61 protein-coding genes (2 of these 61 cut by a window edge) are annotated in these 57,671 nt (G+C 37.4%); 28 read left to right on the top strand and 33 right to left on the bottom strand.

The features are described 5' to 3' along the window. On the top strand, positions 1–18 hold the final stretch of the coding sequence (locus tag NTX65_07710) for an AMP-binding protein (protein ID MCX6169208.1). The gene continues 1,677 nt to the left of window position 1, outside the view; only the last 18 of its 1,695 coding nucleotides appear in the window; the start codon falls outside the window, past its left edge; its stop codon occupies positions 16–18. A gap of 56 nt (positions 19–74) precedes the next feature. Here NTX65_07710 and NTX65_07705 read toward each other — a convergent pair whose 3' ends face one another. Further along, a complete protein-coding gene (locus tag NTX65_07705) occupies positions 75–428 on the bottom strand; it encodes an MmcQ/YjbR family DNA-binding protein (GenBank protein MCX6169207.1) in 354 nt (117 codons plus the stop codon). Between the two features lie 108 nt (positions 429–536). On the opposite strand from NTX65_07705, the gene NTX65_07700 reads away from it, so the two are divergent. The 4 genes from NTX65_07700 to NTX65_07685 all read left to right on the top strand — a co-directional run bounded on the left by NTX65_07700 (position 537) and on the right by NTX65_07685 (position 5,318). Beyond that, the gene (locus NTX65_07700) at positions 537–2,609 is read left to right on the top strand and encodes a carboxy terminal-processing peptidase (protein MCX6169206.1); all 2,073 of its coding nucleotides are present in this window, start codon (positions 537–539) and stop codon (positions 2,607–2,609) included. Between the two features lie 56 nt (positions 2,610–2,665). Next, positions 2,666–3,130 (top strand): Cys-tRNA(Pro) deacylase, encoded by a 465-nt coding sequence (gene ybaK / locus NTX65_07695; GenBank protein MCX6169205.1) that lies wholly within the window; start codon positions 2,666–2,668, stop codon positions 3,128–3,130. Positions 3,131–3,228: 98 nt separating this feature from the next. Then, the gene (locus tag NTX65_07690; protein ID MCX6169204.1) at positions 3,229–5,076 is read left to right on the top strand and encodes a PQQ-binding-like beta-propeller repeat protein; all 1,848 of its coding nucleotides are present in this window, start codon (positions 3,229–3,231) and stop codon (positions 5,074–5,076) included. A gap of 80 nt (positions 5,077–5,156) precedes the next feature. Continuing rightward, the gene (locus NTX65_07685) at positions 5,157–5,318 is read left to right on the top strand and encodes a hypothetical protein (protein ID MCX6169203.1); all 162 of its coding nucleotides are present in this window, start codon (positions 5,157–5,159) and stop codon (positions 5,316–5,318) included. A 66-nt stretch (positions 5,319–5,384) separates the two neighbouring features. Here NTX65_07685 and NTX65_07680 read toward each other — a convergent pair whose 3' ends face one another. The 4 genes from NTX65_07680 to NTX65_07665 all read right to left on the bottom strand — a co-directional run bounded on the left by NTX65_07680 (position 5,385) and on the right by NTX65_07665 (position 8,976). Continuing rightward, entirely contained in the window at positions 5,385–5,933 is a 549-nt protein-coding gene (locus tag NTX65_07680) for a NifU family protein (GenBank protein MCX6169202.1), read from the bottom strand. Between the two features lie 104 nt (positions 5,934–6,037). Continuing rightward, complete coding sequence (locus NTX65_07675; GenBank protein ID MCX6169201.1) at positions 6,038–6,487, bottom strand: DUF1569 domain-containing protein; 450 nt, start codon at positions 6,485–6,487, stop codon at positions 6,038–6,040. Between the two features lie 12 nt (positions 6,488–6,499). Then, positions 6,500–7,186, bottom strand: a complete 687-nt coding sequence (gene rsmI / locus NTX65_07670) for a 16S rRNA (cytidine(1402)-2'-O)-methyltransferase (GenBank protein ID MCX6169200.1) — start codon at positions 7,184–7,186, stop codon at positions 6,500–6,502. 104 nt (positions 7,187–7,290) lie between these two features. Continuing rightward, positions 7,291–8,976, bottom strand: a complete 1,686-nt coding sequence (locus NTX65_07665; protein ID MCX6169199.1) for a proline--tRNA ligase — start codon at positions 8,974–8,976, stop codon at positions 7,291–7,293. Positions 8,977–9,124: 148 nt separating this feature from the next. Here NTX65_07665 and NTX65_07660 point away from each other — a divergent pair, with 148 nt between their 5' ends. The 3 genes from NTX65_07660 to NTX65_07650 are packed head-to-tail and all read left to right on the top strand — an operon-like array spanning position 9,125 to position 12,079. Further along, on the top strand, positions 9,125–9,967 hold the full coding sequence (locus tag NTX65_07660) for an alpha/beta fold hydrolase (protein ID MCX6169198.1): 843 nt from the start codon (positions 9,125–9,127) through the stop codon (positions 9,965–9,967). Positions 9,968–9,984: 17 nt separating this feature from the next. Further along, positions 9,985–11,448, top strand: coding sequence for a pyridoxal-dependent decarboxylase (locus NTX65_07655; GenBank protein ID MCX6169197.1), 1,464 nt, complete (start codon positions 9,985–9,987; stop codon positions 11,446–11,448). Beyond that, a complete protein-coding gene (locus NTX65_07650) occupies positions 11,441–12,079 on the top strand; it encodes an NAAT family transporter (protein ID MCX6169196.1) in 639 nt (212 codons plus the stop codon). The genes NTX65_07655 and NTX65_07650 overlap by 8 nt, the downstream gene beginning before the upstream one ends. A gap of 86 nt (positions 12,080–12,165) precedes the next feature. On the opposite strand, the gene cysK is transcribed toward NTX65_07650, so the two are convergent. From cysK to NTX65_07600, 10 genes are all read right to left on the bottom strand, one after another. After that, entirely contained in the window at positions 12,166–13,077 is a 912-nt protein-coding gene (cysK, locus tag NTX65_07645) for a cysteine synthase A (GenBank protein MCX6169195.1), read from the bottom strand. 12 nt (positions 13,078–13,089) lie between these two features. Continuing rightward, the gene (locus NTX65_07640; GenBank protein MCX6169194.1) at positions 13,090–13,953 is read right to left on the bottom strand and encodes a serine acetyltransferase; all 864 of its coding nucleotides are present in this window, start codon (positions 13,951–13,953) and stop codon (positions 13,090–13,092) included. Between the two features lie 360 nt (positions 13,954–14,313). Continuing rightward, positions 14,314–14,664, bottom strand: a complete 351-nt coding sequence (locus NTX65_07635) for a TM2 domain-containing protein (GenBank protein MCX6169193.1) — start codon at positions 14,662–14,664, stop codon at positions 14,314–14,316. Next, a complete protein-coding gene (locus tag NTX65_07630) occupies positions 14,657–14,980 on the bottom strand; it encodes a DUF2752 domain-containing protein (GenBank protein MCX6169192.1) in 324 nt (107 codons plus the stop codon). Before NTX65_07630 ends, NTX65_07635 begins: the two co-directional genes overlap by 8 nt. A gap of 175 nt (positions 14,981–15,155) precedes the next feature. Then, positions 15,156–16,148 carry a class II fructose-1,6-bisphosphate aldolase gene (locus tag NTX65_07625; GenBank protein MCX6169191.1) on the bottom strand — a complete coding sequence of 331 codons (993 nt, stop codon included), beginning with the start codon at positions 16,146–16,148 and terminating at the stop codon, positions 15,156–15,158. Positions 16,149–16,202: 54 nt separating this feature from the next. Then, positions 16,203–16,886, bottom strand: coding sequence for a hypothetical protein (locus tag NTX65_07620; protein MCX6169190.1), 684 nt, complete (start codon positions 16,884–16,886; stop codon positions 16,203–16,205). A gap of 127 nt (positions 16,887–17,013) precedes the next feature. Continuing rightward, complete coding sequence (gene aat / locus NTX65_07615; protein MCX6169189.1) at positions 17,014–17,616, bottom strand: leucyl/phenylalanyl-tRNA--protein transferase; 603 nt, start codon at positions 17,614–17,616, stop codon at positions 17,014–17,016. Next, positions 17,609–18,100 carry a DUF2721 domain-containing protein gene (locus NTX65_07610; protein ID MCX6169188.1) on the bottom strand — a complete coding sequence of 164 codons (492 nt, stop codon included), beginning with the start codon at positions 18,098–18,100 and terminating at the stop codon, positions 17,609–17,611. The genes aat and NTX65_07610 overlap by 8 nt, the downstream gene beginning before the upstream one ends. 59 nt (positions 18,101–18,159) lie before the next feature. Then, on the bottom strand, positions 18,160–19,452 hold the full coding sequence (locus tag NTX65_07605; protein ID MCX6169187.1) for a S28 family serine protease: 1,293 nt from the start codon (positions 19,450–19,452) through the stop codon (positions 18,160–18,162). 175 nt (positions 19,453–19,627) lie between these two features. Next, a complete protein-coding gene (locus NTX65_07600; GenBank protein MCX6169186.1) occupies positions 19,628–20,056 on the bottom strand; it encodes a CBS domain-containing protein in 429 nt (142 codons plus the stop codon). 163 nt (positions 20,057–20,219) lie between these two features. Here NTX65_07600 and thiF point away from each other — a divergent pair, with 163 nt between their 5' ends. Together thiF and thiS are read left to right on the top strand one after the other, a co-directional pair. Further along, positions 20,220–20,807: a sulfur carrier protein ThiS adenylyltransferase ThiF gene (thiF, locus tag NTX65_07595; GenBank protein ID MCX6169185.1), complete on the top strand. Its 588-nt coding sequence runs from the start codon at positions 20,220–20,222 to the stop codon at positions 20,805–20,807. Between the two features lies 1 nt (position 20,808). Next, positions 20,809–21,018, top strand: a complete 210-nt coding sequence (gene thiS, locus NTX65_07590; GenBank protein ID MCX6169184.1) for a sulfur carrier protein ThiS — start codon at positions 20,809–20,811, stop codon at positions 21,016–21,018. Positions 21,019–21,140: 122 nt separating this feature from the next. On the opposite strand, the gene NTX65_07585 is transcribed toward thiS, so the two are convergent. Next, a complete protein-coding gene (locus tag NTX65_07585) occupies positions 21,141–23,324 on the bottom strand; it encodes a hypothetical protein (protein ID MCX6169183.1) in 2,184 nt (727 codons plus the stop codon). A gap of 92 nt (positions 23,325–23,416) precedes the next feature. On the opposite strand from NTX65_07585, the gene wtpA reads away from it, so the two are divergent. Genes wtpA through NTX65_07545 form a run of 8 tightly spaced genes read left to right on the top strand, consistent with a single transcriptional unit; the run spans position 23,417 to position 30,790 of the window. Beyond that, complete coding sequence (gene wtpA / locus NTX65_07580) at positions 23,417–24,451, top strand: tungstate ABC transporter substrate-binding protein WtpA (protein ID MCX6169182.1); 1,035 nt, start codon at positions 23,417–23,419, stop codon at positions 24,449–24,451. A gap of 5 nt (positions 24,452–24,456) precedes the next feature. Continuing rightward, on the top strand, positions 24,457–25,242 hold the full coding sequence (locus NTX65_07575; GenBank protein ID MCX6169181.1) for an ABC transporter permease: 786 nt from the start codon (positions 24,457–24,459) through the stop codon (positions 25,240–25,242). After that, positions 25,243–26,289 carry an ABC transporter ATP-binding protein gene (locus tag NTX65_07570; protein MCX6169180.1) on the top strand — a complete coding sequence of 349 codons (1,047 nt, stop codon included), beginning with the start codon at positions 25,243–25,245 and terminating at the stop codon, positions 26,287–26,289. A gap of 23 nt (positions 26,290–26,312) precedes the next feature. Then, positions 26,313–27,320 carry a hypothetical protein gene (locus NTX65_07565; protein ID MCX6169179.1) on the top strand — a complete coding sequence of 336 codons (1,008 nt, stop codon included), beginning with the start codon at positions 26,313–26,315 and terminating at the stop codon, positions 27,318–27,320. Between the two features lie 48 nt (positions 27,321–27,368). Beyond that, positions 27,369–28,544 (top strand): molybdopterin molybdotransferase MoeA, encoded by a 1,176-nt coding sequence (locus tag NTX65_07560; protein ID MCX6169178.1) that lies wholly within the window; start codon positions 27,369–27,371, stop codon positions 28,542–28,544. Further along, complete coding sequence (locus tag NTX65_07555) at positions 28,528–29,328, top strand: radical SAM protein (protein ID MCX6169177.1); 801 nt, start codon at positions 28,528–28,530, stop codon at positions 29,326–29,328. The genes NTX65_07560 and NTX65_07555 overlap by 17 nt, the downstream gene beginning before the upstream one ends. Continuing rightward, positions 29,329–29,787 carry a cyclic pyranopterin monophosphate synthase MoaC gene (moaC, locus tag NTX65_07550; GenBank protein ID MCX6169176.1) on the top strand — a complete coding sequence of 153 codons (459 nt, stop codon included), beginning with the start codon at positions 29,329–29,331 and terminating at the stop codon, positions 29,785–29,787. A gap of 58 nt (positions 29,788–29,845) precedes the next feature. Continuing rightward, on the top strand, positions 29,846–30,790 hold the full coding sequence (locus tag NTX65_07545; GenBank protein ID MCX6169175.1) for a molybdopterin-binding protein: 945 nt from the start codon (positions 29,846–29,848) through the stop codon (positions 30,788–30,790). Positions 30,791–30,846: 56 nt separating this feature from the next. Here NTX65_07545 and pruA read toward each other — a convergent pair whose 3' ends face one another. The 11 genes from pruA to NTX65_07490 all read right to left on the bottom strand — a co-directional run bounded on the left by pruA (position 30,847) and on the right by NTX65_07490 (position 43,952). Beyond that, a complete protein-coding gene (gene pruA / locus NTX65_07540; GenBank protein MCX6169174.1) occupies positions 30,847–32,484 on the bottom strand; it encodes an L-glutamate gamma-semialdehyde dehydrogenase in 1,638 nt (545 codons plus the stop codon). A 266-nt stretch (positions 32,485–32,750) separates the two neighbouring features. Then, positions 32,751–33,023 carry a cupin domain-containing protein gene (locus NTX65_07535; GenBank protein ID MCX6169173.1) on the bottom strand — a complete coding sequence of 91 codons (273 nt, stop codon included), beginning with the start codon at positions 33,021–33,023 and terminating at the stop codon, positions 32,751–32,753. A 30-nt stretch (positions 33,024–33,053) separates the two neighbouring features. After that, positions 33,054–34,175, bottom strand: coding sequence for an alanine--glyoxylate aminotransferase family protein (locus NTX65_07530; GenBank protein ID MCX6169172.1), 1,122 nt, complete (start codon positions 34,173–34,175; stop codon positions 33,054–33,056). Positions 34,176–34,373: 198 nt separating this feature from the next. Next, complete coding sequence (locus NTX65_07525) at positions 34,374–34,763, bottom strand: VOC family protein (GenBank protein MCX6169171.1); 390 nt, start codon at positions 34,761–34,763, stop codon at positions 34,374–34,376. Positions 34,764–34,802: 39 nt separating this feature from the next. Continuing rightward, on the bottom strand, positions 34,803–35,690 hold the full coding sequence (locus NTX65_07520) for a dihydrodipicolinate synthase family protein (GenBank protein ID MCX6169170.1): 888 nt from the start codon (positions 35,688–35,690) through the stop codon (positions 34,803–34,805). Positions 35,691–35,747: 57 nt separating this feature from the next. Further along, complete coding sequence (locus tag NTX65_07515; protein MCX6169169.1) at positions 35,748–36,674, bottom strand: proline dehydrogenase family protein; 927 nt, start codon at positions 36,672–36,674, stop codon at positions 35,748–35,750. A 23-nt stretch (positions 36,675–36,697) separates the two neighbouring features. Continuing rightward, positions 36,698–37,873 carry a Xaa-Pro peptidase family protein gene (locus NTX65_07510; protein ID MCX6169168.1) on the bottom strand — a complete coding sequence of 392 codons (1,176 nt, stop codon included), beginning with the start codon at positions 37,871–37,873 and terminating at the stop codon, positions 36,698–36,700. A 9-nt stretch (positions 37,874–37,882) separates the two neighbouring features. Beyond that, positions 37,883–39,160 carry a peptide MFS transporter gene (locus NTX65_07505; protein MCX6169167.1) on the bottom strand — a complete coding sequence of 426 codons (1,278 nt, stop codon included), beginning with the start codon at positions 39,158–39,160 and terminating at the stop codon, positions 37,883–37,885. A 107-nt stretch (positions 39,161–39,267) separates the two neighbouring features. Then, the gene (locus tag NTX65_07500; GenBank protein MCX6169166.1) at positions 39,268–40,662 is read right to left on the bottom strand and encodes an aminopeptidase P family protein; all 1,395 of its coding nucleotides are present in this window, start codon (positions 40,660–40,662) and stop codon (positions 39,268–39,270) included. Between the two features lie 118 nt (positions 40,663–40,780). Further along, entirely contained in the window at positions 40,781–43,144 is a 2,364-nt protein-coding gene (locus NTX65_07495) for a glycyl radical protein (GenBank protein MCX6169165.1), read from the bottom strand. Position 43,145: 1 nt separating this feature from the next. After that, positions 43,146–43,952: a glycyl-radical enzyme activating protein gene (locus tag NTX65_07490; GenBank protein ID MCX6169164.1), complete on the bottom strand. Its 807-nt coding sequence runs from the start codon at positions 43,950–43,952 to the stop codon at positions 43,146–43,148. A gap of 129 nt (positions 43,953–44,081) precedes the next feature. On the opposite strand from NTX65_07490, the gene NTX65_07485 reads away from it, so the two are divergent. Further along, complete coding sequence (locus NTX65_07485; protein ID MCX6169163.1) at positions 44,082–44,972, top strand: DMT family transporter; 891 nt, start codon at positions 44,082–44,084, stop codon at positions 44,970–44,972. Here the strand turns inward: NTX65_07485 and NTX65_07480 are convergent. Then, positions 44,969–45,907: an MBL fold metallo-hydrolase gene (locus tag NTX65_07480; protein ID MCX6169162.1), complete on the bottom strand. Its 939-nt coding sequence runs from the start codon at positions 45,905–45,907 to the stop codon at positions 44,969–44,971. The genes NTX65_07485 and NTX65_07480 overlap by 4 nt on opposite strands. 261 nt (positions 45,908–46,168) lie before the next feature. Further along, a complete protein-coding gene (locus NTX65_07475) occupies positions 46,169–46,624 on the bottom strand; it encodes a TPM domain-containing protein (protein ID MCX6169161.1) in 456 nt (151 codons plus the stop codon). Between the two features lie 112 nt (positions 46,625–46,736). Between NTX65_07475 and gpmA the strand changes: the two genes are divergently transcribed. The 9 genes from gpmA to NTX65_07430 all read left to right on the top strand — a co-directional run bounded on the left by gpmA (position 46,737) and on the right by NTX65_07430 (position 53,914). Then, positions 46,737–47,483, top strand: coding sequence for a 2,3-diphosphoglycerate-dependent phosphoglycerate mutase (gpmA, locus tag NTX65_07470; GenBank protein MCX6169160.1), 747 nt, complete (start codon positions 46,737–46,739; stop codon positions 47,481–47,483). A gap of 102 nt (positions 47,484–47,585) precedes the next feature. Next, the gene (locus NTX65_07465; protein ID MCX6169159.1) at positions 47,586–48,620 is read left to right on the top strand and encodes a PorV/PorQ family protein; all 1,035 of its coding nucleotides are present in this window, start codon (positions 47,586–47,588) and stop codon (positions 48,618–48,620) included. Positions 48,621–48,718: 98 nt separating this feature from the next. Beyond that, positions 48,719–49,309, top strand: coding sequence for a hypothetical protein (locus NTX65_07460; GenBank protein ID MCX6169158.1), 591 nt, complete (start codon positions 48,719–48,721; stop codon positions 49,307–49,309). A 67-nt stretch (positions 49,310–49,376) separates the two neighbouring features. Next, the gene (locus NTX65_07455; protein MCX6169157.1) at positions 49,377–49,904 is read left to right on the top strand and encodes an RNA polymerase sigma factor; all 528 of its coding nucleotides are present in this window, start codon (positions 49,377–49,379) and stop codon (positions 49,902–49,904) included. A gap of 15 nt (positions 49,905–49,919) precedes the next feature. Next, complete coding sequence (locus tag NTX65_07450) at positions 49,920–51,209, top strand: tetratricopeptide repeat protein (protein ID MCX6169156.1); 1,290 nt, start codon at positions 49,920–49,922, stop codon at positions 51,207–51,209. Positions 51,210–51,227: 18 nt separating this feature from the next. Further along, positions 51,228–51,701, top strand: a complete 474-nt coding sequence (locus NTX65_07445) for a hypothetical protein (protein MCX6169155.1) — start codon at positions 51,228–51,230, stop codon at positions 51,699–51,701. 7 nt (positions 51,702–51,708) lie between these two features. After that, positions 51,709–52,458, top strand: coding sequence for an energy transducer TonB (locus tag NTX65_07440; GenBank protein MCX6169154.1), 750 nt, complete (start codon positions 51,709–51,711; stop codon positions 52,456–52,458). A gap of 241 nt (positions 52,459–52,699) precedes the next feature. Continuing rightward, positions 52,700–52,999 (top strand): GIY-YIG nuclease family protein, encoded by a 300-nt coding sequence (locus NTX65_07435; protein MCX6169153.1) that lies wholly within the window; start codon positions 52,700–52,702, stop codon positions 52,997–52,999. A gap of 222 nt (positions 53,000–53,221) precedes the next feature. Beyond that, positions 53,222–53,914 carry a TonB family protein gene (locus NTX65_07430; protein ID MCX6169152.1) on the top strand — a complete coding sequence of 231 codons (693 nt, stop codon included), beginning with the start codon at positions 53,222–53,224 and terminating at the stop codon, positions 53,912–53,914. Between the two features lie 60 nt (positions 53,915–53,974). Here the strand turns inward: NTX65_07430 and rseP are convergent, their stop codons facing one another. The 4 genes from rseP to NTX65_07410 all read right to left on the bottom strand — a co-directional run. After that, on the bottom strand, positions 53,975–55,375 hold the full coding sequence (gene rseP, locus NTX65_07425) for an RIP metalloprotease RseP (GenBank protein ID MCX6169151.1): 1,401 nt from the start codon (positions 55,373–55,375) through the stop codon (positions 53,975–53,977). Between the two features lie 8 nt (positions 55,376–55,383). Continuing rightward, complete coding sequence (locus NTX65_07420) at positions 55,384–56,529, bottom strand: 1-deoxy-D-xylulose-5-phosphate reductoisomerase (protein MCX6169150.1); 1,146 nt, start codon at positions 56,527–56,529, stop codon at positions 55,384–55,386. Between the two features lie 44 nt (positions 56,530–56,573). After that, on the bottom strand, positions 56,574–57,059 hold the full coding sequence (locus NTX65_07415) for a hypothetical protein (protein ID MCX6169149.1): 486 nt from the start codon (positions 57,057–57,059) through the stop codon (positions 56,574–56,576). A gap of 139 nt (positions 57,060–57,198) precedes the next feature. Further along, positions 57,199–57,671 carry the final stretch of a nitronate monooxygenase gene (locus tag NTX65_07410; protein ID MCX6169148.1) on the bottom strand. The gene runs 475 nt beyond the window's last position, so only the last 473 of its 948 coding nucleotides appear in the window; the start codon falls outside the window, past its right edge — the gene reads right to left on this strand; the stop codon is at positions 57,199–57,201.

Below are 57,671 nucleotides of genomic sequence, written 5' to 3'. Positions count from 1 at the left end.
TATCTTTATGTGGAATGAATTTGATGACCGATTCTAGATGCTTGATTCTTGAAACTTGCGTCCAGAATCTGTTATTACTTTTTCTTAAACAATAATTGATCTTTCTTGGGAAGACTAGCGACTATCAGTTCATATGAGTGATCAATCCAACTTAGAATTTCTTTATCGGGAATGGAACCATCTAAGAAAATTGTATTCCAGTGAATTTTATTCATATGATAACCCGCTGTAACAGCACTATATTTTTCACGTAGCTCTACAGCATATTCCGGATCGCATTTTAAGTTGATTGTGTACGGCGGAGTTAAATTTGCAAGACAAAACATTTTATTCATTACCTTAAAGACAAGAACCTCTTCTCCAAAAGGAAATCCTTCAGAAGTCATTTTCTTCTTTATGCAGTAATTGCGAACCTTTTCTATGTCCATTATTGTTCTATAAGTAATAAATAACGGCTTGAATTTAGCATTATTTTTTTGAAACTAAACTTGTATTTTGGTGTAAGATAATCCAAACTTATAAATCCTGGAAAACAGATGAAGAAACTACTTGTAATTATTGTTCTCTTTGTGCTATCATCGATTAACAATGCACAAAATCCGAGTGAAGTCTTAGCTAAGGATCATTCAATAGACTCGAATAAAGTTGTATTACCCGATGAAACATATAGACGTGAATGTCAGGTTATTACACAATTTCTTTCGTTTTATCATTACAAAAAGCAGCCGCTTAACGATTCTGTTTCGGCCGTAATTTTCAAAGAATACCTTGAAGCTCTGGATAACAGCAAACTTTACTTTATTAAAAGCGATATTCAGAAATTCGAAAAGTATAAAACACAAATGGACGATTTTTTGAAATCCGGAAATTTAGACCCTGCTTTCGAAATATTTAACGTCTTTAAAAAACGTTTAGCTGAAAGAATCAAATATGTTGATGAGCTTCTCAAACAAAAATTTGATTTCACGGTAAATGAATCTTTTGCACCAGATCGTGAAAAAGCCGACTGGGCAGAATCAAGCGAAGAACTTGATGAGCTATGGCGGCTGCGTATTAAAAATGATGCGTTGAATATGATTCTTGCTGGAAAGGATTGGACAAATTCACAGGATCTTTTAACCAAACGGTATCATAACTATCATAAAATAATTTTACAATATGAAACAGAGGATGTCTTTGCTTTATTTATGAATGCTTTTACTCGAGTCTATGACCCGCATACCGATTATTTTTCCCCTTCGGCATCAGATAATTTTAATATAGCTATGAAACTTTCTCTTGAAGGAATTGGTGCAACATTAAGACAGGATGGTGACTACACTGCCGTTGCAAGTATTGTCCCCGGCGGCCCAGCATATAAAAGCGGACTGCTTCATGAAGAAGATAAAATTATTGGGGTTGCTCAAGGTGATGGCGGTGAAATGGTTGATGTAATTGGATGGCGATTAGATGATGCAATTCAATTGATTCGAGGTAAAAAGGGAACACTGGTTCGATTGCAAATATTAAAAGCGAAAAATAGTCCTAGCGATCCTCCGACAGAAATTAAAATTGTACGCGAAGAAGTAAAACTTGAAGAACAAGCTGCGAAAGATGAAATAATAAACGTCGAAGAAAACGGTACAAACTTTAAACTCGGCGTTATTAAACTCCCGTCTTTCTACACGGATTTTGAAGGTCAGCAGAAAGGGAAACCCGATTATAAAAGTACAACACGCGACGTAAAGAATCTTTTAAATAAATTAAAAGAACAAAAAGTTGATGGAGTAATTTTGGATTTAAGGAATAACGGCGGCGGATCGCTTCAAGAAGCAATTCAACTTACAGGATTATTCATAAAAGATGGCCCGGTTGTACAGGTAAAGAATTCGACAAATAATATTGAAATTGATCAGGATCCCGACCCAAATATAATTTATGATGGTCCCTTAGCAGTTATTGTAAATCGTTTTAGCGCTTCTGCTTCTGAAATTTTTGCCGCGGCAATTCAAGATTACGGAAGAGGATTAATTCTTGGTTCAAATACATATGGAAAGGGAACTGTTCAAAACATGATTGATCTGAACCGCGCGATTCAAGTTCCAAATAAAAAATTGGGACAGCTAAAACTCACATTTGCAAAATTTTACAGGATCAATGGAGGCACTACACAACTTTTAGGAGTTAAGCCTGATATTGATTTTCCGTCACAATTTAATGCTAAAGAGTTCGGTGAAAGTGGTCAAACGAGCGCTTTACCGTGGGATCAAATCCCTTCTGCACAGTTCAAAAGATTTTCCGATCTTTCAAAATCTTTTCCAATTCTTCAAAAAAAACATGATGAGCGGATAAAGAAAGATCCCGAGTATCAGTATTTGCAGCAAGATGTTGAGGAGTTTACAATGAACCATGAGAAGAAAGAAATTTCTTTGAATGAAACTATTCGCAGACAAGAAAGGGATGAAGCCGAATTGAGACGGAAGCAGAGAGAGGAAGAGCGTGCAAAAACCCTTGGAATTAAGATAGAGGAAAAGAAGGAAGTTCCAACGCCGGGTACAAATGCTAGCGATTATGAATTGAAAGAGAGCGGAAGGATTTTGGCGGATTTAATTTTATCTAAAGTTGGATAACTTTTTTTACTCCCCTTTCATTTTTGGAAGGGGAGTTTTATTTAACAGATAAGCCGATGAAAACAAACGCCATCCGGATATTAGAATCTCAAAACATTTCTCATACTGCAACTGAATACGAATCCAATGAAGAAGAAATTGATGCAATCTCGGTAGCTCATAAAATTGGAGCCGAACCGGAAACAGTTTTCAAAACTTTGGTTGCGAGAAATGAAAAGAATGAACCCTTAGTTTTTGTTATTCCCGGTAATTTTGAATTGAATTTGAAAAAAGCAGCAGTTGCAAGCGCCAGCAAAAAAATTGAAATGATAAAAGTAAAGGAATTGCAGCCGTTAACAGGTTATATACGCGGCGGATGTTCTCCTATCGGCATGAAAAAATTATTTCCAACGTTTATAGATGAAACTGCCCAGCTTTTTGAAAAAATTTACTGCAGCGCCGGTGTTCGTGGTATACAGATAAATCTTGATCCGACTGATTTGGCCCGGATAACTAAAGCAATATTTATTGATCTGATTTAAAGTGTCAAAATAATTACTCATCAGCCCAACACCCTTCAGACACCAGTCCCAAATTCAAATCGTCTAACTTGCACAATAAAATAATTTTTGGAGGAGCTTTGAAGAATAAATATTTACTTGTTTTATCTCTCTTAATTTCATCGGCGGTCTATGCTCAAATTCAAAAAAGCAGTTCTACACCGATCAGTTTTTTATCTGATAATAATCATTCATCTGTTTACAATGAAACACCCGTTGTATCAGCCCCAGAAGCAAAATATTTTTATAAAACCGGCGGTTCAATCCGATCAACACCTGCCGTCTTTCAAAACAAATTGTTTTTTGGAAGCGGTGACAAAAATTTTTATTGCCTCGATGAAAATTCGGGAAATTTATTGTGGAAATTTAAAACCGGTGGCGCTATAACTTCATCTCCCGCCATTTCAAATAATAAAATTTATTTTGCAAGTAAAGATGGATTTCTTTACTGCCTGAAATACCTTGACGGCAATGAACTCTGGAAAATTAATCTTGGAAATGAGTTACCCTACAAATGGGAATTTGACTACTATCTTTCAAGCCCAACAATTTATAATGGAGTTGTCTATATCGGAAGCGGTGACGGCAATTTATATGCGGTAAATTCTGAATCCGGAAAATTATTGTGGAAATTTTTCGTTGGATCAAGAGTCAGAAGTACACCTGCTGTAGCCAACGGAATTTTATATTTCGGAGACATGGCTGGTAAGCTCTATGCATTGGACTTAAAGTCACAAAAGCCCAAGTGGATCTTTGAAACATCCGGTGCAACAATTAAAATAGAAGATTTTGGCTTTGATAGAGCGGCGTTTATTTCTTCACCCACAATTCATGAAAATTATATTTTGATTGGAAGTAGAGAAGGATGCCTTTATTGTGTTGATATGGAAACCGGAAAACTAAACTGGAAAGACGATCAAAAAATGTCGTGGGTTATTTCAACTCCGACAATATTTAATGAAAATGCAATTGTGGGAACTTCAGACGGACATTTTGTAAAATCATTGAATATTAAAACCGGAACCGAGATTTGGAGATTCAAAACCGCAACACCAGTCTGGACTTCTATAGCAGTGGCAGGTAATGTTGCCTACGGAGGAGATTATTCCGGCAACTTTTTTGCATTGAATGTAGAGACCGGAATTAAACTTTGGGAATTCAAAACCGATGATAGAATTCACTCATCACCAATTATTCATAACGGCGTGATTTATTTTGGTTCCGACGACGGTTATCTTTATGCAATCAAAGGTTCTCCAAAAAATTCAGATCGATTGCAAAAATCAAAGAAAGCTGTTTATTGGGAAGAGTCAAAAGGATTCAACTGGTTTCAGAATAGATCCGATGAAATAATAAAAGATTTTTTCGTAAAAGAAGGATATGAATTAGTTGACGGGAATAAAATAAAATTGTTCATGGAAGAACGGTTAAAAGATAAATTACCGAGTGCAATTATTTTTGCTAGGAACGATTTTCCAACTTCTATTCATAATGATTCTACAAAAAGTGATTTACTCCGCGAATATCTCAAAGGAGATAATAAAGTTGTTCTTCTTGGAGAAAACCCATTGGCATATATTAAGAATAAAGATGGTGTTGTCACTGAAGTCGATTATAGAAAAGCCACTAAATATTTTGGAATTGAATACGGCGGCGAATTAACAGATGCCATGAAAGGGTTAATTCCTTGTTATGTTACGGAAGATGGAATTAAAGCCGGCTTGAAGGGTTTCTGGATTCCAATGGCAGCCGTAACCCCGGATCAGGTTACCACCGTCTATGCAAAAGATGAAAATGGATTTGCTGCCTCCTGGTTAAAAAATTATGGCGGACCGAAAAATTCCGGTTTAGTTCAACTTTGGGTTAATAGGCAATTGCCGGTTTCACTACCAATGATTAAAAATGCAGTTGAATTCGGAATGCAGTAATAATTCTGATTAGGATTGCGTGGTTTTTAATATTGGAAGATTTTTCTTAAGTTTGCTATCAAAATTAAGGGAGAAACGCCATGGCAAAAACCCAATCGTTTGGTGACAAGGCAAAAGGCAAAGTAAAATCAACAGTTGTTAATGTCAAGTTTATTAAAACAGTTAAATCCGGCAACAGCTATAAATTTCAAGAGAAGTTTGTAAAGCTAGACGACATTAGCAAAGTAACAACACTTAAATAAAATTTGTTGCTACAGACAAAAAATCCCGCTTAAGGCGGGATTTTTAGTTTTAAACTGATAACTCTGTTAATCGGCTGAAACCACCTCAATAGCTGGGTTTATTTCACGCCTCAATAGATTCTCAATAGCTACCAGGGTGCCTCTAATTGAGCTAGGACAGCTGCCGCAAGCCCCTTGGTAACGAATCTTGAGAGTTAATCCCTCCATGCCGGTAACCTCAAGTCCACCGCCGTCGCCAGCGAGTGCCGGGCGAACACGCTGATCTAAAATCTCATTTACCTTTTTTAGAAGTGCGGTTTCTTCTTCGCTGCTTATTTGTGAGGCAACATTTTCTGCAGGTATCAATGACTTATCAAAATTTTTGATAAACTCAACAAACGGACGCTGAATTTGGCCCCATGCAACCTTTGCTTCTTTTTCTATAGTGATGAACTTGTCCATATAGAAAACTGAAACCACACCTGGAATTTCGAATATACCTTTAGCAAGCGGATCGTTCTGAGCTTCAACTTTTGTTTTAAAATTGCGTGTTTCCCGGTTCAATAATTTTTCGTTTATGACAAACTTTAGAGCCTGAGGATTTGGTGTAAGATCTACATCTTGAACTTGTAACATTATATTTCTCCCTTTCTTCGGAACTCAAAATCTTTATCGTTAGTTCCATACTGGAAAATTAACTAAAATATAGTCTCGTATACAACAGCAATAATTAATGGATACTATGCGCCAAATTGCTGCAGGTGATGATCTACATGCTTGTACATCAAGCGCGCCCACTCCTCTTTACTTAGCTTACCGAAAAATGAGTGCGGATTAGTTGTGCATTTTGCTTCTCCGCCTTCGTAAAATGATTGTATTAGACCTAGTAATTTTTCTTTTTCATTTCCGAAACTTTGTGGATTTGAAATTTTAAAATCTGGATTTGTCGGTCCATTTCTTTTAAGAGGCACTTCATTTAGAAAAGATGTTTTGAAAAATCGTCCTATCAATTTACCGATGAAAGCCTGAGGATAATCTTTTTCACCGGTTGCCGCCTCAACAGTTGCCGAGCAATGTGCGAGCATCTGATCAACATTCATCTTTCCCCAAAGTCTTTGTGTATTTGAAGTTAGTTGATTTATTCTATTGACTAATTCATCAAATGTTTCTTTTTGGAATAAGGTCTTCATGGCGTAACATATTTACTTTTTATTATTTATTAACAAAACAAATTCGCCTTTGAGGTTTTTTTCAGAAACAATTTTTAGAATGCTAGAAACCGTTCCCCGGAAAAATTTTTCTGAGGGAAGTGTAAGATCAAAAGCAACAACTGTTTGAACAGATGTGCCGAATATTTCCGAGATGTCTGTTAGAATTGCTTTTAATCTATAAGGGGTTTCCATTAGTACAATCATCTCTCTGACGTTTTTCAACTTCAGCAATTCCGTTTTACGAATATCGCTTTTGGGCGAAAGCCAGCCGGCATAATAAAATTTATCAAGATTAAAGCCGGAACCTACGAGAGCAGGTAAAAGTGAACTCGCTCCCGGTACCGGAATTATATCAATTTTGGCAGCAATGCACATCTGTACAAGAAGATGTCCCGGATCAGAAAAAAGGGGAGTGCCGCAATCTGAAATTAATGCAGCGGATTTACCGGAAGAAATTTTCTCAAATAGCTCTCGTGAAGATTCTTCCTGGTTATGTTCGTTAAGTGAGAGAAGTTCTTTTTCAATTTTGAAATGAGATAAAAGCCGTCGCGCTTCTTTGAATTCTTCACAGATAATAAAATCAACTGAGTTAAGTGTACTCAGTGCACGGAGTGTAATATCTTCGTAATTGCCGATTGGTGTGGAAACAATATAAAGTGTTTTTAAATTATTAGTCATTTTTAGATATAATAATCTTTGAAACTAAAGACCTCGAAACAAGTTCGGGGTGACAACGATAACCAATTAAAAATTACTTTACTTCCTTCACCAGGTAGTCATTACTAAAACGGTTCTTGAAGCTGATCTAACAGTTTGTCCAGTTCAACAACTTTTTTCTGTCCGGACTTTCTATTTTTAAACTCAACTTTTCCGTCTTTCAGATTTTTCTCGCCAACAATAACCTGAACTGGCATACCTAGTAAATCCGCATCATTAAATTTAAAACCCGCACTTGCATCCAAACGGTCATCGAATAGAACTTCGTAACCGTCGGCAATCAAATCAATATAAAGACGTTCGCATGCTTCGGATACTAAAGCGTTCTTCATGTTCAACCCGATCAAATGGATATCGAAAGGATTAAGGGGTTCTTTCCACACAATTCCTTTCTCATCAAAATTTTGTTCGATAAAACAAGCAAACACACGGTCAACGCCAATTCCGTAGCTTCCCATAACAATTGGTTTTTCTTTTCCATTCTCATCTAAGAAATTAACACCAAGCGCCTCAGAATATTTTGTGCCGAGTTTAAAAATATGTCCCAGCTCGATTGCTTTGAAAACTTCGAGTGTTGAACCGCAGCGAATACATTTTTCACCGTTTTCGGCAGTACGTAAATCAAAATATTCAATTTTAGGTGCGTCGCGTTTTAAATCTAAACCGCCAACGTGATAATCATTTTTGTTCGCACCGCTGTAAAGATTGTTTCCGTCTTTTAAAAGATTATCAGCAATCGTCCGGTGAGGAAAATTAATCGGTCCAATCGAGCCTGCATCGGCGCCGGTAATTTCTTTCAATTCATCTGGATGAGCCGGACGAACTACGCCTCCAAGAACAGAAGTAAGTTTTGTTTCATTCACTTCATCGTTGCCGAGCATCAATACAAGCACAGGCTGACCGTCATTAATATAGATCCTTGATTTTGCAGTTTCGTGCTCTCCAAGTTTTAAAAATGTACAAAGCTCGTCAATTGATTTTACATCCGGTGTAGAAATTTCATAAACTGATTTACTATCGGCGTGATGTATTGCACTTATAGCAACCGATTCAGCAACTTCTGCATTAGCGGCATAACCGCATTTTTCGCAGTACGCAACAGTATCTTCTCCGGCAGAACTCTTAACCATAAATTCTTCCGATTTGCTTCCGCCCATTGCGCCGCTCGAAGCTCCGACAATAAAATATTTTATTCCGCATCTGTCAAAAATTGATCGGTATGCTTTATCATGAAGTGCATAACCAACATCCAATCCGGCTGTGTCTTTATCAAGGGTGTACGCGTCTTTCATTATAAATTGTCTTCCGCGTATTACGCCGCTGCGAGGGCGCGGTTCATTTCTAAACTTGGTTTGAATCTGATACCAAATTTGCGGCATATCTTTATATGAAACGATAGAACCTTTTGCATGAAAAGCTACAATTTCTTCATGTGTCGGTGCTAAAACGTATTCCCGGTTTTTTATTTGAAAAAGAATATCGCCGAACGCTTCAACGCGCCCGGTCTGTTCCCAAATCTCTTTCGGGTTCAAACCCGGAAAATGAAATTCCTGTCCGCCGATCGCGTTCATCTCCTCGCGGATGATATCCATAATTTTTCTTAGCACTTTGTATCCAAGCGGAAGCCAGGTATAAATTCCCGCTGAAACTTGCCGCACTAATCCCGCACGTATCATTAAAATGTGGCTTGGAATTACAGCGTCATTCGGCACTTCTTTTAATGTCGGTATAAACGATTTACTTAATCTCATTAGAATATTTTTTTGTTAGTAAAATGTTCGGCAAAGATAAGAAATGAGGCTGGCAATTAAAAATAATGAAGAGAAGCGATAACAATTTCAGACAAATCTTTTTCTTCTTATCTTTAATTGCAAAATGAGAACTCAATAGGAATGAGTAATGTCTAATTTCGATCCGGTAATTGAAGACCAATTTTATGATCCGGATTATCCGGCTTCTACATTACCGGTTGTATTTGAAAGTTACGGATCCAAACTTTTGGGAACAATGTTTCGTTCAGCCGGTGCCGGGCAGCATCCTGTAATTATACTTTTGCATGGGTTTCCCGGATATGAAGTAAGTTACGATCTCGCGCATGTTTTTCAGAGGCAAGGTTTTAATGTGCTGGTGTTTCATTATAGAGGATGTTTGGGAAGCGGCGGAGATTACCTCTGGAAAAATTTAGTTGAGGATGTCCCGAATTCAATAAATTTTATGGAGAGTGATTATGCGCAAGAAAAATTCGGTAATGACCCGGATAAAATAATTTTGATGGGACACAGCATGGGCGGATTCGCTGCGTTGTACAATTCAATTCAGTTTGACGAAATAAAATATGCCGCTTCGCTTGCGGGGTTTAATGCGGGATTGTTTGGCGGACTTATCGAATCTAACAAACCGGTTTATGAATTCAGCGCACAGCATCTGAGACCCTCAATGGATTTTGTAAAATGCGATTCATCCGAAATCCTTCTTAATGAATTGATCACTTACAAAAACGAATGGAATCTTTTAAATCACATTGAAAAATTGAAAGAGAAAAATTTATTAATCATCGGCGCAAAAAATGATTCGACTACACCGCTGGAAATCCATCATCAACCGTTAATTAATTCTTTGAAAACAAATAATGCAAAAAATGTTAAGGACTATATTCTGGAAACGGGATATTCATTAGCAGACAAACGAATTGAGCTTGCAAGAATAGTCTCTAATTGGTTAAATGAACTTAATAATTACTAAAGGATAAGAGCAAGATCATGAGCAAGAGCAAGAGTTTTGGCGATATGCCAGCGGAAGAATTTAAAAAGTATGGCTACGAATTAATTGATTGGGTTGCCAATTATCTTGAAAATGTCGGATCATTTCCTGTGCTGCCAAACATTAAACCGGGAGAGATTAAATCTCATTTGCCCGTCAGCGCACCTAAAAGTGGTGAAGATATAAATAAAATTATAGCCGATGTTGATAAAATAATTTTACCCGGCACGACTCATTGGCAGCACCCGAACTTTATGGCATATTTTAATTCCTCCGCCAGCGGACCGGGAATACTCGCCGAACTTCTGAGCGCGGCATTTAATGTTAATGGCATGGTCTGGAAATCCGCACCCGCATCTACCGAACTTGAAGAAACTGTTTTGAGTTGGTTTCGTGAATTAATGAATCTGCCTAAAGAGTTTAAAGGAATAATTTATGATACCGCCTCAGTAAGTTCGATGCACGCTATTGCCTCGGCGCGAGAATCAATTGAGTATGATATTCGGAAGAAAGGAATGAGCGGCGCTCCTAAATTAAAATTGTATTGTTCGGAACATGCGCATTCATCAATAGATAAAGGGGCGCTCACACTCGGAATCGGATTAGACGGAATTAGAAAAATTCCGGTCGATTCTGAATTCAAAATGATTCCGTCTGAACTTGAAACAGCAATTAAGGAAGACCGTGCAAATGGATTCTTACCTTTTTGTGTAGTAGCAACAATCGGAACTACATCAACAACAAGTGTCGATCCGGTTGATGAGATCGCAACTATTTGCGAGCGTGAAAAAATCTGGCTTCATGTTGACGGTGCACATGCCGGTGTAACGGCGATGCTTCCGGAAATGAATAATCATTTCAAAGATCTTGAGCGTGCGGATTCTTTTGTTGTGAATCCGCACAAGTGGTTATTTGTTCCTGTTGATTTAAGCATTTTATTTACACGCAAACCGGAAGTTCTTAAAGAAGCATTCTCGCTTGTTGCCGAATATTTAAAAACCGCGGAAGATTCTGTTGTTGAAAATTATATGGATTACGGAATTCAGCTTGGAAGAAGATTCCGCTCATTAAAACTTTGGTTTGTTCTGCGGTATTTCGGTGTAGAAGGTTTGCAATCAAGATTGCGGGAACACATTCGTCTTGGACAGCTTTTTGCAAAATGGATTGATGTAGATCAATCATTCGAACGGTTGGCGCCAACACCATTCAGTACAATCTGTTTTAGAGCAAAACCAGTAAACGAAAATGACGAAACTAAATTAAATGAGTTAAACGAAACACTAATGAACGCAATCAATTCAACGGGCAAAGTTTTTCTTACTCACACAAAATTAAACCGCAAATTCACAATTCGTTTGGTAATATCGGGATTAAGGACAGAAGAAAAACATGTTGAGCTTGCGTGGAAAGTGATTCATGAAGAACTAAATAAAATATTGTTGAAGGAAAAATCCGATGGATAGAATTTTTCAATTTAGTTTACTTGCTTTCACTTCACTATTTACAATGGTAACCCCGTTTGGAGTGATTCCGTTATTCAGCACACTTACTGCAGAGATGTCATCCGGTGAAGTAAGAAAGATTGCTCTCAAGGGCGTTGCCACCGCATTTACCATTATTGTAATATTTGCATTTGCCGGAAATTTTATCTTCGATTTTTTCCACATCTCTATTAACGGATTAAAGATCGTAGGCGGAGTACTTTTCTTTATGTCCGGCTATGATATGTTGAACGCCAAAATAAAAAGTACAAAAGAGGAAGAAGGAAACCATTCTGAATTCATGAACGATTTTGCGATTACACCGCTTGGCATTCCAATGATTTGCGGTCCCGGAACAATAACCGTAACAATAGTTCTTTTTAGCGATGCAAGAAATTTGACCGAGAAAGCTATTCTGTTTTCTGTTGTGATTGTTGTTCTTCTTATAACTTTCCTTATGCTTGTAAGCAGTAGAAAAATTCTCTCGGTGCTTGGCCATAGCGGCAACAAAGTGTTTATGCGAATTATGGGATTAATAGTTATGATGATTGCCGTCGAATTGATGTTTGGCGGATTAACTCCTTTGGTAAGAGAAATGTTTCTTGTTAAATGATGAACCGGAAAAGTCAGTACTCCCGATCTCGTTCATACCCGCGAAGTAGGATTAAGAGCATGAGCAAGATCAAGAATATGAAAGCCTTAGAATAAACCCTCTACTGAAAGATATCTTTCGCCTGTATCATAATTGAATGTAAGGATTTTTTCCCCTTCACTGAGCGAACGCAATTTTTTTGAAACTGCAGCTAATGCAGCGCCGGTGGAAATTCCAACAAACAAAGCTTCTTCTTTCGCGGCTCTTTGTATAAACTCATACGCTTCTTCTTTCGTAATCGTTATTACTTCATCTATCAATGATGTATCAAGAATTTTAGGAATAAACCCGGCACCAAGACCTTGTAATGGATGCGGTCCCGGTTGTCCGCCCGAGAGCACCGGTGAGGCCGAAGGTTCAACTGCAATGACTTTTAGTTTTGGAAATTTTGCTTTTAGAATTTTTGATACTCCTGTAATGTGTCCGCCGGTTCCAACTCCGGTTATTAAATAATCAAATCCCTCTGGAAAATCATTTAAAATTTCTTGAGCAGTAGTTCGTATATGTACTTCAACATTTGCTTGATTTTCAAATTGCTGGGGAATCCAAACTTTTGGATTATTTGCGGCATACTCATTTGCTTTTGCAATTGCTCCTTTCATGCCAAGTTCGCGCGGAGTTAATTCCAGTTTAGCGCCGTAAGCGGTCATTATTTTTCTTCTTTCTATCGACATTGATTCCGGCATAATAAGAATTAACTCATATTTCTTAACTGCGGCAACCATCGCCAAACCAATGCCCGTATTGCCGGACGTTGGTTCTACAATTATACTATCCGGTTTAAGAATTCCTTTCTTCTCAGCGTCTTCAATCATTGACAGTGCAATTCTATCTTTGATGCTTCCACCGGGATTCGCTTTTTCGAGTTTCATCCAGATTTCATTTTTATTTCCAAAAAGGTTATTGATTTTGACATGCGGTGTATTGCCGATGGTCTGTAATATATTAAATGCTTTCATTTTGTTTATCCTTTAGATTATGAAATCAATTGTGTCTTCAAAATCCTGGTTACTTCGAACACGCACTTCACTTTTATTATAAACAATAGAATTTGCCGGAATGCTTTGAGTTATCCATGCATTTCCGCCGATTACGCTCTTTTCACCGATTACAGTTTTTCCGCCAAGAATAACAGCTTGAGAATAAATAATCACATCATCATGAATAGTCGGATGACGTTTTGTTTGGGAAAGTGATTTATCAACGCTCAATGCGCCAAGTGTAACACCTTGATATATTTTTACGTTCTTTCCGATCTCCGAAGTTTCGCCGATTACTATTCCGGTTCCATGATCTATAAAAAACGGTGAACCGATTTTAGCACCGGGATGAATATCAATTCCGGTTTTTTCATGTGCATGTTCGGTCAGTATTCTTGGAATGATTGGTAAGTTTAGCTTATAAAGCTCGTGAGCAATTCTATAGATGCAGATAGCCATAAATCCGGGATAAGCTAATATTACCTCATCAACGCTCTCTGCTGCGGGATCACCTTGATAAATTGCCTCGGCATCTGCCCATAATCTATCATGAATAATGGGTATTTGGAGAGTAAATTCTTTTGCAATAGAAGCGGCATCTTCAGTAAAATGAGAATTTAGATTCTTAAGCAGGCTTACCAAATTTCTTTCAAGAAGCTGCAGTTTTGCCAGAACATCTTCTTGAGTATAATATATTTTGTTTGAAAAATGTGAAAAAAGAAAATCAATAAGTTCTTCAAGAAAATCGATTGCTTCTGTCTTCAGAGATGAAGTACATGAATGTGATTGCCGTTTATCAAGTAATGTAGTTGCAAAATCATAAAATAAAGTGGATTTACTTCGTTCTTGTTTCATAATAATTATATCAATTTGTTAAAAATTAATTTCGGATGAAATACTAGAAAGGGATTAGCAACAACAACAGGTATTGGAAAGTCCGCAGAAAGTTATAGAAGAGATAGAGACGTTGTTCCCGGTCTCTTGCAGTGGAGAATTATATCTTTGAAAATTTATCATATTTAATAGAATCAATAATTTGATCGTCTATTACCAAAACAAATTATTAAAGAGAAAGTTCAACTTATGGGTGCGGCAAGACAATTTATTTAGAGGACTAAATTTTAAAAAGCGGCAATAATGCCGCTTTTAGTATTGCAAATATAATTGCTCTCTTAAAAATTACTTACTGAAAAAAGATTACTTTTATTGCTTCAACTACATGTTCTTAATCATCATCATTATTTGGTTTGCTTCTTTCTGATTATACTCAAAAGCTATTTTTTTGTAATTAACCAAATCGATAATGGTGCCTATTAAACAAAGTCCGCATGTAAAGAAATAAAGAATTCCCAATCCGATCTGGTCTGTTAAGAATCTTTGAATTCCGGCGATGCCAAGAAAACCGACTAAGGTAACAAGTAGAATTGTCTGCGGATCTTTTCTCCTTGAGCGGTAAATATTCGCAAACTGTTGGGCCTGTTTGTCATCCATATTTTTAACTAAACCGGAAAGATAAAATTGTTCTTCACCCATGACTTCTGGTAGGATTTCGTAAATGTTAGCCATAAATAACCTCATTTGATTTGTGATAGTTGTTATACATTCGAATGAAAAGTTTTATTATGCGTGCATTAATTATTAGAAAAGCTATTATACCGAGCGGATGAGTTTTAATCGAATGAAATAAATCGGCGTGATAGAAGAATGAAATAGATCTTCCCAGACCGCATCCGGGGCAAAATGATATTCCCAGATTATGAAATGGGCAGAGAGTGAAATACTGAACCTGGTATGGATTAATGAAGACCAGATAAATTAATCCCGCCATCCATAGAATTCCTTCCCACTCAACTATTTTTAGAATTGATTTGATCTTCTTCATTTGTTTGATCAATAAAATTCTGAGTTGATTATACTCGAAATTATTTCATGAATCAAGTGTCAGTTCTTTAGTCGTTTGTAATCATGATTAGTTTTACAAGAAAATTGTTCCTTTAAAAAATAAAGGGCTCGATTATCAAGCCCTGAGTTAAACAATCTTATTAATGACAAAAAAATTATGCTTTGTTTGCGCTTCCAAGTACATCAACAATTTTGTGTTTGTACAATACTTTCAATGCATCACGAGCAGGTCCAAGATATTTACGCGGATCGAACTCAGCCGGATTATCCATAAATGCTTTGCGGATTGCAGCGGTCATAGCAAGTCTGCCGTCTGAATCAATATTAACTTTACAAACAGCAGATGCGGCTGCACGGCGTAATTGTTCTTCCGGAATTCCAACTGCGTCGTTTAATTTTCCGCCATTGCTGTTTATAATCTTTACAAGTTCCGGGGGCACTGATGAAGCGCCGTGTAGTACAATCGGAAATCCTGGAATTCTTCTTTCACATTCTTCCAGTATATCGAATCGTAGTGGAGGAGGAATCAAAATTCCGTCTGCGTTACGTGTACATTGCGCCGGTGTGAATTTGTTGGCGCCGTGAGATGTTCCGATAGATATTGCTAATGAATCAACGCCCGTTTTTTTTACAAAGTCTTCTACTTCTTCCGGTTTAGTGTAGTGTGTAACAGCGCTTGATACTTCATCTTCAATTCCTGCTAAAACTCCAAGTTCGCCCTCAACGCTTACATCATATTTATGAGCATACTCAACCACTTGAGCAGTAAGTTCAACATTCTTATCGTAAGGGTGATGAGAACCGTCAATCATCACGGAAGAAAATCCGGATTCAACACATGCTTTGCAAAGTTCCAATTTATCACCATGATCAAGATGCAGAACGATTGGAATATCATAACCCAATTCATGTGCGTAATCAACAGCGCCTTTTGCCAAATGTTTTAGCAAAGTTTGGTTTGCATATTTACGAGCGCCGCTGGATACTTGTAGAATAACCGGTGATTTCGTTTCAACGCACGCACCGATAATCGCTTGCAATTGTTCGAGGTTGTTAAAATTAAATGCGGGAATAGCGTATCCGCCTTTAACTGCTTTTGCAAAAAGTTCTTTCGAATTTACCAATCCTAATTCTTTGTAAGTAGTCATGTCTCTAACCTTTCTGGGAAATAAAATTTTGAAATATAATTTTGCTTCAATTCGTTAATTAAAATATGCAACCACCCCGATATGGAATGTAATTAAATCTGTTTTTGATTTCTGCGGATTGATAATAGTATCGCCTTGACTATTAACGAATACACTATTTTCAGTTAAGTATTCCGCTTCGGTACCATACATATATCTGACTTTTAGATCTAGGAAAAGTCCAGTGACTCTATCCAAATTATCAGCTAGTTTAAAAAGTATTCCGGCACCGCCGCCGTAACTCCATGTGAAATCATCATAGTTCGTTGAGGATGCAATTTGCTGATCGTCGTTTTCGCTTTTAACTTCTGACGTTGTGAATAAATAATTGCCTCCGAAAATTCCCTCAACGTAAGGTCTAACCGAACCCATAAACGGATTAATTTTAAATAGTGCGTGTAAATTTGCTATACTGTTTGTCCTGGAGAGATTTAGAAAGATTCCAGGAAAACCGGGCCAGGCTCTTCTCTCATTTACATGACCATATACCAGATAACCTATATTTACTCCAATGGAAACTGGTCTTTCCACCGATGGTGCCCAAAGTGTCCCTTCAACCTGAACACCGAAACCGGGATTATCTACATTGTTTTTAAATTCACCTTGCGGCGAAGCAATCATGAAACTTACTCCTGCAGTTTGAGCCGAACTAATTGACGCAAAAACGAAAAATACAATTAAGCCAATTGATTTTTTCATAACAGATTTCCATTTATTTATGATTACTAACACTCCTTCATAAATTTATAAAATGAAAAATGAAATAATAAACTGTTTTTCGTGTGGAAATATACAAATTTATTGAAGAAGCTAGAAAATTGGAATGTTAGCGGAATACCACATTTTGTTTGTAGGCTTCAAATAACATGTTCGAGAATTCTTCAAATGGAATTTCTTTTGATCCGAACATTTTTAGATGATCGGTTTGATATTGAACATCAAGAAGTGTGAATCCCTTTTCAAGAAGCCGCTCGATCAATTTCACAAGAGCACATTTTGATGCTTGTGAAATTTTTGAGAACATTGACTCGCCAAAGAATGCTCCCCGGTATGCAATACCGTACAATCCTCCTACCAATTTCCCGTCTTGCGTAACTTCTACAGAGTGCAAATAACCGAGTCGATGCAAACCTTTATACGCTTCGATCAGCTCCGCTGAAATCCATGTTGATTCTCTATTGGCGCATTGTGTAATTACTTCAAGAGAATTTGCATCGAAAGAATATTCATAATCGGCTGATAAATAAAATTTTTTGAGCGAGCGGGGAATGTTGAAAGAATCAAGAGGAATAATTGCGCGGACATTTGGCATGTACCAATCGATTTCTCCCGTATCATCTGCCATTGGGAATGCACCGCGAGCATACATCAAAATCATATTTTCCGGCAGAAGCGATTCCTTCTTCGAAAAAAAATTTTTGTTACTCATGCGCCTTAACTTCGTAGGAAATTATATCGTACCCTTTCTTAGTCTCCATTCCGGCAAAATATACACCGATGAGAACAAATAACATTCCCGATAAAAATGAAATTATGATAAAGTAATTCAATTTTTCTAGTGAGAGTACGGAAGAAATGCCGAGCAATAAAGAAGTAATTACGAAAAGAGCCACTGCCGTAGTGTAACCCAAAACGGCATTGCGTACTAATTTTGCTCTATAAACAAGAGAACTTATTTGAATAGTCGCGCTTTCGAGCCGTACGTTATCATCTGTGGTATGCCTGTTCTCGCCGATGGTTATAAGCAAACCTCTTTTCTCTTCATTAAGTAAACGGATGCGATTAACAACAAGTGAATATTTATTATTCATTCCGAGTAATAGTAATCCGCACGCGCTAATCATTATGGCTGGCGCAAGCATGAGCTGAATAATTTGAACTGCATTGAGTGTTAAATCTTTGAATAGATCCATTGTTTCTCCATTGTCAGTCTAGTTCCTATGAAACCGGATTAAAAATAACTGTATAAAAATTATTTATTAATTTTGATTCCAAGCCAATTTTCCAATGTTGAGTAAATTTTTTCTTTCTGCTCACCTTCAAAGCTTCCAATTTTGGTTCCGTGCGAACCGCCTTTCTTTACCATCTTTATGGCGTTTGTTTGTCCTAGCAGTTGAATCGATGTAGCATTCCAGGTATCGTTCCCTCCGTAAATGTAGATGATATTATTACCATGCTTTTGAAGCCAGGTGTTTACATCATTCATAACATTGCAATCGAAATTAACTTTTGCGTCTTTTGGAACAAGAATTTTATTTGTTCCGTCTTTGATTTCTTTAAGTAAGTCTTTGAATGGTTCTAAATCATAACCATAATAACCAATCTCATTGTATGCTTGTACATAAAATGGACCGAAATCTTTCATTGCCTGTTCGGTGAAGAAATAGAGGGGATTCGCTTTCACCATATGATCATATAATTTCTCAGCCGGGGAATCAGCCGCCGGAATATCCTCGCATTTGGTATTTCCCCATTGCCAGAATGCAAATGAGTATTCCAAAGTCATATACTCGAGCACAAAATCGTAGTCCCATGCAAGACGGATATTTTTTTTCTCCACGTCGCGCATAAGTAAATTTTTTATCTCATCCCGTTTAGATAAAAATGCACGTTGAAATTGGATTATTTTATCCCGGCATTCCTGCGTTCCAACTGAATTTAAAAATATATAGATTCGCGGATCTTCGGCAGATAGATTTATCGGAGCCACATACGGCACCGAGACATCAACATCATCCGGATAAAATCTTTTAAAATAAAGTGTTGTTTGACCGCCTTTGCTGATTCCGGTACTTATCCATTTCCCTTCATAAATTTTTTTGAATAATTGAACGATTAGATGATGGTCTGCTGCTGCCTGTTTGATATTCAAATATTTCCAATCAATTTTCTTCGGAACAGACTTTCCAAAGTAGCGATGCTCAACTACAATTTGATTAGCATCTAAAATTTTTGTCAATTCTGTTGCGCGGCTGCTGCCTGCAGCATAACCTTCTGTAACAAATACAACCGGCAAAGAATTGTTCTTATGAGACAGATAAATTTTTTGTTTGAATTTTACGCCGCCGGGTTTGTTGTGATCAACCGGTTGTGTAATCATCAGCTCATATGCTTCGTTAAATGTTGTGTCGTGCTTAATCGGTGTAATGTCGGTTACTTCTTTGAATGATTTTAATTTTTTAAGGAGTTGAGATTCAGTTTGAGAAATTGCGGTTGATGTTACGATTAATAAAACTATGAAGAGCAGTTTAATCTTTGCAATCATTATTCCCTCGATATTTTGTTAATACAAAAATAGAATAAAGATTCCATCTTTTCGAATGATAGAATAAACCAAATTGTTAAATCGAAGAGATATTGGTTTTGCGAGTAATTAAACAAGATTAATTGAATTCAGTCTTGCGTAGGTGTTAAATCATAATTAGCAAAAGTATTCTCATCTACTTTGAGTAAATATAATTATGAAGTACTTCTATTGTCTCTCGATGCACTTTGATATCCATCTCAAGTAAATCCTTGATAGACAATATACCGGCTAATTTTTCGTTTTCAATAATTACAATATGCCTTATTCCGCGGTCTTTCATTTTTTGCAGACACTGTTCGTAAGTTTCACTAACATCTGCAAGGACCAAATCTTTTGTCATAATATCTTCAACAAGAGTCGTTTTTAAGTCCAGCCCTTTTGCGATTACTCTTCTTACTAAATCGCGTTCGGAAAAAACTCCCAATAATTTCCCATCTTCCGAAAGAATCGGGACAAGACCAATATTGTGTTCGGCCATCATGCATACAACATCATAAATACTGGTGCCGGATTTTACAGAGAGAAGTGTTTTTGTTACTAATGTATCTTTTAAAGTTTTCATATAGCCTCGGGTCTAAAGTACTTTGTTGTTCTAAATTGAATCTAATACTTTCAGGTGAACTAATTCAAGATAAAAAGCAAAAAAGTAAAAGCGAACTAAGCATATTCAATTTTGTTGCACGATTGGGTTTTAATTATATTTTACTTAATAATTGCCATTAATGATGAATATCAATCAAATAAGGCTTCGGTTAAAAAACAAATGTGTCTGTATTGCCGGATGCGGCGGTTTAGGTTCAAATGCGGCGGTTGCGCTTGCCCGTGTTGGAGTTGGCAAGTTGATAATAGTAGATTATGATAAAATCGAAGAAAATAATCTTAACCGTCAATATTTTTTCTCCGACCAGATCGGAAAATTTAAAGCGGCTGCTCTCAAAGAGAATATCAATAGAATTGACCGGTCAATTGAAGTGGAAGCTCATATTATTAAACTTACTCCAATTGAGATTACCAAACTTTTCGCAGAAGGAGATGTAATTGTTGAAGCTTTCGATCTTGCCGAAATGAAAGAGATGATAGTTGAAACTGTTTTATCGGAATTTCCGAACAAACCGATCGTATGCGGCGTTGGTCTTGCGGGCTGGGGCGGAAGCGAATTGATCAAAATCGAACGTCATGATAATCTTTATATGGTTGGAGATCATATTTCCGAAACTAGCGATCAAGATCCGCCACTCGCACCGAGAGTTGGAGTCGTTGCTAATATGATGGCGAATGTAGTTTTGGAAATATTATTAGGTAAGGATAAGTAGAATGAAAATTATTTTAAATCACAGAGAAGAAGATTTAAAAACAACTAAAGAGAACTTGACCATCAATGAATTGCTGAAACTGAAAAAATTTTCATTCACACGGCTCGTTGTAAAACTGAACGGTAAATTAATCAAGCGTGAAAATTTTGACTCGGCATCATTTCAAGAAAACGATAATGTTGAAATTATTCATATGATTAGCGGGGGATAACTAATTAGACACAATCAATTAACCGCACGTATCAATCAATTAAAATAAAAAGAACCCCGTTGCGACTTCAATAAAATTAGTCCAACGGGGTTCTAAATTAATATTAGAAGAATTTTTTAATTTTATTTCAACTTCCATTCACCTTTTTGATATTTAGTTCTTAACTCAACCATTTCAGGCAAATTCATTCCAAGTTTTTTCAAATGCTCCAATGTTGGAACACCGTTTTCATCCCAACCTCTTCTTTTGTAAACAGCATCAAGCAATTGTTCGTATCTATTTTCTCTGTATTTTCTGTGCGCCGCCATCTTCTCTTTTAAACTCATTCCTTCCGGATTCATCCCCATCAACTCTTTGAGCTGAGAATCATATCTTTCCTGGCGCGATAAATATTCTTCTTCTGTAACCGGACCGGCAGCTCTATATGGCTGAGCATCCCATTTACGCACACCGTAGCCTCTTCTAAGATTGAACATTCTTTGAAAGTTATATACTCTTTCAGAATCTTCAATTAACCGTTTATTATCAAACGGGCGGCCTGTTACTGCTTTGTAAATTGTAATATAGTTATCAACATGTTCCGGCACTTTAGCCGGTTCGGAAGTTTCTGCATTGTTCTTCGGTTCAACATCGTTCCATGGAAGTTTACAAAAACCCGCAAGACCAAACCATGTTCTAAAAAGTGGAAAGTAATGAAGTGCTTCAGCTTTATCTTCAAATGTAGGAATATGATTGTTAACCATATCCATAAAGATTAACCATGCTTCATCGTGCTGAGGACCTTTGTTTGTCATTGCATATCCGCCTTGCTGTGCAAGCGATTCTTTAGACATGTATTGAGAATACTCAAGCCCTTTGTTCTCCATTCCAATATCTTGTAAGAATTGAGGATCGCCCCAACCATTCTCTGCAAATAATTTTTTTAGTCTGCGAACGCCAAGTCCTGCAGTTTTTCCAAAACCTTCTCCGCGTCCAAGCTGGTGAAGCATTTCCATCGCGTTATCTGCATTACCAAAATTTAATTTCAATCCACCGGTTCTTTCTAAATTTAGAATTCCGTTTTCGAAACATTCCATTAAGAATGCTACTGTGGTTCCCCATGTGATAGTGCAGATGCCGTAGGTATCGCAATAAAAATTTACTTCAATCGTATAATCAGTACTGAAGATTCCGGAATTTGCGGCAATGCCTGCAGCAGTCTCATATTCAGGCCCGTCAACAATTACGCTTTCATCTTTAAAAGGACCGGTGCGAAGAATATAATTGTTTACTCCTTTAGCACAGCTCATGTTGCATCCTAACCAGCATCCGTCAAATGAGCCTTGCTCAAATTGTTTTTTCCATGTATTGCCGTCGATGTTCCCAACGACCGCTTCGTTACTGCCGAATTTAAAATTATTTACCGGAAGGAGATCGTAATCATTCATCACTTCAACTAAATGTGCCGTTCCTTTTGTTCTCATTTCACATTGTGTATCATCAAGCTCTTTCATTTCTTTATTGAAACGCTGTCCGCGTTCAATGATTGATTTCATATCAACCACATGGTTCATATCATTTTCAACTTTTGCAACAAGAGCTACAATTGCTTTAATTTTTTTATTACGGAATACGGTTCCAATTCCGCCGCGCCCGGCTTGTTTCAGTCTTGAACGTTTTTTTCTCTTGTCGTAAAAACTAAAGTTGAGCATACCGATCAAAGAATGGTCTGCCGCCGCACCGGCTGATACAACTGCAATTTTCATTTTATCTTGTTCAGTAGGACAATACATTTCAGTTAACATATCTGCTAAGTGGTGGCTGTTTACAGGATCTGCCGGAGCTTCTTCAACTCTAATTTTACCTGTCCCATCGCGTCCGTCAAGAATTATAATTACATCGCGCTCTGCCTTGCCTTGAAGCTCAATTGCATCAAAACCGTTCAGTTTTAAAAACGGTCCAAACCAGCCGCCAACATTACTGTCCATTACCGAATCAGTTTGCGGTGAAATAGTAACTACAATTGATTTCCCGGTTCCGGAATATTGTGTAATTCCGCAAACCGGTCCGCCCGAGATTACAATTTCGTTTTCCGGGTCATCCCATTTTGTTTCCGGTGTTGTTGCATCCCAGAGATATCTTAAACCGTATCCTTTTCCGCCAATAAATTTTTCCTTCATCTCTAAAGGAACGTTTTTAATTTTTATTTCATTCTCAGAGAGATTTATATAAAGTGTTTTATCTGAATAACCTTTATCCATCGGGGTTATTTCATATTTAAATTCTTTTATGAGTTTACGCTGTTCTAAAATTTCCAAAACTTCCATTAGGAATTCTCCAAATCTTTTATTTTTTATAAAAAGCTAAAAAAGTCTTTTGAAATATAAGAAAGGGGCACTTGAAACCCAACGCACTTTAGATGAACGATTTTGGAAAGTTGTATGAAAGAATATTAATTGTTAGACTTTGCTCGCCAAAAATAAAGGTATTTGATCAAATGAATGTTTTTTCTCTAAAAAAAGCATTTTTTCTATTTTTATTGATTTACGGATCTGTAAATGCTCAAAATCAAAACCAGTTAATAATTTTCCATGCGGGAAGTTTAACTGTTCCTTTCGAAAAAATTATTAACGGATTCAAGAAGGAGAATCCCGGCATTGAAGTACTAAAAGAAATTGCCGGAAGCCGTGAATGCGCCAGAAAAATTTCCGAATTGAAGAAACCGTGCGATATTTTTGCTTCGGCAGATTATATGGTGATCGATCAGTTGTTAATTCCACAATACGCAGATTGGAACTTGAAATTTGCTACAAATGAAATGGCAATTGTTTTCACTGATAAATCCCGCAGAGCTAACGAGATTAATCAAAAAAACTGGTTCGAAATTCTACTTGATAAAAATATTTCTGTTGGACGGGCTGATCCCAATGCCGATCCATGCGGCTATAGAACTATATTAACTATGAAACTCGCAGAAATATTTTATAACAAAAAGGGATTGGCAGAAAAGCTGATCAAAAAAGATCATGAATACATACGTCCGAAGGAGGTAGACCTTCTCGCGCTTCTTGAAGAGGGAGAGCTTGATTACATTTTTCTTTACAGATCGGTTGCGGAACAGCATGGATTAAAATTTTTGATATTGCCCGATAAAATAAATTTGAAAAGAGCAGAACTTGAAAATTATTACAAACAGGTTTCTGTAGAATTGAACGGGAAGAAACCTGGAGAAAAAATTTATCAAGAAGGTTCATCAATGGTTTACGGTGTTACAATTCCTAAAAACTCGCCTAACTATTCTCTGGCAAAAAAATTCATTCATTACCTTATGGATAAGAAAAAAGGTCTGAAAGTTATACAAGAGTTTGGACAGCCGACCGTGATCCCCTCGGTGTGCGACGCATACAATAAATTGCCGGACGATTTGAAAAAATATGCCTTGAAGAAAAAATAATTTAAATGGAAAAATATTTTCAAAATAAATCGCTTCTTAATTTGGTTTTTGCATTTCTCGGCGGTGTGTTATTACTTTTTATTATTGCCCCGTTGGCGGGTATGTATCTAAACACTTCTCTTGGATCACTGAATGAAGCTGTTGGAAGTGAAGAAGTGCGAAACAGTATCTGGTTGAGTTTATGGACTTCGATGGCCGGGACAATTTTGTTTTCATTTCTTGCCGTTCCTCTGGCATATCTTCTTGCAAGAAAAAATTTTCCTCTTAAAGGTATTGTAAATGGAATAATTGATCTCCCGATAATCATTCCTCATTCGGCAGCTGGTATTGCTGTGTTGGGAATTATAACAAGAGATAGTTTTCTTGGAAAAGCCGGGGAATTATTTGGAATTAAATTTATCGGTAACCCAGCGGGAATAATTTTAGCAATGGCATTTGTAAGCATTCCATTTTTGATTAATGCAGCACGCGACGGTTTTGCAGCTGTTCCGGAACGTCTCGAAAAAATCGCATTAACCTTGGGCGCTTCACCAATAAGAGTTTTTTTTACGATCTCTCTTCCACTTGCATGGCGTTCAGTTTTATCCGGATTTATTCTAATGTGGGCACGGGGTATGAGTGAGTTTGGAGCGGTAATAATAGTTGCGTACAATCCTCAAACCGCACCGGTTCTAATATTTGAAAGATTCACTTCATATGGATTAAAATATTCCGTCCCGGTCGCGGTTGTATTCGTTACGGTTTGTTTACTAATTTTTATTACACTCAGATTGATAAAGAAGAAAAATTAAATGCTCGTTGTTGAAAACATATCATTAAAAGCCGGCAATTTTGAATTGAAGAATGTCAATTTCAGAGTTAACAAAGGAGATTACTTTGTCATTCTTGGAATTTCAGGTGTCGGGAAAAGTCTGCTTCTTGAATCGATTGCTGGATTAACAAAAATAAGTTCCGGTGAAATATTTTTACGCGGTCAAAAAATATCTGCTGAAAAAATTCAGAAGAGAAACATAAGTATTGTTTATCAGGACGCCGATCTATTCCCTCATCTAACGGTTTTTGAAAATATAGCTTATCCGCTCCGCAGCAGAAAAGAAAAAAATATTAAAGAAAAAGTTCTAACTTCTGCCGAACAAACCGGTGTAGATGATAAGCTTGAACGTTTTCCGGAAACCCTTTCCGGCGGCGAATATCAACGTGTTGCGCTTGCAAGAAGTCTAGCTTCAGGAAATGATCTTTTCCTTCTGGATGAACCTTTATCTGCGCTCGACCCAAAGTCTAAAAATGAATTGCGTGTATTGTTGAGGAAATTAAACCGGGATGGAATTACTATTATTCATGTAACGCACGACTATGAAGAAGCCGTTTCTCTTGCCAGTAAAATCGGTATAATGGAAAAAGGGGAAATAGTTCATGTGGCATCACCGGAAGAAATATTTAAACATCCGAAATCGGAATTTGTAGCTCAGTTTATCGGAATAAAGAATTTTCTTCGTGGAGATCTAAAAACAATTGAGCAAAGTGATTTAAAAGAATTTTTAACAAACGGAATTAAAATATTTTCTTTAACCGATACCGCCGATGGAGATGCGTTCTTGCTTATCAAGCCGGAAGAAATTAACATTTCCAATTCTGTAGAGAGGGGAAGCGCGCGTAATCATTTCAAAGGTAAAATTACCGATATTGCACGTGCAAAAATTGGAATTGAAGTCACAATTGATATCGGTTGCGAATTAATCTCGCTAATCTCATCGGAAGCAATGAACTCGCTTGAACTGAAAATAGGTAAAGAAGTCTGGATAAATTTTAAAGCATCCGCATGTAAAATTTATAACTAATGAATAAATAAACAGAGAGAATTATGAAAAAGATTTTTGTAATAATGATTTTGTTTGCTTTTCCCATGATTGCCCAGGATAAGAGTGAGAGTACACCAAGTTTTTTTGATGATTCTGAACTAAAAGAATTTTCAATCAAATCAATTATTGTCGATGGAGAAGTTGAAAATCCGGGTGCAGTCGATTTAACATCTCTTCCGTTGCATTGCTTTCCGATGAAAGATCTTACTTACGGAACTGATAAGAATAAATTTATTGGTTCCTACTTTGTAAGCGGATATTCTCTTTTTGATATAATAAACACAAAGAAAGTTAAAAAAACCAATGAAGAAGAATTCAAGCCCGCTGTTGATCTATATGTTATTGTTGAAAATGATAAAGGGGAAAAAACAGTATTCAGCTGGGGAGAATTATTTTATTCAAAGAATAATTTTAATGCGATAATAACTAAAAGCGTAAGTGCCATTAATCCGGGTAAAATGAAAATGAAATGGCCTTTACCTGAAGTTCCTCAAATAATCTGCGGTTACGATGCTTTTAATTTTAGAATCATAGCTAATCCCGTAAGGATTACAGTAAAATCTTTTGTCGGAAAGTATTCTAAAGAAAGAGTGAAAGAAACTTTTTCTCCTGAAATAAAAATTGTAAACGGAGAAAATAATTTTGTAATTACAGATGTGATTGGAGTTGAGACAAGAAAATTCAGAGGCATTGGTTACGGACACGGAAGAGGATGGAAAGGAGTAGATGATGTTGAAGGATTCGTTTTTGGATCGGTTCTGCAAAAAAATGTAAAATTTGATATGAATGAATGCATCAGCACGATACTCTGTGTTTCTGCTAAAGATGGTTACCGAGTAACTTACAGTCTTAGTGAGATAATAAACAGAAACGATATGAATGATTTTCTTCTCATTGAAAAAAACGGTTCCTCTGAAGATGGAAAGTTTAATTTATTCGCAACACCAGATTTTTTTGTTGACCGGAATGTGAAATCGGTAGAGAAAATTGAGTTTCTGATAATCAAATAAATTTTGTAGAGACGGGATATATCCCGTCTCTACGGCAAGGAAAGAATAATGATTCCGCTCGAAGAAGCAATAGAGATCATAAGACAAAATAAATATCTGCTCGGTACAGAAAAAGTTGATTTCAAAGAAAGTATAAACCGGATTTTGCGTGAAGACGTCATTTCCGATCTTGACATGCCGCCTTTCGATAAATCGGCAATGGATGGTTACGCGTGCCGGAGAGCAGATCTTCATAATGAACTTAATGTGGTTGAGATAATTCAGGCCGGATATCAACCGCAAAAGAAGATCGGGAAAAATGAATGCGCAAAAATTATGACGGGCGCAATGATGCCGGATGGCTCCGATTGTGTAATAATCATCGAAGAAGTTGAAGAACTTTCCGAAAATAAAATAAAATTTAAAAGCGAAAAAACTTCTAATAATATTTGTGTGATTGGTGAAGATGTTTTGCTCGGACAGAAATTAGTTTCAGTAGGAACGCGAATTACAGCAAAAGAAATAGCATCGCTTGCACTATGCGGGCACGTTAATCCATTGGTCAGCAAAAAACCGAAGATCGGTATAATTGCAACCGGAGACGAAATTGTTGAACCGTATTTATTTCCTAAAAAATCGCAGATTAGAAATACAAACTCGTATCAGCTTATGGCTCAATGCCTTCAGTTCGGCTGCGAACCAAAATATTATGGAATAGCAATCGATACGGAAGACGAGATAAGTAAAGCCATCATTAAAGCTAAAGATGAAAACGATCTTATAATTATAACCGGCGGAGTTTCAATGGGAGATTTCGATTTGGTTCCCGCTGTTCTAGTTAAAAATGGTTTTAAAATTCTTTTCGATCAGGTTTCAATTCAACCGGGAAAGCCAACGGTATTCGGCAGAGATGGAAATAGATTTGTTTTCGGAATGCCGGGCAATCCGGTTTCTTCATTCGTCTGTTTCGAAATTTTTGTTAAGGAATTTCTTGCCGGAATGATGGGTTTGAATGATCATACAAGAATATTCAAGATGCAATTGGCAAAAGAGATAAAGCGGAAAAAAAATAAACGCCTCGCATGGATTCCGGTAAAAATAAATCCGGAAGGGAAAATAGAACCAGTTGAATATCATGGCTCGGCTCATATTAATGCTCTGGCGTTTGCAGATGGAATTACTTCTATACCAGTTGGAGTCAATGAGTTAAAGGAAGGCAGTGTTGTTGATGTTAGACAGATTTAACAGAAAAATAAATTACTTGCGAATAAGTGTTACCGACCGTTGCAATCTTCGATGTGTTTACTGCATGCCTGAAGAAGGAATCAAATTGATTGATCACGGTTCAATTCTTTCTTTTGAAGAGATAACTGAATTCACCAAGGTCGCAGTGCAAATGGGAATTACGAAAGTCCGAATTACTGGCGGGGAACCGCTTGCAAGAAGAGGAACAGTAAATCTTATCAATATGCTCGCCGATATAAATGGAATTGAAGATCTTTCAATGACCACTAACGCAATTCTTTTTCCAAAGTGTGCGCATGAATTAAAAGAAGCTGGATTGATGAGGGTGAATATCAGTCTCGATAGTATTAATCCGGAAAAATATAAATTGATTACGAGAGGCGGCGATATTCAAAATGTGTTTGATGGAATTGCCGCCGCAATTAATGCGGGACTTTCTCCAATCAAAATAAATTGTGTTATCAAAAAATCAATTGATGAGCCGGATGCGGTGGCGGTAAAAAAATATTGTGATGAAAACGGTTTAATTGCGAGATTCATTTATGAAATGGATATTGAGAAGGGTGAATTTGGAATTGTTCATGGCGGCAGCGGTGGAGATTGTGTAAACTGCAACCGTCTGCGTTTAACGAGCGACGGCTTTTTAAAACCATGTTTGTTCAGCGACATCTCTGTAAACATTCGAAAAACAGACTATTCTAAAGCCGTTCAATTTGCTTTGGAACAAAAACCGGAATGCGGACTCAGCAGCACTTCCAACAAGTTTTATAATATCGGAGGATGAATGAAAAAACTATCCCATGTTGATTCTAAAGGACGCGCCGATATGGTTGATATAACAGCAAAGAAAATTCAATTCAGAAGTGCAAGCGCGGAAGGTTTTATTCGTCTTCAGCCTGAAACAATCACGCTCATCAAAAAAAATAAAATGATGAAGGGAGATGTGCTGACCGTTGCGGAAATTGCGGGAATACAGGCAGGGAAAAAAACATCAGAACTGATTCCTCTATGTCATCCATTGCAAATTACAAAGCTCGATGTGAAATGCGAAATAGTTGAGAAGGGTGTACGAGTAAAAAGTTTTGCAAAATGCGTAGGTCAAACCGGAATTGAGATGGAAGCACTCACTGCGGTTTCTACGGCACTGTTAACAGTTTATGATATGTGCAAAGCGGTTGATAAGAAGATGAAGATTGAAAAAATCAGATTGATTGAAAAAATAAAAAATGACGAAGAGATTTAAGTAATTCTTAATGTCATCCCCTCGTAAGCGGGAAAGGCGATTATAACAAAGGATTAATATGAACGACACAACAAATATACACGTAGTCTCTCTAAACATCTCCGAAGAAAAAGGTACAATTAAAACTCCAAGAGAAAAAGTTGAAGTTAATGAAAGAGGAATTGTCGGAGATGCTCATTCAGGCAAATGGCACCGACAAGTAAGCATGCTTGCACAAGAAGACATTGAAAAATTTTCCTTATTAGATGCTGATAAAAGAGAATTCCAGCCGGGTGAATTTGCTGAGAATATTACAACCCGCGGAATTGATTTCAAAAAAACCGGCATTCTGGACCGGTTCAAAATCGGTGAAGTTGAATTGGAATTAACTCAGATCGGGAAAATGTGTCACGGTGACGGCTGTGCGATTTTTGTCGAAGTCGGAAAATGTGTAATGCCGAAATCGGGAATATTCACCCGTGTTGTAAAGGGCGGAATAATTTATAAAGGTGATCCGATTGAATATCGACTGCGACCGTTGAAAATAAAAATTATTACTCTCAGCGATAGAGCGAGTGCCGGCGATTACGAAGATAAGAGCGGACCTAAAATAAAAGAGTTGTTAGAAGAATATTTTCAAGATAAACGCTGGCATACGGAATTTTACTATTCATTAATTCCCGATGACGAAAAAAAATTGAGAGACGAATTACAAAAGTCCATAGATGATAATATTGATATAATTTTTACAACCGGCGGTACCGGCATCGGACCGCGCGACATTACGCCCGATGTTGTAGAAAAATTTGTCGATAAACTTGTGCCGGGAATTATGGATCAGATTCGGTTGAAGTATTTTGATAAACTGCCTTCGGCAATTTTGAGCAGATCATTATTCGGCGTGAAAAATCAGACTCTCATTTTTTCTCTTCCCGGGAGCGTTAAAGCTGTTGAGGATTATTTAAGCGAGATTACAAAAATTCTGGAACACTCGATTTTAATGCTGCACGGGTTAGGTCATTGAAGAAATTTAAACCCTCCGTCATGTCGAGCGAAGTCGAGACGCGGCGGGTTTAGTAATTATTTTTCAAGCATGAACGGATAACGGAAATCTTTTCTCGCCACAAAATTTTCTTTAATAGTTCTCGGCGATACCCAACGGACTAAATTCAAAAAACTTCCAGCTTTATCATTCGTTCCGCTGCCGCGTGCGCCGCCAAACGGCTGCTGTCCAACTACCGCACCTGTTGGTTTATCATTTATATAGAAATTACCCGCCGCATGTTTTAATATTCTATCTGCGGTAATAATTGCGAGTCTGTCCTGAGCGAATATTGCGCCCGTTAACGCGTAGGGAGAAGTCTCATCGCACAGATGAAGAGTCTCCTCGTATTTGTTGTCTTCATAAACAAAAACAGTTAGCACCGGACCAAAAATTTCTTCTTCCATCGTTTTAAATTTTGGATTGGTTGTAACAATAACCGTTGGATTAATATAGTAACCAATCTTATCGTTAAACTTTCCACCGACGATTATTTCCGCTTCTTTCGATTCCTTTGCGTATTTGATGTAACCTGTGATTGTATCAAATGCCGCTTGATCAATCACCGCGTTATTATAATTTGAAAAATCAGTTACATCGCCAGTTTTCAATTTTTTCAATTCACTTACAAGATATTCTTTTACTTCCGGCCAAATCGATTTTGGAATATAAGCTCGCGAAGCCGCGGAACATTTCTGACCTTGATATTCAAACGCGCCTTGTATTAAAGATACACCAAGTAATCTTACATCGGTACTCTTATGAGCGAAGACAAAATCTTTTCCCCCGGTTTCTCCTACAATTCTTGGATAACTTTTATACTTGGGAAGATTATTTGAAATTGTTTTCCACATCTGCTGAAATACCGGAGTGCTTCCTGTAAAATGGAGTCCGGCAAAATTTTTATCGTTGAATATAATATCGCCGATTGTAGAACCGGGACCTGGAAGAAAATTAATTACGCCTGGAGGTAATCCTGCTGCTTCAAGTAATTTAACAATATAATATGCGGAATAGACACTTGTAGCTGCCGGTTTCAAGATCGAGACATTTCCCATAATTGCCGGAGCGCCCGGAAGATTCGCGTTGAAAGTTGTAAAGTTGAACGGGGCAATTGCTAATACAAATCCTTCAAGCGGTCTGTATTCCATTCTATTCCACATTCCATGAGGGGAATGTGGTGGTTGTTCCTGATAAATTTTATTTGCGTAATAAATATTGAAACGGAAAAAGTCAGCTGTCTCGCATGCAGCGTCAATCTCCGCCTGATGAACATTTTTACTTTGACCAAGCATACTTGCCGCGTTAAGTGTGTAACGCCAATCGGTTAGAGTTATCATATCGGCGGCTCTGGAAAAAATTGCGACTCTATCCTGCCATTCCATAACGGACCAAATTTTATATGCTTCCATTGCGGAATCAATTGCCATGCGGATTTCTTTTTCACCCGCTTTATGATATTTGCCGAGAATTTTTTTATGATTATGAGGCGCTACAATATTTCCTGTATTGCCTGTTCTAATCTCTTTGCCGCCGATTATAAGAGGAATATCAATCTGCTGATTTTCCATTTCGGCGAGTTTTGCTTTAAGCAATTCTCTTTCGGGTGAACCCGGCGCGTAAGATTTTACTTCTTCATTATCGGGTAAGGTTAAATTGAATATTGCGTTTGCCATAAATAAAATTTTCCCATTTATTTTTATGATAATAACATTTAGAAGGCCAAATCATTCAATTATTAATTCGTAATTTTTATGCCTTGGTGGATACTATTTAAACCAACGATTTTGCCACTAAGACTGTAAAAATCTTCTTAGAAATGTAAAATTTTGTTTGTTACTCTTAAAACACCCGGCGGGGTAAAAAGATTCCAAATAGGCTTCAATTATAAGAATTTCTCTAAAGTCTCTTAAATTAACGATTGTGTTGGGCAATCCTTAAATCATTGTTCAATTTTTGGGATGAGAAATGAAGCAACAAACAAATCAGATGATGTTTTGAGAGAATGCATCATTCCGGCGTGAACAAGGAAATCTCTCCCGACAATTAACTCGACTTCTTTATCCTCCAGAACTCCGAATCCTGTCCCTTTAACACAATAAAATATTTCATCATGTTTCGGATGTTTATGCAAAGCAACATTACTTTCACTTGTAATATGATACACGTTTGTTACAATTTTACTTTTATATTCTTCCGTATTAAGATCAGCCATTCAAGAATCCTTTTTAGAAATTAATAAATTTTATGCGAGCACCTTTTTCATTGCGCTAATAAAGTATTCAATCATTTTCTCGTTGGAATTATAGCCCATCAATCCGATTCGCCAAATTTTTCCGGCAAGCTCGCCGAGTCCGGCGCCAATTTCTAAATTATGTTTTGTTAGAAGATCAACTCTAACCCTAGCTTCATCAATTCCACCCGGAACTTTTATCGCAAGCAGATGAGGGATTCTCTCGCCGCTCGGAACGATCGGCTCTAAATCAAGTTCTACTTTCAATCTCGAAATTAATTTAGCACTGTTCTCTTTATGCCTTCGCCACGCGTTTTCCATTCCTTCATCTTTAAGAATTAAAAGTGCTTCATGTAATCCGTAAAAATGATTGCTCGGCGCTGTGTGGTGATACATTCGTTTTGGTCCGCCGCTCCAATAACCCATCAACAAATTCAAATCATTAAACCAGCTTTGAATCGGAGTTTTTCTGTTCTTAATATGATGAAGAGCTTCTTCGCTGAAACTTACAGGCGACATTCCCGCAACGCACGCCAAACCTTTTTGAGAACATGAATAAACCGCGTCGAGTTTCCAGTCATCAACAAAAACATCCGTTGCACCGAGAGATGTAACAACGTCCGCTACAACAAGACAATTATGTTTGTGTGCGATTTCAGAAAGTTGCTTGATATTAGACAGCGCTCCCGTTGATGTTTCCGCATGAACAAAGGCTACAATTTTAGCATCGGCATTGGCATTCAGAGCGTCTTCAAGTTTCTGAGGTTCGGTAGCGCGTCCCCATGTTTCTTTTACAATTACAGGTTGTCCACCGATCTTCTCAACAATCTGGATCATTCTGTTCGCAAAATATCCTCCGGTGCAGACAACTACTTTATCGCCGGGTTCAATCAAATTTACAAGACAGGCTTCCATTCCAAGCGAGCCGGGACCGGAAATTACAAATGTAGCGTCATTCCCGGTTTTAAATGTGTATTGAAGAAGTGATTTTATTTCATCCATCAATTCAATGAATTGCGGATCGAGATGACCGAGCGTTGCGCGGGACAACGCATCCAAAACTTTCGGATTGACATTCGATGGACCGGGTCCCATTAAAATTCTATGATAAGGACTAAATGATTTGTGAGACATTGCTTTTCCTTTTGTTTATGACAGTCATTGCGAGGAGTAGACCTACCGTAGGCAGATTTACGACGAAGCTATCTTTTATTTTAATTACAAAACTGAAATCACTTCGCCGCGGAGTTTATCCCGAATTGCGGGACTCGTGATGACATATCATCTTTTGACAACTTGTTAATGCAAATCAAAAAATGTTTTCAGTTGTTATCATACAGTCGGCTGAACCAGGTTAATAAGATTGCCGCATGTATCTTCAAACAATACCACCGTAACTTGTCCCATTAGCACCGGCTCTCCTCGGAAAACAACACCAAGCTTTTTTAACCGATCATATTCGGCATTGATATCATTAGAGATAAACGCGGTGGCAGGTATTCCGGCATCGAACAGAGCTTTCTGATATACTTGCGCCGGCGGAAACGCCGCTGGTTCTAGAACTAACTCCCCTCCTTCGATACCATCCGGCGAAACAACCGTAAGCCAGCGGTATTCTCCCATCGGTATATCCGCCATCTTTGTAAAGCCCAGTACGTTTGTATAGAACTTAAGTGCTTCGTTCTGGTCGTTTACCATTAGACTAATAAATTTAATTTGCATAAATACCTTTCTTGTAAGAATAAATTTAACAGGGTTATCTTATTTCAATAATTCAGCATTAACCAAAATTTGTTTGAGTAGTTCTTTATCAGCATCATTCAATTTAGAAAGCGGTGAGCGCGGTTCGCCGCCAAAATAGCCGAGCATATCCATTGCCGCTTTCAATCCGGCAACACCGTACTTTGCAGTAATTGCTTTATTAACCGGCAGCATTCTTTTCTGCAGTTCAAGAGCTTCCGTATGCTTTCCTTCTTCAACTAATTTTTGAATTTGCACACATTCATCCGGCGCAATGTTTGCAAGGGCGAGAATACCGCCGACAGCTCCGACTGTTAAACTTGTATAAAGTACGGATCCTGTTCCGGTTATAGTCGCAAAATTATCGGGAGTTTGTGCTACAAGCTCTGCCGTCTGACGTAAATTTTCAGCGCTGTTTTTTATTCCAGCAATATTTTTATGCTCGGCAAGTTTTGCAACTGTCTCGGCTTCAATGTCAACTCCGGTAAATTTTGGAACGTTGTAAATGATTACCGGTATTTTTGTTTTATCGGCAACCGCGTTAAAATATTTTATGTACGCTGCGGGTTTCATTTCTGATTTGTAAAATGACGGCGTAAGTATTAAAGCATAGTCCGCGCCGCGTTCAGCCGCATCATTGGTTAAAGAAACAGTCTCTCTTATTGAATCAGAGCCTGTTCCGGCAATGAGCAGTTTCTCTTCAGAAATATTTTTCTTAACTGCTTCAACAAGTTTCAGCTTTTCATCACGTTGAAGAAAAACACTTTCACCGTTGGAACCCATTACAACATATCCGCTCAATCCGGTTTTGTTCCATTTTGAAAAATTTCGCGCCAGTTTATCATAAGCGACTTCATCATTAACGAATGGAGTTGCTATAGGAGGCATGATGCCTTTTAATATTTTCATGAGAATTCCTTTGATTAAGTGCCTAAGTAACTTAGTTACTAAGTACCTGAGTAAATTTTAGAATATGTTTTTTAGAACAAACCAGACATTTGCCGGACGTTCAGCCAAGCGTCTCATGTACCAGGGATACCAGAAATCCCCGTAACTTATTAACACTCTAACTTTATGACCTCGATTAACTAGATTCTGCTGATAATTCGGCTTAATGCCGTACAACATTTGAAACTCAACTTGATCTTTTGAAACGCTGTAATGTTTTGCCTCTTTTATAATCTGCGAACATAAATTTTCATCATGCGTGCCGAAAGCAACACGAATTTTATTATTGCTTTTCTTTTTCAACATTACTTTTGCAAGATGAAGATAGTTTGCATCAACATCTTTTTTCAGATTGAAAGCGATATCTGCCGGTTCTTTATATGCGCCTTTGACCAAACGGATATTTGCATCAATGCTCATAAGATCTTCAATATCCTTTTCTGTTCTGTATAGATATGCCTGAATACAGAGCCCCACATTATCAAATTCTTCTCTAATCTTTTTATAGAAGAAAATAGTTTTTTCCGTATAAGCGCTTCCTTCCATATCAATCCAGATCATATTCCCGAGTTTCGCCTTAACTTTTTCAGCAATTGGCTTAAAGCGTTCGTAGGTTTCTTCAAAATCGGAATCGAAACCGAGCTGTGTTAGTTTTAGAGAAATTTCCACATCAAGTTTCTGCTCTGAAATTTTTTCAACCAATTCAAGATAGTGATCGCGGACTTCTAATCCTTCTGAAAGATGTTTGATGTTTTCGCCAAGACGAGTGAAGATGGTCGGGATGGAGTCTTCATTAAATAATTTAGCGGCTTGAAGAGCATCGCTTACATTTTCGCCGGGCATAAATTTTTTAATTGCGCTTCTAACAAATTTCCATTTAGGAACATGAGCACGCATCCATGGATTTTCTGAAGCCCATAGAAGTAGGTTTCGGGAAATTCCCATTGATCACCTTCTTATATTATTTCTTAAACCAATATTATATTTTTTTGCGGATTGGTCAACCATTCACAACCGGTTTCTGTAATTATTATCATTTCTTCAATCGAAACAACTCCGTGCCCGGGAACAGTCAATCGCGGTTCAATAGTAAATACCATTCCCGGTTCTAAATTTTTAAATGGTTTCTGATCATATTTCTCCCATGCCGGTCCAAGCAATGCGGTTCCGTCATGAGGAAATCGTCCTACTTGATGACCGAGTCCGAACGGATATTCATCATATCCGTTTGAAGTGATTGTATCGCGTGCGATTTTATCAATCATGTGACCTTGAGCGCCGGGTTTAATTCCTTGCTTCGCTTTTTCAATTGCTTCTACATTAACATCAAATCCTTTTTGGACAGATGCCGGTGGATTTTTTTCTCCGTCTAGCAAAATATAAAAAGTTCGCTGCATATCTGAACAATAGCCGTTTACCCTAACGCCAAAATCCATATTGAGAAGATGCCCTTTTTCTACAGCACGATCTGTTGGTGCGTAATGAGCCCCCGCTGTTTCAGGTCCGGTAAAAACAGAAGGGCAGACTTTTTCATCCCATGCGAATTCCAATTTTCTCTTTTCAACTTCTTGTTTCATAAATGATGCAATTTCTTTTTCGGTCTTGCCCGGTTTTATAAATTTTGCAGCCAGATCGAATATCTCTTCGGTATGCCTTATTGCTTGTTTGATATTTTCAGCTTCTGATTCTGATTTTCTTTCTCTCAAAGCGGAGACAATTTTTTCTGCAGAGATCAGTCTATTTTCAAAACCAATTTCGGAAAGAACATTTTGAAGAGTGAGATACATTCCGTAAGTAAGCCCGTCGCAAATTTCACTTCCAACTGAATAATTGATTGCGATCTTTTCCGGATTCAATTTTGTTATAAGATTCAGCAAAGGTTTTCTAAACCCTTTTACAAATCCGGTAACCGAATCATATACACCAAGTTCTTCAACTGTTAGGCGGTCATATTCTCCAACAATCGCATGGGCTTCATTCTTTGTAATGATTAATGATGAATGCCAGGTAAGATCGGCTTCAACTAAAAACGCGAGTGTCGGATCGCCGTTAATTGAGGTTTCGCGCGCGAATGTAAGCCAGCAGTCGATATCAAATTCATTTAAAAGTTTTTTTGCCTGTTCGACTTTTTCTCTAATAAGCATTATGAACCTTTAAGAAAATCTTCTTAATATTTTAAGCGATATCAAAACAAGAATTGCCGAGAATCCAAGAAGTCCGGCTAGAACTAAAAAATATTCGTGATGAAGAAAGTTGCTGTAAAACTTACCCATAAATCCGGATCCGTAACTTCCCGCAGCAGTAGCGGCAAACCAGCCGCCCATCATTAACCCTTGAATCTTTGGCGGCGCTACTTTTGATACGAATGATTGTCCCATAGGCGAAATCATTATCTCAGCGATTGTAACAACAAAGTACGTTGAGATGAGCCACATAGGCGACATGTTGTGCGCGTCTGCGTTTCCACCCATCAATGATGCAGGTATCATAATTGCCATCGCGATTCCCATTACAACCATTCCGATAAAAATTTTAACCGGTGTTTGAGGTTCTTTTCCTTTAGCATTCAACTTTGAAAAGAGTGTAAGTAAAATTGGAGTTAGAACTAAAATGAAAAACGGATTAAAAAATTGATATGTCTCGGGGCGAAGCCAATTTAATATTTTAGTAGAACGCTCTGCGAAAAGTGTGAGCGCAAATCCGTTCTGATAAAATCCGATCCAGAAAAAAATTACAATTAAAAATAGAATAACTAGCGTAACAATTCTCTGATTGAATTCTTTTTTATTCATATCAGGCAGACGATCCGCATGTGATATTGAACCGTCATCTTTTTTATTGTGATCTGTAACTACCAATCTCTTTTGTCCGAAAGTAAAAGTGGAAAACGAAATTATCATTCCAATTGAAGCAGCCCAAAATGAAAGACGGTAACTGCCGAAATAACTGCTGAAGAGAGTTGCGGCTAAAGGTGCTATTGCTGCGCCGACGTTAACGCCCATATAATAAATATTAAATCCGGCGTCCTTCAATACTGGAGTTGTCCTGTAAAGATTTCCAACCAGTACAGCCATATTTACCTTAAAAATTCCTGTACCGAATGCTACAAGAAAAAGTCCGATCAGAAAAAACAGAACATTGTTTTTAGATGAGAGTGCTAGAAAAATATACCCAATGCACATCAGCAGAGAACCGATTTTTGCAGTATTGATTTGCCCAAGCACTCTATCTCCGAGCCAACCGCCTAACAGTGGAATAAAATAGACAGTACCGAGAAACCATCCGTAAAAATTCCCCTTAGTCGAATCGTCCCATCCAAACTCGTGTTCCATATAAAGGACAAGAATTGCCATAAGAATGTAAAAACCAAATCGTTCCCACATTTCTGTAAAGAAGAGAACAGGTAAACCGTCAGGGTGTTTTTTAAACATTATTTCCTCGAGTTTTTAATGTATTGTCATTCTGAGGGAGTGTGGATAAAGAGAATCTCAACTTGTTTTTGTTGAGATTCTTAGCTCCGCTCAGAATGACTGATTGGTCAAACTTTATCCGATGCGAATTCTTCAACATCCTCTACAGCTTTTGGAATTGGTCTGCCGAGAACGCGGCTTCCGTTTTTAGTAACAACAATATCATCTTCAATTCTGATTCCGCCGAAGTCGCGGTAAGCATTTACCTTGTTGTAATTAATAAACTCGGTAAACTTTTTCTCTTTTTCCCATTTGTCAATCAATTGAGGAATGAAGTAGATACCAGGTTCAACCGTCATTATAATACCCTGAACGAGAGGTTTTGCGTATCGCAAATATTTCAAACCGAATTGGGTGCTGCGTTTTAATTTATCATCGTAACCAAAATTATTCTCTCCGTAATTTTCCATGTCGTGCACATCAAGACCCAGTAAATGTCCAAGTCCATGAGGCATGAACAAAGCATGCGCTCCGGCTTCAACGGCATTTTTCATATTGCCTTTCATTAAACCAACCGCTTTTAATCCTTCTGCAATTACTTCAACAGATTTAAGATGAACAGTTTTGAAAGGAATTTTAGGTTTAATCTCAGAAATTCCAGTTAATTGTGAAATCAATACGATCTCGTAAATATCTCTTTGACGCGGAGAAAATTTTCCGCTGACCGGAAATGTTCTTGTAATATCGCTTGCGTAATGTAATTCTGTTTCTGCGCCAGAATCATTAACTACAAGATCGCCGTCTTTTAGTTTATTGTTGTACGAGTGATTATGAAGCGTCTCGCCGTGTCGAGAAAAAATTACTGGGAAGGCGAGTCCACTCCCCATCGACATTGAGAGTCCGGAGATAAAACCCATCACATCACGTTCAAGCATTCCCGGTTTGGCAAAACGCATTGCCGACGTCTGCATTTCGTAAGAAATTTCAATCGCTTTTTCTATCTCGGCAATCTCTTCATTCGATTTTACCAAGCGCTGATTTGCAATTGCTTTGATCAACTCGGTTGATGCGTAATCGTTAGCATGTTTAGGCGCGGTGCCTAGAAGTTTATGGAGTTTCAAAATATTATCGTAGCGATATTGGGGAACAAAATGAATTTTTCTCCCATGCTTAATTGCATCCAAACATACATTCTCAAGTTCACTTAACGGTGCAGTTTGCTTAATACCGCATTTCAAAGCCAGCTTTTTTACTGTTGGCTGAGGACCCATCCAGACAATATCGTCTATCGAAAAATCGTTGCCGAAAACAATTTCTTTGTTCTCATCAACATCAATTACGGCGGCAAGTTCCGCCTGATCTAATCCGAAGTAATAAAGAAATGTGCTGTCCTGACGAAAATGGTAAGTGTTGTCGGTGTAATTCATCGGCGCTTCGTTATTGCCGAGAAATAAAATTAAACCACCGCCGATTTTCTTTTTTAATTCCGCTCTGCGCTGAATGTAAGTTTTTGAGTTGAACATAATTTGTCCTTTTCTATTTGTTAAAAATTTTCCGTGTTAATCCGTGTTATCGGTGTCATCCGTGTGCTATAATCGTTAATAGAACGCTGGTAACACAGATGAAGCAGATTTTCACGGATCAATAACCAGTATGTTCTGTTCTACGAATAATTTCATTTTGTAAATCTTCGCCTAGATCAACAAAGTAATCGCTGTAACCGGCGACGCGTACAATCAGATCGCGGTATTTTTCCGGATGCTTCTGCGCCTCTTTCAAAACTTCCGCATTAACAACATTGAACTGCAGATGGTGCCCGTCTAATCTAAAGTATGTTCGAATTAGCTGCAAAACTTTTTCTCTTCCTTCATCGGTTTCTAAAAATGTAGGTGTAAATTTTTGATTTAGTAAAGTACCGCCCGTCCTAAGATGATCAATTTTGGATGCCGATTTAATTACGGAAGTCGGACCGTGCACATCCGCTCCTTGAACGGGAGAAATTCCCTCGCTCACGGGTTCTTTGGCAAATCGTCCGTCCGGAGTAGCGCCAAGCACACTTCCGAAATAAACATGACAAGTTGTTGGAAGAAGATCAATTCTGAAATGACCGCCTTTTGTATTCGGTCTTCCGTCAACCGCTTTGAAATAACTTTCGAAAACTCTGCGGGTTAAATCATCTGCATAATCATCGTCGTTTCCGTATTTCGGAGTTTCAAATAAAAATTTATCACGAGCGTCTTTTTTGTTTTTAAAATTATTATTGAGAAGTTCAATCATCTCTTTCATTGAAAAATTCTTTTTATCAAAGACATTATATTTTATTGATGAAAGCGAGTCGGTAATGGTACCGAGACCAACGCCTTGAATGTATGATGAATTATAACGCGCGCCTCCGGCATTATAATCCTTCCCTTTCTTGATGCAGTCATCAACCAAAATCGATAAAAATGGCGATGGCATATACTCAGCGTAAATTCTTTCAATGATCACGTTTCCTTTAATCTTGATATCAATGAAATGATTCATCTGTTTTTCGAATGCGTCGTAAAGTTCATCAAAAGATTTGAAACTGTTCGAATCGCCGGTTTTAATTCCGATAACTTTTTTAGTGAACGGATCGAATCCGTTGTTAAGAGTAATCTCTAAAATTTTTGGAATGTTGAAATATCCGGTAAGTATGTAAGCTTCTTTTCCGAATGCGCCTGCTTCAACACAGCCGCTTGCACCTCCGCATCTTGCATCAATAATTGATTTCCCCTGCCGTGTCAATTCCTGAATGATCGCGTCCGTATTAAAAATTGAAGGTTGTCCGTAACCTGTCATAATAATTTTGAGAGCGCGCTTTAATAACCGGTCCGGATTTTTTTTGCTAACCTGCACCATTGAACTCGGCTGAAGCAGACGCATCTCTTCAATCACATCGAGTATCATGTAAGTCATTTCGTTTGTTGCGTCCTCACCTTTTGCTGTAACACCGCCGACGTTAATCAAACAAAAATCGGTATATGTATTACTCTCCTGTGCGGTTACACCAACTTTTGGCGGTGCTGGTTGATTGTTAAACTTTACCCAGAATGATTGAAGTAGCTCGCGAGCAAATTCATCGGTCAACAATCCGCTTTCAACATCACGTTTAAAAAATGGATATAGATGCTGATCGAGTCTGCCCGGATTGTATGAATCCCATGTATTGAGTTCCGTTGTGACTCCGAGATGAACAAACCAATAATATTGTAACGCTTCCCAGAAAGTTTGCGGTGCGTTTGCCGGGACACGTTCACAAATTCCGGCCATTGTTTCCAATTCATTTTTGCGCTGTGTATCTTTTTCTGATTTAGCTAGTTCATAGAGCCGTTTTGAATAACGCTTGGCAAATGCAATCAGCGCATCCGCCGCAATTTCCATTGCATGCAGTTCTTCTCTTTTAGCAAATGCTTCCGGATCATTATAAAAATCTAATTTGTTTATCGAGTCTTCAATTTCTTTTTTGAAGTCGAGCATTCCTTTTCTAAAAATTTTATCATCTCCAACAGTATGCCCCGGAGCACGTTGTTCCATGAACTCGGTAAAAATTCCGGCATTGTAAGAATCGCGCCATTGTTCATCAACTTCTTCAAGAATTTTTTCTCTAATGCTTTTACCTTTCCAGAAGGGAGCGACTTCATTCAAAACTACATTTCTGGTTTCATCGCTGCTTTTGAACCAGACTTTCGCACGGTTATGAAGAATCTCTAAGTCTTGTTCTGAGTGAACACAGAGTTCAGGATAAGTCGGCGTTGCCTTAGGTTCGGGTCCTTTTTCTCCAACGAAAAGTTCGCCGTCATTAATGCAGAGTTCCTTGTTTTCTAAAATATATTTTAATGACAAAGCGCGTGCTACCGGAATCGAATGTTTCTGCGCTTCGCCGCTTTTATAAAATTCTGTTAATAGTTGAGCGCGTTCGTGCGAAAGTGTTGGTATTGCATCGAGCGATTGCTGTCTGAGTTTTTTTATCCTTTCTTTCATTTTATCCTCCGATCTTTATCGGAATGCTAAGTTGAGAGAATCTATTTTTTAATTCGTTCATATATTCTTTTGAGGGAGGGATTATATCAATCACTTTATTTAAAATTTTCATCCGGTCGTACTTTGATTTTGCTGTCGAGTGAAACGGAAGCAGATCAATCTCGCGGATGTTCTCGAGAGTTGAGATGAATGAAATTGTTTGAGTAATATTTTCTTCTGTATCAGTCAGACTTGGGATGATGGGGAGACGTAATATAACTTTATTGCCGCGCGAAGAAAGCTCTTCCAAGTTTTTGTGTATTAGTTTATTTGAAACACCGCAATATTCGCAATGAAATTTGTCGTCTATCAGTTTTAAATCGTAAAGAAAAATGTCTGTCAGGTCATAAATTTTTTCAAAATCTGCGAGCGGGGCATAACCGGTTGTATCAATTGCAGTATTAATATCTTTCTTTTTGCATTCTGTAAGAAGCTGATGAAGAAAATCAATTTGCAGCATTGGCTCGCCACCGGAAAATGTAGCCCCGCCTTTGGATTCTTCGTAGAACGGCAAATCTTTTTCAATCTCATGCATTACATCATTAACAGAAACTTGAGAGCCGATCATGTTCCGTTGTGAAGACTCATAAGAAAGATTCCACCGGAAAGAGCAATTATCAATCTTTTCCGGTTCAATTTTCCGGCTTTCGGGATTGTGGCACCACCAGCAAGTTAAAGGGCAGCCTTTTAAGAAAACAGTTGTACGAATACCCGGACCATCGTTAACCGAATATTTTTTTATATCGAAAATGTAACCTGAATTTTGCATTCTCTACTTTTTTTACTCAAATGGTATTTTAGTACTACAGAAAATAGATTTTATTAATTCTCGATTCAATTTTTTATTCGCGGAATATTCATCTAAAGTGCTACTTTCGTAAAGCAAAAATAACATACAATGAAAGATAAATCTAAATCCATTATATATTCACTGCTAGCTGTGCTGGCCTGGTCAACGGTGGCAACCGCTTTTAAGCTTACTCTACAAGGTATAAACACAACACAACTTTTGTTTTATTCTTCCTTAACAAGTCTAGTAGTTCTCTTCATCATTGTTCGGTTAAATTCTCCTAAGGAGTTAAAAAAAATATTTTCCAAGGGACATCTTAAAAGAAATATGATGCTGGGACTTATAAATCCTTTCATTTATTATTTAATTTTGTTCAAAGCATATTCCGTGTTGCCCGCACAGGAAGCGCAACCGATCAATTTAATTTGGCCACTTTTAATCTCAATTTTCTCAGCCATTTTTTTGAAACAGAAAATCTCTGTTAAGACTTATATCGGGCTATTGATTTCATTTTTCGGAATTATAATAATCTCAACGAGAGGAAATATTCTTTCTCTTCAGTTTCATAATTTGTACGGCGTACTTTTGGCGGCAAGCAGTTCAATAATATGGGCGGGCTTTTGGATATTGAATCTTCTTGATAAAAGGGGAGAAGAGATTAAATTATTCGGTGCGTTCTTCTTGGGAACACTTTACACAGGTTTGTACATTCTGTTTTTTGATTCATTTAGCCCAGTTGAATTTAAATACATTCTTGGCGCGGTTTATATCGGCATATTCGAAATGGGAATAACTTTCTTCCTCTGGTTAAAAGCTCTATCACTTAGCGACAACAAAGCAAAAACTTCTACAATTATTTATCTCTTTCCGGTAATATCGTTATTCTTTATTGCGTTAGTGCTTAAAGAAAAATTGTTCATCTCCTCGATTATTGGATTGGTTTTGATTGTCGGCGGAATATTATTTCAGCAGATTAAAGGAAAAACGAAAGAGACTTAACTCAAAACAAATGTTTGTCCAATTTCATCAAGTCCTATCTGCATCTTGTAATTTGGAGCTGAGCGCTTCATCCAATTAATTGCTTCGTTAAACGGTTCCATGCTTTGATTGAAAGTTTTTGTATGGATAGGAATGAAATATTTAGCGTTAATTTCATCTGCCATCTGCAATGCTTGTTCTGGATTGCAATGATTCCGGATCCAAGGATTGTAGGCACCGATCGGCATAATTGCAACATCTATATTTTCATTTTTTAACGGTCGGAGTTTTTCATGCAAAGACATATCTCCTCCGAACAAAACTTTTTTACCGTTACGCTCAATCAAATATGCGTTGTAACTTCTTCCGTCTTTCATAAATCCGCGTGAACGGTCTTTTTCCCATGGAAAGCGCCAGCCAAAATGCTTCACCTCATTTGCTTTTATACGCGTGTCTTGAATTTTTATTTCATCATTCCAATCTAGAACCGAAACCGATTTCCATGGAAGGTCATTTATTACATCTTTGGTGAGGTAAGCAACCACTAAATCAATTTGATCCGGATATTTTTCGGCGAATGCTTTTAATGTCGGGTAATCCATATGATCCATATGCGCGTGAGAAACAAGAATCATATCCGGTTTCGGAAACTCATCAATTTCCACTGCCGGGGGTGTTCTTCGTGACGGACCAATAGATCCTCCGAAAAAATAAACTCCGATACTATTAAACAAAACCGGGTCGGTCAAAATCCATTTACCGAAAAAATTCATAAGGATAGTAGAATGCCCAATCCATGCAATTGTTAAATCGTTATCGCTCCATTTTGAAGGTTCGGGTTTATAATTCAGTTTGATTCGGGGTGCCGCTTTTATATCGGATCTAAGAAATACCGGCGTAAGAAGAGCAGCAATTGCAGTTAAAAAACTATTCTTTATAAATTTTCTACGGTTCATGAAATTCTAAACAGAGATATTATTAAAATAATTCCTTTATACATATGAAAAATTTCAATAATTGTCTTTGCGATCCCAATGAAATTGGGAGAAGCAAACTAATTTTTGCACCTTTATTAATAATTAAGATTGCTTCGTCATTTTCCCGAAGGGATCCCTTCGGGACATTCCTCGCAATGACAATCGAGAAATTCTAGATTACGGATTTCCAATGGTTGGATTACTCTATCAAGAACATCTAATAAAGAGAATGAATAAAAGTCAGTCTAGGACAATTTCGTTTGAGAGCTCATTTGTGTCGTCGGTTTTACGCGGAAAGTGCTCGGAAAGAATTTTTCCAACCCTATCAATTCCCCAAATTATTCCATCGCAGAATTTACCGTTTTGAAATTGCAGCTGAATTTCATCCCTTACATTATCCCATGCCGATTGACCGACTATTTTATCTATGCCGCTGTCGGCAAGAATATAGAATTGTTTCTCTCCTAGGAGAAGATAAAGAAGAATTCCGGTTTTATCCCGTGTGTTGTGCATGTTGAGTTTGTGGAATTCATTTTCCGAAAGCTGGCGGATATTTTTCTTTCTTTCCGAAAAACGTTTTTTCTCTTTTATTGCAACTCGGATTTCACCGGAGGTAATTTTCTCCATCTCCTTAATTTTATTAGAGACGCGGAGAAAATCGTCATCGTTAAAGAATTGATAAATTAGTTTATCCATTGTATTCCTTCTTTGTGCAAAGATAATAGATGAGTTCATCAAATGAAACAATCCTCTTTTCAATTTTTTATATATTTGTTCTGCATTTATAAACAAATTATGGAAACTAATAATGTACAAAGTAGTTTTACTCAGACACGGCGAAAGCGAATGGAACAAATTAAATCTTTTTACAGGCTGGACAGATGTTGATCTATCCGAAAAAGGATTTGAAGAAGCTAAGCAAGCTGGTATAGTTCTTAAGAATGAAGGCTATACTTTCGACATCGCATTTACATCTGTATTGAAACGGGCAATTAGAACATTAAATATGACTTTGGAAGGATTGGATTTATTCTGGATTCCAGTTATAAAATCATGGCGCTTGAATGAAAGACATTACGGCGCACTTCAAGGCTTGAACAAAGCGGAAACAGCGGAAAAGTATGGCAACGAAAAAGTAAAAATTTGGAGAAGGAGTTACGATGTTCCGCCCCCGGCACTTGAAGAAACTGACGACCGTTACCCTGGTAAAGATCCTCGTTATTCAGATCTTGATAAGAAAGATATTCCTCTAACTGAAAGTTTGAAATTAACGGTTGATAGATTTCTTCCATACTGGCATGAAACTATTGCCCCGGTAATTAAAAGCGGCAAACGTGTAATCGTAGTTGCGCATGGAAATAGTATCCGCGCGCTTGTAAAATACCTTGATAACATTTCAGAAGCTGAGATTACGGAACTCAATATTCCAACAGGTATTCCATTGGTTTATGAACTTGATAAGGATTTGAAGCCGATCAAACATTATTATCTCGGCGATCAGGACGCTATTAATGCGGCTATAAATGCGGTAGCAAAACAGACTGAAAAGAAGTGAAAATAAATGATGTTGCATAGTATGAAGATAAAATTTATTATTGCATCAACGATAGGAGAAAGCATAGTTATTTCTACAATAACTAATTCAGCAGGAAGATGTATGAAACGGACAGCTCTTGTTTTTTCCCTTCTCCTTTTTTCTCTTACCTCAGTTTATTCACAAACGGTAATCGGTAAATACGCCGGAGAATTTTTAGCAATCGGTGTAGGCGGACGTGCGCTTGCAATGGGAAGCGCTCAAGTTGCGGTTGTCAATGACGTTACTTCGGGATATTGGAATCCAGCAGGACTTGCCCGCTTAAATTATCCTCAAGTTGCATTGATGCATGAAGAACATTTTGGAAGTCTTGTTAATTATAACTACGCAGCGGTTGCAATTCCCTACGGAAAAGATATGAGTATCGGTTTGAGCTTAATGCGTTCAAGCATTGATGGAATTCCCGATACACGAAACGCATTGTATGATGCAAACGGCGATGGAATACTTGATATTCATACCGGAGACCGTTTAGACGCATCAAAAATAACCGAATTCAGTAATGCAGATTGGGCTCTTTACCTAACTTTTGCCAAACGCCAATCGGATAATTTTTACTGGGGCGCAAACGTTAAAATAATAAGAAGAGATCTTGCAGAATTCGGTGCCACCGGAATCGGGTTTGATGTCGGAGCGGTTTACACACCGATCGAAAATTTATTTCTTGGCGCTAACGTTCAAGATGTTACAACAACACTGGTTGCCTGGAGTACAGGAAGGAATGAGTTGATTACTCCAACTGCTAAAATTGGTGCTGCTTACTCAATGATTTTTCCAGGCGGAACAATTATGCCGGTTGTTGATTTTGATATCCGGTTTGAAAATAGAAAGTCTGCTTCAACATTCGCTATTGGTCCGGTTAGCTTTGATGCACATGCCGGCTTCGAATATAAATTTAAAAATATTTTTGCAGTTCGTGCCGGTTATAACGAGGTAAAACAATTTACAGTTGGTGCGGGGATATTTTTGCCGAAGCTGCAAGTTGATTATTCGTTCGCACGTTTTAGCCAATCTGCTGCAGACAGGCTTCCGGATACACACCGTATTTCTTTGATACTAACTCTTGAGCAGCCAAAGTTCATGCGCGACGGAATGTAATAATATGTAGAGACGGGACATGTCCCGTCTCATTGTTTTAAACCCCCGGAATCTTTTCGTATTTTTCTAAGCACAATTCAATTCAAAATTTTATAAAAATGAAGATCGTTAAAAATATTTTTTCAATTCGATTAGCTAACGATGTAATTCGCGGGCTGATAATTTTTACTATTCTGCTTCTAACATCGTGTGCAGTCAGCCGTTCTTCAATGTACGATTCTGATTCTCCTCTAACAAAGGAGATAGCCGAGGCAAAAACTTTGCAACTCAAAATTAGAATTCCGCAAGGCTGGTTCACAGCAGAAGAAAATGAAAACAATTTGATTGATCTATGGTTAATTAAAGATGATTATTCCGCCACATTAAATTTTGTTACGCTAAATCTCGATTCTGCAACGGTGAAAGAGATCAGTAGTGATGAGATTAACGGATTAGTAAGATTGAGCGAATTATTCAGAAAAGCAAAATTCGGCAAGTCTATTCAAAAATTTTCCAACCAAGAGATTTTCGAAATCAATAAAAAACAATTTGCCGCTTATGAATATGAAGACAGCTCAAAACGGTTAATTCGTGTTGTAGTATTCAGTTACGGTTCGAAGTATTATGAACTCTCGGCTATTCCGGTCAAAACACAAAACCTTCAAGAACTTTACAAAATTCAGAATTCGATTCTTTCCTCAATAGATTAAAAAAGTTTTATTCCGGCAGGCAACATTTTTGCCTGTTAAGCATCTTTAAGTAAAGGAAGAACATCTTTTGAGCGATTCGGCAAAAAATATCGTTGAGTTTACGCTGATTTACAATCAGCATAAAACCAGGCTTTATAATTACGCGCGTAAAATGCTCGGCGATAAAATGACATGTGAGGATATAATTCAAAATGTTTTTGTGAAATTTTTTGAGAATATGAGCAAAATCCGGAATTCCGAGCGTGTTGATGTATGGCTTTTTACAGCAACACGAAATGCGATCTATACATTTTACAGAACAAAAAGTACACATGTGGATCAATTCGGAGTACTGGACAGTGATGAAATTGAGATTGATTCTTTAGTAAAAATTGAAGATGAATTTGAGGTAAAAGAATTGAATGAGATGATCATGAATGAACTTGATAAAATATCAATTGAACAGCGTGATGTTTTTCTCTTAAAAGAATATGGCGGACTTTCTTACAAAGAAATTTCCGATGTAATGAAAATTGACGAAGATCTTGTTAAAAGCCGATTGTACAAAACACGGCAAAAGTTAATTCATAAACTTTCAAAGGTTGTTTGTTTCTAAAGGGGGAAAATTAAAATGAAGAAGAAAATATCTATAACGTTAATTATGATTCTATCTTTAGTCACTCCGGTATTGAATGTAAGCCATGCTCAAGTAATTAAAAATGCTTACAGCGATAGTCTTCTTACACTATGCAAGAAAAATTTTAATGAAGGTTTGTATAAAAAAGCTGTAATGCTTTATAATGATGCGGATTTTGAAAAACTTTCTGCCGAAGAATTGTTTTATATCGGCTTATCCTTTAATAATCTGCGCGAGACTATTAAAGCATCGCAATATTTCAAAAAAGCAGTTGAATTGGCTTCTGATCATAATGGCTATAAAATTCAGCTAGCACGTACGCTTTCGCAACTCGGTAAAACAAACGAAGCAATTGATAATTACCAAACTATAATAAAGATCGATTCAAACAATGTAACGGCTCTCAATGAAGTTGGACTTTTATATTTCGATTCGAGAGATTATGAGAAAGCGATCGAAATGTTCACTCGGCTTGTAACAATTAACAGTAATGATTTTTTGAGTAGTTATTACTTGGGCTATTCAATGACGCTTTCTCAAAATCCTAATCTTGCTGAACCGGCAATAAAACATCTGGAACATTCAGTCGCTTTGAATCAAGAATATCTTCCGGCAATAAGTTTGCTTGCCTCGAGCAAATTTAATTTGCAGAAATATTACGATGCCAATGCATTGTACAGCATGGCTATAAAACTCCGTCCGCTAAATGCGGATTTTTATTTCAGATCCGGTATGTGTTATGAACGGCTGAATTTATACAGCGAGGCGGCAAACCAATATTCAAAAGCAGTTGCTCTTGATTCCAACGAGGCAAACTACTTTGATCACCTTGGCTTTGTTCAATACAATATGAATAATTATGCTTCAGCGGTTAGGGCATATAAAATGGCTGCTTCGCTTGATGATAATCCGACTTACTTTATAAATATCGGCTACACATACGCTAAGATGGATTCAGTTAAAAAATCGATCGAGTCGTTTCAGAAAGCATTATCACTTATGCCGGTAGATAAAATCGGGAATATTTATAATCAGATTGGTGCGGTGTATTACACGAAGAAAAATTATAAAGAAGCAAAAGCCGCTTATATGAAATCACTTTTATATTCTCCGGAAAATATTGACGCACAATTTTATATCGCTTTAATAAATGATAAGCTGATGGATTGGAAGAATGCAAATCTCGCTTATAAAAAAGTGATAGAACTTGCGGCGGATGATTCACTGCAAACTGAAAGAGTGAATTTTGCAAACAAAAGAATTAAAGAATTGAAAAGAAGATAAATGAAAAGGAGTTATGCTATGTCCACGAACGAAATTATTGCTATGATCGATCTTTACTTCGATGGTGAACTTGAAAAGGGGAAAGAACCAATTATGTTCACAATGCTTTCACAAGATTTGGAAGGGCGTGAATACTTTAAAAAGTTGAATGCGCTTAAAAGCGGTTTGACAAACTCTGTAGAAGAATTCCCGGGTAAGCTTGATGAAAAAATTCTCCGCTCGATAGAAAAGATAGAGGGAAAACAGACAGAAACATTCATATATAGAAAAGTTTTCAACGCAGTTACATATTCATTCACAGTTATACTTCTGATTCTTACAATAATTTTTTATTCAAGGTCGGAAGATTATAAAGTTCAGTTTTCTGATTTAACGCGCGAAGTCAAAAAACAGAACGACAAGCTCGAACTTATAATGAATGCAATTCCTCCTGTTGAAGTTACGGGTGCATATTTAAGAACAAAACAAATTGTAGTTAGACCAACCATGTGAGGTAATTATGAAAACGAAAATGATTTTAATTCTGTTATTAATTTCTTTTGCCGGATTGTACGCCCAGCAAAAAGCAAAATTGCAAAAAGTAGATGAAACGGGATTTATAGAAGTAGATAAAGCACCGGAACTGATTTCTAAAATGAATCCGGAATATCCCAAATTAGCAAAACTTGCCGGTATTGAAGGAACTGTTTATCTAAAACTTCTGATTGACGAAAAGGGAAATGTTGTGAAAGCAAAAGTTGAAAAAGGAGTTAAGGATATGCTTGATGAAGCAGCTTTGAAAGCCGTGAAAAAGGCAAAATTCTCGCCAGCTATTTTAAAAGATAAACCAATAAAAGTATGGGTTGTTCTTCCGATTGCTTTTAAACTGAGTTTTAATGAGAATGAACCAAAGATAGTTTCTCCTGGTATACAAGCACCTTCGAATATTTCTGATGAAGAACCTAATCCAGATGCAAAAGTAGAGTATGAGAAAGGGCCAGAACCAATCGAATTTGCAAAGCCGGCTTATCCGGAAGAAGCCAAAAAAAATAATATTACGGGAAAAGTATTTGTAAAAGTTCTTATTGATAAAGAAGGAACTCCTAAAAAGGCGATGGTAATTGAAAGCGATAATGACATTTTCAATCAATCGGCGATGGACGCGATAATGAAATCAAAATTTACTGCAGCAGTTAACAAGGGAGAAAAAATTCCTGTGTGGGTTGTAGTACCGTATAAGTTTACACTTGAAGGTGAAAAGAAAAAATAATATTTCTTTTCTCTTAGAGCGGACTTCGGTTCGCTCTTTTTTTTGTGTTTCGTCTTCGCTCAACATGACAGCGCGACTTGGAGTTTATATGGTAACCTTGGAATCAGAGTGACAATGAGCAGAAACCGAACTTAATTCTGTGTTATTACATCTCCACATTATGAAATTCGTATTGATAATTAATTGCTCTGTCAATAACTTTGTTCCAAAAGGGAAAAGTCATTCCGAGCGGAGACGAGGAATGTGGGTCTACATTCTAAAATGTGCAGATGGAAGTTATTATACCGGTGTAACTAATAATTTAGAAAGAAGAATAACTGAACATCAATATGGTGCACATGATGGATATACTTCTGTCAGATTGCCCGTCGAGTTAGTTTTCTCGCAAGAAATTAGTAATCCTTTAGATGCAATAGCTGCAGAAAAACAGATTAAGGGATGGTCGAGAGCAAAAAAGGAAGCACTTATCAGAGCCGATTTTAATTTGCTTCACGAGTTAGCAGAATGCAAAAATGAAAGTCATTCTAAGAATAAAAACTAGGATCACGCAACCCCTTGGTCATGCTTCGTCTCCGCTCAGCATGACAGTTGGATTATATTTGCACAACTTGCACAACTTGAAATTGCTAATCACTCACCCCGTTTCTAACTTTGTATTCAAATAAATTTAGTCATCCCGAGCAGAGACGAGGAATGAGAAACTGCAATTTATCTTTCTCTAGCGCATTTCGTCTTCGCTTTAAATAACTGACTATTAATAAATATGAAAACATCTATTCCAAATACCGAATACGGCGCGTTTGAGCTTAAGAAAATCTATAAGAAAAACTACTTCATTGGTTTTATTGCAGCGATAATATTTCATCTCATTGTTATTGCTCTTTATATTATTATTAAGCCGGAAGGGCAATACGAACCGGAGAATGGAATAAAAATTAGGATTCTCAAATATGCAGAGCTCGGTCCGCCGCCGTCAATCATCAGAAATGAACCACAGACTGAAAAAATAAATGCACCGAAACCGAATTTTGGCAAACCTGTAGCCGCTAAAAAAGGAGAGGCGGTCAGCGAATTTGAAGTGCCGAAAGAAACCGGTACACAAGGAGATGTAAAAGTTGAGCCGCCTAAAGCTGAAGTGAAAAAAGAAGTTGTTGATGAGACATATTATGTTGCCGTTGATATGATGCCTGAACCAAGCGGCGGCATTGAAGCAATTCAAAAAAAAATAGTTTATCCACCAATAGCGCGCCGGGATAAAGTTGAAGGTAAAGTAATTATAAAAGCATTCATTGATGAATCCGGTTCGGTAAGACGGGCAGAAGTAATAAAAGGAATTGGAAGCGGCTGCGACGAAGCCGCGATTGCTGCGGTGATGAATTCAAGATTTCGACCCGGAAGAATGAAAGGTAAAGTTGTTAAAGTTCAGCTAACGATATCGCTGGTTTTTAAGTTGTAGAAGGAATTGAACATTCGAGGCTTACATGAGTTTGAAACCTCGAATGCCTGCGTATAAAAATTACATACTGATTACATCGTTGTAGATTATAAACGCCATCAAAATAAGAAGAAGTGCAAATCCTATATTCTGAATTACCATCTTAATTTTAATTGGAAGTTCTTTCTTGAAAATTCCTTCAAGAAGAAGAATAACAAAATGTCCACCGTCCAAAACCGGGAACGGAAGAATATTTATTATTGCCAAACTCAAACTTAACATCGCTAAGAAAAGTAGAAACGAAATTATTCCCGTATCAGCCGATTTAACTGCAATCTGGGCAATCTTTATTGGTCCGCCAAATGCCTGCTTAAATGCAATCTTTCCTGTAATAACATTTTTCAACATGCTGAAAGTTAGAGTTGTGTACTGAGCAGCATCAGCAAAGGCATGAGTAGCTGAACCGAAGAAGCTATAAGTACGGTATTCAATTTCGCCTGTGTATGCAACCGAATGACTAATACCGATCTTTCCATCTTCGGCAGGTTTCACTGAAGTGCGGACAGTATCTTTTCCTCTAAGGAGAACCACCGGAAGGTTTGTTTCCTTATTCGAAGTTACAATTTCGTTTATCTGTTCACCGTCATTAATATGTATATTATTTATTGATAGAATAGTGTCGCCGGCCTTCATCTGCGCATCTTCAGCCGGAGAATTTTTTATCACTTCAACAATATATGGCTGGGTAGTGGGATAAGGGAATAGAAAAAATCTCTTTTGAGAATTTTCCGTGATAAATTTATTAGAAATGAAAATATTTTTTTCTGCACCGTTTCTTTCTACTTTTACAGAAATATCTTTTGATTGATTGTTGAGTACTATATTATTAACTACTTCTTCCCAATCTTTAACCGGTACTCCATTTATGGATAAGATTTTATCATATGCTTGAAAGCCTGCTTTTTCCCCGGCGCTTCCATGATCTATTTTTGCAACCGTTACGGATTTTGGAACTTCCTTACCATGGAAAAAATTAATTCCCCAGAAGATCATAATAGTAAGAGTTAAATTCATCAATACGCCGGCTGTTATAACAAAAAGCTTTGGTAAAGTTTTCTTCGCTCTGAATTCGTATGGCTTTGGTTCCGTGTTCGCAAATTTGGTATCGAAACTTTCATCAACCATACCGGCTATTTTTACATAACCGCCGAGTGGAAGTAATGATAATCTATAATCTGTGTTTCCTTGTCCGTCAAAATCTTTTGGAAGGTTGCCGAATGTGAATCCCGTAAGTTTATTCCAGCCGAATAATCTTTGTCCGAATCCAATTGCAAAAACATCAACACGCATTTTGGAAAGTTTGGCTGCAGCAAAATGTCCAAACTCGTGTACAAAGACTAAGATTCCAATAGTGATAATGAAGTAGAGAAAATAATCCGCAGAGTTTACTACATTATCCAATATGTGTTTTAGAAATTCCATTCGATCCTTTAATTATATTTTTTTAGAAGAAATTCTCTTGTTCTAAAGTCGCATTCAACAATTGTTTCAAGATCGGCATCTTTATGATTGTCAATCTTGTTCAGTGCTTCGGTAATCATTTCCGGAATTTGAATAAATTTAATTTTTCCGCAAAGAAATTTTTCAACCGCAACTTCATTAGCAGCATTAAGAATACAGGAAGCAGTTCCGCCCTCTGCTATAACATCGTAAGCAATTTTAAGGCATGCAAATTTATCAAAATCCGGCTCAAAAAACGTCAATTGATTTATTTTCCTAAAGTCAGTTTGAACATGCTTAAAATAATATCTTTCAGGATAACTCAAAGCATAAATAATCGGGAGTTTCATGTCCGGTGAACTTAGCTGTGCTTTGATTGAACCGTCTATAAATTCAACCATTGAATGAATTATAGATTGAGGATGAATTATCACTTCAATTTGTTCTTTAGTCAAATTAAAAAGCCAAAACGCTTCTATAACTTCAAGACCTTTATTCATCATTGTTGCAGAATCGATTGTTATTTTATTTCCCATCTTCCAATTAGGATGTTTTAAAGCCTCTTCAACAGTTACTTTTTTAAGATCGTTCTCACTTTTGTTTAAAAATGGTCCGCCAGATGCCGTAAGAATTATTTTTTGAATCTCTTTTTGTTCTTCTCCCTTCAAACATTGAAAGATTGCACTATGTTCCGAATCAATAGGGATTAATTCCGAGTTATATTTTTTGCAAAGATCAATTACAATTTGTCCGGCTGTAACAAGCGTTTCCTTGTTGGCAAGCGCAATTCTTTTATTCAGATTGATTGCTTCGATGGTCGGTGCTAATCCGGCAAATCCTACCATTGCAGAGACAAGTATGCCGTAATCCCCGCGTCTTGTTATCTCCAGCAATCCTTCATTCCCGGAAAGGACTTCACATTTGTTTCCAATTCTCTGTTTAAGCTCTTTCGATTTTAATTCATCTCTAACCGCAACAATTTTTGGATGAAATTCTTCTATTTGTTTTTCAAGCAGTTCAATATTAGTATTGGCAGTTAGACCGGTAATCTCAAATTCTTGAGGGAATGAACGGACTATCTCGAGTGTGTTTACACCTATTGAGCCGGTAGATCCTAAAATTAAAATTTTCTTCATTTTTTTGTAACTCATGCATTAATTCATGAGCTGGTAAATAACAGTTAAAAGAGTCTGTGAGTAATTGCCAACAGAAAATTTATCAAAACGATTATGTTGATTGACATGTTCAGTTTAAAAAGTTTATGAAGATTTTTGTAGCCGTCTTCACTCACCGCACTTTGGTTTTCCAGGTCTTTCCCAATTGCGGCTCTAACTTTTTTTGCAGTCGGAATAATAAACCCGGCAAGAATAATTAAAAGCAGAACCATTAAAATTTGTTTTGTTGCAAGCCAGTGGTTTGAGCTCATATTGAAAAAACCGTAAGCCGGATTGTTCACCACCAAAATAATTCCGGTAATTAAAATACCAAGAGCACCAATCATACCGAACAAATTCGCGAACGTTAGATAAAGATGAATGAATTTTTTCTCTCCGGCTTTCTTCTTATTGGAAATTACATATCCCTTTAAGAGAAAATCGGTGAGCATATTTATAAGCCATATACCAGCAAAAACGGCATGCAATTTTGAAATCAACATATAATCCATTAGCTATTCCTTTCAAGATTAACTAGGGTAAATATAATAAAAAGTGTCATTGAATGAATTTATGGATGAAGAGAACAGACTTGAAAAAAACTATTCAACTTTTCGGTTACCAAAATTTATTTGATAGCTGAATTTGGAATCAAACTAGCTTTAGTCTTTCTAAAGCTTCGTCAAATTCAATTAGCAATTTTTCCATCAATTCCTTAACCGGAATAATTTCTCTAATCAATCCGGCGCCTTGACCCGCTTCCATCATCCCATTCGATTCATCGCCTTCGAAGATGCCAAGGCGTTCCCGTTTTTCGCCGAGCAATTGTTTCAAAAGATTTTCATCCGCACCCGCTAATTCTGCTTTATTAACTTCTGCAGTAAATTCATTTTTGATCATTCGCGCGGCGCCTATTTTCTTCAAAACCAAAATTGTATCGTTATCCTTTGCGTGAACAACTTTCTGTTTGTAGTTAGAGTGAGCGGATGATTCCTCAGTAACCGCAAATCGTGTTCCTATTTGAACACCTTCTGCTCCAAGAGATAAAGCTGCAAGAATTCCCCGTCCGTCGGATACTCCGCCTGCGGCAATAATTGGAATTTTCAATGCATCGGCAAGTTGAG

The organism is Ignavibacteriales bacterium (assembly GCA_026390795.1).
Classification (GTDB): Bacteria; Bacteroidota; Ignavibacteria; order Ignavibacteriales; family Melioribacteraceae; genus Fen-1258.
This window is presented reverse-complemented; position numbering and strand designations above follow the sequence as displayed.

Bases quoted from the DNA above. Each gene is read 5' to 3' on its own strand.
- NTX65_07705 (MCX6169207.1), bottom strand. From the start codon at position 428: ATGGACATAGAAAAGGTTCGCAATTACTGCATAAAGAAGAAAATGACT.
- NTX65_07700 (MCX6169206.1), top strand. From the start codon at position 537: ATGAAGAAACTACTTGTAATTATTGTTCTCTTTGTGCTATCATCGATT.
- ybaK (MCX6169205.1), top strand. From the start codon at position 2,666: ATGAAAACAAACGCCATCCGGATATTAGAATCTCAAAACATTTCTCAT.
- NTX65_07685 (MCX6169203.1), top strand. From the start codon at position 5,157: ATGGCAAAAACCCAATCGTTTGGTGACAAGGCAAAAGGCAAAGTAAAA.
- NTX65_07680 (MCX6169202.1), bottom strand. From the start codon at position 5,933: ATGTTACAAGTTCAAGATGTAGATCTTACACCAAATCCTCAGGCTCTA.
- NTX65_07675 (MCX6169201.1), bottom strand. From the start codon at position 6,487: ATGAAGACCTTATTCCAAAAAGAAACATTTGATGAATTAGTCAATAGA.
- rsmI (MCX6169200.1), bottom strand. From the start codon at position 7,186: ATGACTAATAATTTAAAAACACTTTATATTGTTTCCACACCAATCGGC.
- NTX65_07665 (MCX6169199.1), bottom strand. From the start codon at position 8,976: ATGAGATTAAGTAAATCGTTTATACCGACATTAAAAGAAGTGCCGAAT.
- NTX65_07660 (MCX6169198.1), top strand. From the start codon at position 9,125: ATGTCTAATTTCGATCCGGTAATTGAAGACCAATTTTATGATCCGGAT.
- NTX65_07655 (MCX6169197.1), top strand. From the start codon at position 9,985: ATGAGCAAGAGCAAGAGTTTTGGCGATATGCCAGCGGAAGAATTTAAA.
- NTX65_07650 (MCX6169196.1), top strand. From the start codon at position 11,441: ATGGATAGAATTTTTCAATTTAGTTTACTTGCTTTCACTTCACTATTT.
- cysK (MCX6169195.1), bottom strand. From the start codon at position 13,077: ATGAAAGCATTTAATATATTACAGACCATCGGCAATACACCGCATGTC.
- NTX65_07640 (MCX6169194.1), bottom strand. From the start codon at position 13,953: ATGAAACAAGAACGAAGTAAATCCACTTTATTTTATGATTTTGCAACT.
- NTX65_07635 (MCX6169193.1), bottom strand. From the start codon at position 14,664: ATGGCTAACATTTACGAAATCCTACCAGAAGTCATGGGTGAAGAACAA.
- NTX65_07630 (MCX6169192.1), bottom strand. From the start codon at position 14,980: ATGAAGAAGATCAAATCAATTCTAAAAATAGTTGAGTGGGAAGGAATT.
- NTX65_07625 (MCX6169191.1), bottom strand. From the start codon at position 16,148: ATGACTACTTACAAAGAATTAGGATTGGTAAATTCGAAAGAACTTTTT.
- NTX65_07620 (MCX6169190.1), bottom strand. From the start codon at position 16,886: ATGAAAAAATCAATTGGCTTAATTGTATTTTTCGTTTTTGCGTCAATT.
- aat (MCX6169189.1), bottom strand. From the start codon at position 17,616: ATGAGTAACAAAAATTTTTTTTCGAAGAAGGAATCGCTTCTGCCGGAA.
- NTX65_07610 (MCX6169188.1), bottom strand. From the start codon at position 18,100: ATGGATCTATTCAAAGATTTAACACTCAATGCAGTTCAAATTATTCAG.
- NTX65_07605 (MCX6169187.1), bottom strand. From the start codon at position 19,452: ATGATTGCAAAGATTAAACTGCTCTTCATAGTTTTATTAATCGTAACA.
- NTX65_07600 (MCX6169186.1), bottom strand. From the start codon at position 20,056: ATGAAAACTTTAAAAGATACATTAGTAACAAAAACACTTCTCTCTGTA.
- thiF (MCX6169185.1), top strand. From the start codon at position 20,220: ATGAATATCAATCAAATAAGGCTTCGGTTAAAAAACAAATGTGTCTGT.
- thiS (MCX6169184.1), top strand. From the start codon at position 20,809: ATGAAAATTATTTTAAATCACAGAGAAGAAGATTTAAAAACAACTAAA.
- NTX65_07585 (MCX6169183.1), bottom strand. From the start codon at position 23,324: ATGGAAGTTTTGGAAATTTTAGAACAGCGTAAACTCATAAAAGAATTT.
- wtpA (MCX6169182.1), top strand. From the start codon at position 23,417: ATGAACGATTTTGGAAAGTTGTATGAAAGAATATTAATTGTTAGACTT.
- NTX65_07575 (MCX6169181.1), top strand. From the start codon at position 24,457: ATGGAAAAATATTTTCAAAATAAATCGCTTCTTAATTTGGTTTTTGCA.
- NTX65_07570 (MCX6169180.1), top strand. From the start codon at position 25,243: ATGCTCGTTGTTGAAAACATATCATTAAAAGCCGGCAATTTTGAATTG.
- NTX65_07565 (MCX6169179.1), top strand. From the start codon at position 26,313: ATGAAAAAGATTTTTGTAATAATGATTTTGTTTGCTTTTCCCATGATT.
- NTX65_07560 (MCX6169178.1), top strand. From the start codon at position 27,369: ATGATTCCGCTCGAAGAAGCAATAGAGATCATAAGACAAAATAAATAT.
- NTX65_07555 (MCX6169177.1), top strand. From the start codon at position 28,528: ATGTTAGACAGATTTAACAGAAAAATAAATTACTTGCGAATAAGTGTT.
- moaC (MCX6169176.1), top strand. From the start codon at position 29,329: ATGAAAAAACTATCCCATGTTGATTCTAAAGGACGCGCCGATATGGTT.
- NTX65_07545 (MCX6169175.1), top strand. From the start codon at position 29,846: ATGAACGACACAACAAATATACACGTAGTCTCTCTAAACATCTCCGAA.
- pruA (MCX6169174.1), bottom strand. From the start codon at position 32,484: ATGGCAAACGCAATATTCAATTTAACCTTACCCGATAATGAAGAAGTA.
- NTX65_07535 (MCX6169173.1), bottom strand. From the start codon at position 33,023: ATGGCTGATCTTAATACGGAAGAATATAAAAGTAAAATTGTAACAAAC.
- NTX65_07530 (MCX6169172.1), bottom strand. From the start codon at position 34,175: ATGTCTCACAAATCATTTAGTCCTTATCATAGAATTTTAATGGGACCC.
- NTX65_07525 (MCX6169171.1), bottom strand. From the start codon at position 34,763: ATGCAAATTAAATTTATTAGTCTAATGGTAAACGACCAGAACGAAGCA.
- NTX65_07520 (MCX6169170.1), bottom strand. From the start codon at position 35,690: ATGAAAATATTAAAAGGCATCATGCCTCCTATAGCAACTCCATTCGTT.
- NTX65_07515 (MCX6169169.1), bottom strand. From the start codon at position 36,674: ATGGGAATTTCCCGAAACCTACTTCTATGGGCTTCAGAAAATCCATGG.
- NTX65_07510 (MCX6169168.1), bottom strand. From the start codon at position 37,873: ATGCTTATTAGAGAAAAAGTCGAACAGGCAAAAAAACTTTTAAATGAA.
- NTX65_07505 (MCX6169167.1), bottom strand. From the start codon at position 39,160: ATGTTTAAAAAACACCCTGACGGTTTACCTGTTCTCTTCTTTACAGAA.
- NTX65_07500 (MCX6169166.1), bottom strand. From the start codon at position 40,662: ATGTTCAACTCAAAAACTTACATTCAGCGCAGAGCGGAATTAAAAAAG.
- NTX65_07495 (MCX6169165.1), bottom strand. From the start codon at position 43,144: ATGAAAGAAAGGATAAAAAAACTCAGACAGCAATCGCTCGATGCAATA.
- NTX65_07490 (MCX6169164.1), bottom strand. From the start codon at position 43,952: ATGCAAAATTCAGGTTACATTTTCGATATAAAAAAATATTCGGTTAAC.
- NTX65_07485 (MCX6169163.1), top strand. From the start codon at position 44,082: ATGAAAGATAAATCTAAATCCATTATATATTCACTGCTAGCTGTGCTG.
- NTX65_07480 (MCX6169162.1), bottom strand. From the start codon at position 45,907: ATGAACCGTAGAAAATTTATAAAGAATAGTTTTTTAACTGCAATTGCT.
- NTX65_07475 (MCX6169161.1), bottom strand. From the start codon at position 46,624: ATGGATAAACTAATTTATCAATTCTTTAACGATGACGATTTTCTCCGC.
- gpmA (MCX6169160.1), top strand. From the start codon at position 46,737: ATGTACAAAGTAGTTTTACTCAGACACGGCGAAAGCGAATGGAACAAA.
- NTX65_07465 (MCX6169159.1), top strand. From the start codon at position 47,586: ATGAAACGGACAGCTCTTGTTTTTTCCCTTCTCCTTTTTTCTCTTACC.
- NTX65_07460 (MCX6169158.1), top strand. From the start codon at position 48,719: ATGAAGATCGTTAAAAATATTTTTTCAATTCGATTAGCTAACGATGTA.
- NTX65_07450 (MCX6169156.1), top strand. From the start codon at position 49,920: ATGAAGAAGAAAATATCTATAACGTTAATTATGATTCTATCTTTAGTC.
- NTX65_07445 (MCX6169155.1), top strand. From the start codon at position 51,228: ATGTCCACGAACGAAATTATTGCTATGATCGATCTTTACTTCGATGGT.
- NTX65_07440 (MCX6169154.1), top strand. From the start codon at position 51,709: ATGAAAACGAAAATGATTTTAATTCTGTTATTAATTTCTTTTGCCGGA.
- NTX65_07435 (MCX6169153.1), top strand. From the start codon at position 52,700: ATGTGGGTCTACATTCTAAAATGTGCAGATGGAAGTTATTATACCGGT.
- NTX65_07430 (MCX6169152.1), top strand. From the start codon at position 53,222: ATGAAAACATCTATTCCAAATACCGAATACGGCGCGTTTGAGCTTAAG.
- rseP (MCX6169151.1), bottom strand. From the start codon at position 55,375: ATGGAATTTCTAAAACACATATTGGATAATGTAGTAAACTCTGCGGAT.
- NTX65_07420 (MCX6169150.1), bottom strand. From the start codon at position 56,529: ATGAAGAAAATTTTAATTTTAGGATCTACCGGCTCAATAGGTGTAAAC.
- NTX65_07415 (MCX6169149.1), bottom strand. From the start codon at position 57,059: ATGGATTATATGTTGATTTCAAAATTGCATGCCGTTTTTGCTGGTATA.